The 57671-nt window shown below is 30.0% G+C and carries 54 protein-coding genes and 3 pseudogenes (1 of these 57 running past the window's edge); 48 read left to right on the top strand and 9 right to left on the bottom strand.

Going from position 1 to position 57671, the window contains the following annotated elements; genetic code table 11:
* Both FAY47_RS07645 and FAY47_RS07640 read left to right on the top strand, forming a co-directional pair.
* Nucleotides 1-450 carry the 3' portion of an ABC transporter ATP-binding protein gene (locus tag FAY47_RS07645; protein WP_143316103.1) on the top strand. 561 nt of this gene lie to the left of the window's left edge, so only the last 450 of its 1011 coding nucleotides appear in the window; its start codon lies beyond the left edge, outside the window; its stop codon occupies nucleotides 448-450.
* Nucleotides 396-650: a hypothetical protein gene (locus tag FAY47_RS07640; protein ID WP_143316102.1), complete on the top strand. Its 255-nt coding sequence runs from the start codon at nucleotides 396-398 to the stop codon at nucleotides 648-650. Before FAY47_RS07645 ends, FAY47_RS07640 begins: the two co-directional genes overlap by 55 nt.
* A 614-nt stretch (nucleotides 651-1264) precedes the next feature.
* Here FAY47_RS07640 and FAY47_RS20890 read toward each other — a convergent pair.
* A pseudogene (locus FAY47_RS20890) lies at nucleotides 1265-1591 on the bottom strand (NlpC/P60 family protein); the annotation flags it as partial.
* Between the two features lie 320 nt (nucleotides 1592-1911).
* On the opposite strand from FAY47_RS20890, the gene FAY47_RS07630 reads away from it, so the two are divergent.
* From FAY47_RS07630 to FAY47_RS07615, 3 genes are all read left to right on the top strand, one after another.
* Nucleotides 1912-2355 carry a GNAT family N-acetyltransferase gene (locus FAY47_RS07630; RefSeq protein ID WP_143316100.1) on the top strand — a complete coding sequence of 148 codons (444 nt, stop codon included), beginning with the start codon at nucleotides 1912-1914 and terminating at the stop codon, nucleotides 2353-2355.
* 515 nt (nucleotides 2356-2870) lie between these two features.
* Nucleotides 2871-3464, top strand: a complete 594-nt coding sequence (locus FAY47_RS07625; RefSeq protein WP_143316099.1) for a stress protein — start codon at nucleotides 2871-2873, stop codon at nucleotides 3462-3464.
* A gap of 328 nt (nucleotides 3465-3792) precedes the next feature.
* A complete protein-coding gene (locus FAY47_RS07615; RefSeq protein WP_143316098.1) occupies nucleotides 3793-4425 on the top strand; it encodes an alpha/beta hydrolase in 633 nt (210 codons plus the stop codon).
* Nucleotides 4426-4481: 56 nt separating this feature from the next.
* Here the strand turns inward: FAY47_RS07615 and FAY47_RS07610 are convergent, their stop codons facing one another.
* Entirely contained in the window at nucleotides 4482-5033 is a 552-nt protein-coding gene (locus FAY47_RS07610; RefSeq protein ID WP_143316097.1) for a PadR family transcriptional regulator, read from the bottom strand.
* A gap of 167 nt (nucleotides 5034-5200) precedes the next feature.
* On the opposite strand from FAY47_RS07610, the gene FAY47_RS07605 reads away from it, so the two are divergent.
* The 7 genes and pseudogenes from FAY47_RS07605 to FAY47_RS20250 all read left to right on the top strand — a co-directional run bounded on the left by FAY47_RS07605 (nucleotide 5201) and on the right by FAY47_RS20250 (nucleotide 11619).
* Nucleotides 5201-7195 (top strand): FAD-dependent oxidoreductase, encoded by a 1995-nt coding sequence (locus tag FAY47_RS07605; protein ID WP_143316096.1) that lies wholly within the window; start codon nucleotides 5201-5203, stop codon nucleotides 7193-7195.
* A gap of 218 nt (nucleotides 7196-7413) precedes the next feature.
* Complete coding sequence (locus FAY47_RS07600; RefSeq protein WP_143316095.1) at nucleotides 7414-8379, top strand: AraC family transcriptional regulator; 966 nt, start codon at nucleotides 7414-7416, stop codon at nucleotides 8377-8379.
* A 61-nt stretch (nucleotides 8380-8440) separates the two neighbouring features.
* A complete protein-coding gene (locus tag FAY47_RS07595) occupies nucleotides 8441-9403 on the top strand; it encodes an alpha/beta hydrolase (RefSeq protein ID WP_243129570.1) in 963 nt (320 codons plus the stop codon).
* Nucleotides 9404-9579: 176 nt separating this feature from the next.
* A pseudogene (locus tag FAY47_RS20885) lies at nucleotides 9580-10122 on the top strand (MCP four helix bundle domain-containing protein); the annotation flags it as partial.
* A 33-nt stretch (nucleotides 10123-10155) separates the two neighbouring features.
* Complete coding sequence (locus FAY47_RS21290; RefSeq protein ID WP_347562794.1) at nucleotides 10156-10968, top strand: methyl-accepting chemotaxis protein; 813 nt, start codon at nucleotides 10156-10158, stop codon at nucleotides 10966-10968.
* Nucleotides 10965-11165, top strand: a complete 201-nt coding sequence (locus FAY47_RS07580) for a hypothetical protein (RefSeq protein ID WP_143316093.1) — start codon at nucleotides 10965-10967, stop codon at nucleotides 11163-11165. The genes FAY47_RS21290 and FAY47_RS07580 overlap by 4 nt, the downstream gene beginning before the upstream one ends.
* A gap of 304 nt (nucleotides 11166-11469) precedes the next feature.
* Nucleotides 11470-11619 (top strand): hypothetical protein, encoded by a 150-nt coding sequence (locus FAY47_RS20250; RefSeq protein WP_185966761.1) that lies wholly within the window; start codon nucleotides 11470-11472, stop codon nucleotides 11617-11619.
* Nucleotides 11620-11781: 162 nt separating this feature from the next.
* Here the strand turns inward: FAY47_RS20250 and FAY47_RS07570 are convergent, their stop codons facing one another.
* Nucleotides 11782-12201, bottom strand: a complete 420-nt coding sequence (locus FAY47_RS07570) for a hypothetical protein (RefSeq protein WP_143316092.1) — start codon at nucleotides 12199-12201, stop codon at nucleotides 11782-11784.
* A gap of 214 nt (nucleotides 12202-12415) precedes the next feature.
* On the opposite strand from FAY47_RS07570, the gene rhaB reads away from it, so the two are divergent.
* The 3 genes from rhaB to fucO all read left to right on the top strand — a co-directional run bounded on the left by rhaB (nucleotide 12416) and on the right by fucO (nucleotide 16323).
* Nucleotides 12416-13813 carry a rhamnulokinase gene (rhaB, locus tag FAY47_RS07565; RefSeq protein WP_143316091.1) on the top strand — a complete coding sequence of 466 codons (1398 nt, stop codon included), beginning with the start codon at nucleotides 12416-12418 and terminating at the stop codon, nucleotides 13811-13813.
* Between the two features lie 28 nt (nucleotides 13814-13841).
* Complete coding sequence (gene rhaA / locus FAY47_RS07560) at nucleotides 13842-15098, top strand: L-rhamnose isomerase (RefSeq protein WP_143316090.1); 1257 nt, start codon at nucleotides 13842-13844, stop codon at nucleotides 15096-15098.
* Between the two features lie 73 nt (nucleotides 15099-15171).
* Nucleotides 15172-16323 (top strand): lactaldehyde reductase, encoded by a 1152-nt coding sequence (fucO, locus tag FAY47_RS07555; RefSeq protein ID WP_143316089.1) that lies wholly within the window; start codon nucleotides 15172-15174, stop codon nucleotides 16321-16323.
* 221 nt (nucleotides 16324-16544) lie between these two features.
* Here fucO and FAY47_RS07550 read toward each other — a convergent pair whose 3' ends face one another.
* On the bottom strand, nucleotides 16545-17342 hold the full coding sequence (locus FAY47_RS07550; protein WP_143316088.1) for an IclR family transcriptional regulator: 798 nt from the start codon (nucleotides 17340-17342) through the stop codon (nucleotides 16545-16547).
* A gap of 355 nt (nucleotides 17343-17697) precedes the next feature.
* Between FAY47_RS07550 and FAY47_RS07545 the strand changes: the two genes are divergently transcribed.
* The 16 genes from FAY47_RS07545 (at nucleotide 17698) to FAY47_RS07470 (ending at nucleotide 34109) form a co-directional block, all read left to right on the top strand.
* On the top strand, nucleotides 17698-18501 hold the full coding sequence (locus tag FAY47_RS07545; RefSeq protein ID WP_143316087.1) for a gluconate 5-dehydrogenase: 804 nt from the start codon (nucleotides 17698-17700) through the stop codon (nucleotides 18499-18501).
* A 174-nt stretch (nucleotides 18502-18675) separates the two neighbouring features.
* On the top strand, nucleotides 18676-19626 hold the full coding sequence (locus tag FAY47_RS07540; protein WP_143316086.1) for a sugar kinase: 951 nt from the start codon (nucleotides 18676-18678) through the stop codon (nucleotides 19624-19626).
* Between the two features lie 10 nt (nucleotides 19627-19636).
* Nucleotides 19637-20263, top strand: coding sequence for a bifunctional 4-hydroxy-2-oxoglutarate aldolase/2-dehydro-3-deoxy-phosphogluconate aldolase (locus FAY47_RS07535; protein WP_143316085.1), 627 nt, complete (start codon nucleotides 19637-19639; stop codon nucleotides 20261-20263).
* 190 nt (nucleotides 20264-20453) lie between these two features.
* Nucleotides 20454-21770 carry an alpha/beta hydrolase gene (locus FAY47_RS07530; protein WP_143316084.1) on the top strand — a complete coding sequence of 439 codons (1317 nt, stop codon included), beginning with the start codon at nucleotides 20454-20456 and terminating at the stop codon, nucleotides 21768-21770.
* A gap of 233 nt (nucleotides 21771-22003) precedes the next feature.
* The gene (gene cysK / locus FAY47_RS07525) at nucleotides 22004-22939 is read left to right on the top strand and encodes a cysteine synthase A (RefSeq protein ID WP_143316083.1); all 936 of its coding nucleotides are present in this window, start codon (nucleotides 22004-22006) and stop codon (nucleotides 22937-22939) included.
* Nucleotides 22940-23243: 304 nt separating this feature from the next.
* Entirely contained in the window at nucleotides 23244-23411 is a 168-nt protein-coding gene (locus FAY47_RS07520) for a YezD family protein (RefSeq protein ID WP_341480414.1), read from the top strand.
* A 118-nt stretch (nucleotides 23412-23529) separates the two neighbouring features.
* A complete protein-coding gene (locus tag FAY47_RS07515) occupies nucleotides 23530-24687 on the top strand; it encodes a PLP-dependent aspartate aminotransferase family protein (protein WP_143316082.1) in 1158 nt (385 codons plus the stop codon).
* Entirely contained in the window at nucleotides 24684-25598 is a 915-nt protein-coding gene (locus tag FAY47_RS07510; protein WP_143316081.1) for a cysteine synthase family protein, read from the top strand. The genes FAY47_RS07515 and FAY47_RS07510 overlap by 4 nt, the downstream gene beginning before the upstream one ends.
* Before the next feature lie 234 nt (nucleotides 25599-25832).
* A complete protein-coding gene (locus tag FAY47_RS07505) occupies nucleotides 25833-26867 on the top strand; it encodes a sulfate ABC transporter substrate-binding protein (RefSeq protein WP_143316080.1) in 1035 nt (344 codons plus the stop codon).
* Between the two features lie 12 nt (nucleotides 26868-26879).
* On the top strand, nucleotides 26880-27704 hold the full coding sequence (gene cysT, locus FAY47_RS07500; RefSeq protein ID WP_143316079.1) for a sulfate ABC transporter permease subunit CysT: 825 nt from the start codon (nucleotides 26880-26882) through the stop codon (nucleotides 27702-27704).
* 6 nt (nucleotides 27705-27710) lie between these two features.
* Nucleotides 27711-28526, top strand: a complete 816-nt coding sequence (gene cysW, locus FAY47_RS07495; RefSeq protein WP_143316078.1) for a sulfate ABC transporter permease subunit CysW — start codon at nucleotides 27711-27713, stop codon at nucleotides 28524-28526.
* Between the two features lie 2 nt (nucleotides 28527-28528).
* Nucleotides 28529-29593: a sulfate ABC transporter ATP-binding protein gene (cysA, locus tag FAY47_RS07490; protein ID WP_143316077.1), complete on the top strand. Its 1065-nt coding sequence runs from the start codon at nucleotides 28529-28531 to the stop codon at nucleotides 29591-29593.
* Between the two features lie 20 nt (nucleotides 29594-29613).
* Nucleotides 29614-31290 carry an adenylyl-sulfate reductase subunit alpha gene (locus FAY47_RS07485; RefSeq protein ID WP_143316076.1) on the top strand — a complete coding sequence of 559 codons (1677 nt, stop codon included), beginning with the start codon at nucleotides 29614-29616 and terminating at the stop codon, nucleotides 31288-31290.
* Nucleotides 31274-31585: a 4Fe-4S binding protein gene (locus FAY47_RS07480; RefSeq protein WP_143316075.1), complete on the top strand. Its 312-nt coding sequence runs from the start codon at nucleotides 31274-31276 to the stop codon at nucleotides 31583-31585. Before FAY47_RS07485 ends, FAY47_RS07480 begins: the two co-directional genes overlap by 17 nt.
* Nucleotides 31586-31597: 12 nt before the next feature.
* Complete coding sequence (gene cysD / locus FAY47_RS07475) at nucleotides 31598-32398, top strand: sulfate adenylyltransferase subunit CysD (protein ID WP_143316074.1); 801 nt, start codon at nucleotides 31598-31600, stop codon at nucleotides 32396-32398.
* Nucleotides 32399-32414: 16 nt separating this feature from the next.
* Complete coding sequence (locus FAY47_RS07470; protein WP_143316073.1) at nucleotides 32415-34109, top strand: GTP-binding protein; 1695 nt, start codon at nucleotides 32415-32417, stop codon at nucleotides 34107-34109.
* 47 nt (nucleotides 34110-34156) lie between these two features.
* Here the strand turns inward: FAY47_RS07470 and FAY47_RS07465 are convergent, their stop codons facing one another.
* Nucleotides 34157-34570 (bottom strand): EamA family transporter, encoded by a 414-nt coding sequence (locus FAY47_RS07465; protein WP_143316146.1) that lies wholly within the window; start codon nucleotides 34568-34570, stop codon nucleotides 34157-34159.
* Between the two features lie 646 nt (nucleotides 34571-35216).
* On the opposite strand from FAY47_RS07465, the gene ppaX reads away from it, so the two are divergent.
* Entirely contained in the window at nucleotides 35217-35852 is a 636-nt protein-coding gene (gene ppaX, locus FAY47_RS07460) for a pyrophosphatase PpaX (protein WP_143316072.1), read from the top strand.
* Between the two features lie 8 nt (nucleotides 35853-35860).
* A complete protein-coding gene (locus FAY47_RS07455) occupies nucleotides 35861-36214 on the top strand; it encodes an arsenate reductase family protein (RefSeq protein WP_143316071.1) in 354 nt (117 codons plus the stop codon).
* 21 nt (nucleotides 36215-36235) lie between these two features.
* Here FAY47_RS07455 and FAY47_RS07450 read toward each other — a convergent pair whose 3' ends face one another.
* Nucleotides 36236-36832 (bottom strand): flavin reductase family protein, encoded by a 597-nt coding sequence (locus tag FAY47_RS07450; RefSeq protein WP_143316070.1) that lies wholly within the window; start codon nucleotides 36830-36832, stop codon nucleotides 36236-36238.
* Nucleotides 36833-36856: 24 nt separating this feature from the next.
* Complete coding sequence (locus tag FAY47_RS07445; RefSeq protein ID WP_143316069.1) at nucleotides 36857-38170, bottom strand: serine hydrolase; 1314 nt, start codon at nucleotides 38168-38170, stop codon at nucleotides 36857-36859.
* 308 nt (nucleotides 38171-38478) lie between these two features.
* Between FAY47_RS07445 and FAY47_RS07440 the strand changes: the two genes are divergently transcribed.
* On the top strand, nucleotides 38479-38703 hold the full coding sequence (locus tag FAY47_RS07440) for a hypothetical protein (RefSeq protein WP_143316068.1): 225 nt from the start codon (nucleotides 38479-38481) through the stop codon (nucleotides 38701-38703).
* A 202-nt stretch (nucleotides 38704-38905) separates the two neighbouring features.
* Here the strand turns inward: FAY47_RS07440 and FAY47_RS07435 are convergent, their stop codons facing one another.
* Both FAY47_RS07435 and FAY47_RS07430 read right to left on the bottom strand, forming a co-directional pair.
* The gene (locus FAY47_RS07435) at nucleotides 38906-39649 is read right to left on the bottom strand and encodes a type 1 glutamine amidotransferase (RefSeq protein ID WP_143316067.1); all 744 of its coding nucleotides are present in this window, start codon (nucleotides 39647-39649) and stop codon (nucleotides 38906-38908) included.
* Nucleotides 39650-39665: 16 nt separating this feature from the next.
* Nucleotides 39666-41024, bottom strand: coding sequence for a MurT ligase domain-containing protein (locus tag FAY47_RS07430; protein ID WP_143316066.1), 1359 nt, complete (start codon nucleotides 41022-41024; stop codon nucleotides 39666-39668).
* 447 nt (nucleotides 41025-41471) lie between these two features.
* Here FAY47_RS07430 and FAY47_RS07425 point away from each other — a divergent pair, with 447 nt between their 5' ends.
* The 14 genes and pseudogenes from FAY47_RS07425 to FAY47_RS20875 form a co-directional block, all read left to right on the top strand.
* Nucleotides 41472-42449 carry a type I phosphomannose isomerase catalytic subunit gene (locus FAY47_RS07425; RefSeq protein WP_143316065.1) on the top strand — a complete coding sequence of 326 codons (978 nt, stop codon included), beginning with the start codon at nucleotides 41472-41474 and terminating at the stop codon, nucleotides 42447-42449.
* 206 nt (nucleotides 42450-42655) lie between these two features.
* Nucleotides 42656-43507 (top strand): undecaprenyl-diphosphate phosphatase, encoded by an 852-nt coding sequence (locus FAY47_RS07420; RefSeq protein WP_143316064.1) that lies wholly within the window; start codon nucleotides 42656-42658, stop codon nucleotides 43505-43507.
* A gap of 225 nt (nucleotides 43508-43732) precedes the next feature.
* Nucleotides 43733-44833, top strand: coding sequence for a 6-phosphofructokinase (locus FAY47_RS07415; RefSeq protein WP_143316063.1), 1101 nt, complete (start codon nucleotides 43733-43735; stop codon nucleotides 44831-44833).
* Nucleotides 44834-44925: 92 nt separating this feature from the next.
* Nucleotides 44926-45705 carry a serine hydrolase gene (locus FAY47_RS07410; RefSeq protein WP_143316062.1) on the top strand — a complete coding sequence of 260 codons (780 nt, stop codon included), beginning with the start codon at nucleotides 44926-44928 and terminating at the stop codon, nucleotides 45703-45705.
* Between the two features lie 454 nt (nucleotides 45706-46159).
* Complete coding sequence (locus tag FAY47_RS07405; RefSeq protein WP_185966760.1) at nucleotides 46160-49624, top strand: pectinesterase family protein; 3465 nt, start codon at nucleotides 46160-46162, stop codon at nucleotides 49622-49624.
* 129 nt (nucleotides 49625-49753) lie between these two features.
* Nucleotides 49754-49990, top strand: coding sequence for a hypothetical protein (locus tag FAY47_RS20620; protein WP_207706228.1), 237 nt, complete (start codon nucleotides 49754-49756; stop codon nucleotides 49988-49990).
* 158 nt (nucleotides 49991-50148) lie between these two features.
* Nucleotides 50149-52002, top strand: a complete 1854-nt coding sequence (locus tag FAY47_RS07400) for an HIRAN domain-containing protein (RefSeq protein ID WP_143316061.1) — start codon at nucleotides 50149-50151, stop codon at nucleotides 52000-52002.
* A gap of 347 nt (nucleotides 52003-52349) precedes the next feature.
* Nucleotides 52350-53270, top strand: a complete 921-nt coding sequence (gene pyrB / locus FAY47_RS07395) for an aspartate carbamoyltransferase (protein WP_143316060.1) — start codon at nucleotides 52350-52352, stop codon at nucleotides 53268-53270.
* Nucleotides 53271-53705: an aspartate carbamoyltransferase regulatory subunit gene (locus tag FAY47_RS07390; protein WP_143316059.1), complete on the top strand. Its 435-nt coding sequence runs from the start codon at nucleotides 53271-53273 to the stop codon at nucleotides 53703-53705.
* A 13-nt stretch (nucleotides 53706-53718) separates the two neighbouring features.
* The gene (locus FAY47_RS07385; protein ID WP_143316058.1) at nucleotides 53719-54915 is read left to right on the top strand and encodes a dihydroorotase; all 1197 of its coding nucleotides are present in this window, start codon (nucleotides 53719-53721) and stop codon (nucleotides 54913-54915) included.
* Nucleotides 54916-54925: 10 nt separating this feature from the next.
* Nucleotides 54926-55795 (top strand): orotidine-5'-phosphate decarboxylase, encoded by an 870-nt coding sequence (pyrF, locus tag FAY47_RS07380; RefSeq protein ID WP_143316057.1) that lies wholly within the window; start codon nucleotides 54926-54928, stop codon nucleotides 55793-55795.
* Nucleotides 55796-55805: 10 nt separating this feature from the next.
* Nucleotides 55806-56549, top strand: a complete 744-nt coding sequence (locus FAY47_RS07375) for a dihydroorotate dehydrogenase electron transfer subunit (RefSeq protein WP_143316056.1) — start codon at nucleotides 55806-55808, stop codon at nucleotides 56547-56549.
* Nucleotides 56550-56567: 18 nt separating this feature from the next.
* Complete coding sequence (locus FAY47_RS07370; protein WP_143316055.1) at nucleotides 56568-57464, top strand: dihydroorotate dehydrogenase; 897 nt, start codon at nucleotides 56568-56570, stop codon at nucleotides 57462-57464.
* 12 nt (nucleotides 57465-57476) lie between these two features.
* Nucleotides 57477-57671 (top strand): annotated as a pseudogene (locus FAY47_RS20875) (orotate phosphoribosyltransferase); the annotation flags it as partial.

Here is a 57671-nt window from a genome sequence, read left to right as displayed (position 1 = left end):
AGGATTTCACTTATTGATTTAATGACTAAGATGAATAAAAAATATAATATTTCTTTTATATATATTACTCATGACTTAGCTACAGCAAGATATATAGCTAAGAATGGAAGGCTTGTTGTTATGTATCTTGGAAAAGTTATAGAGCTTAACAATATTTATGATGCTATAGATAATCCAAAACATCCATACTTTCATGCATTACTCTCAGCAGTGCCAGAAATTATAAGAACCAAAAAAGATAGAGTGTCAGGGAAATTGCCACTTAGAACTTTAGATATGCCAAGTATAGTAAATCCACCTTCTGGATGTAAGTTTCATACAAGATGTCCTTATTATACTGAAAAATGTGAAAATGAAGAACCAGAGTTAATAAAGTATAAAGGAGGTTATGTAGCATGTCACTATGTCAAGGAGATAGAAGAAAAAAGAGTAGAAGCGAAGATAGGATAGAACTAAGTGCAGTAGTAAAGTTTGTGAAGTTTTTACAGTGTATTGCTTGTGGAATGCTAGGAATAGCAGTTTTAGGTATGATATTTGTAAGTGATAATGTTGGTGCAAAAGTAGTATATACAATGGTAATTGTAGTTAACTTAATGGTAATTATTTTAGGTAAAGTACCTATTAAATATCTGATGAAAAAAATGCTTTAGAGCTTGCGCTTCATCTTTTTCGCATGGTGAATTTATACAAAAAGTGGATAAAAAATAAAGGCTGTATAAATGTTCAGCCTTTATTTAGCAACTCTACCTTCTTTAATTCCATATAGTAGATAATGTTCATAGTATGCTAAATTGTTGTTTCCAAAGGCACTCTCTAAATCTTTATAATTGTTTTTATAAATCTTAAAATTGAAGTTTTCGCTAGCAGTTCTACCTTCGTTTATACCATATGTTAAAAAGTGAATTATAATTCCGTGATAATCATTTCCAAAAGAGTTTGCTACATCTGGATTGTTCTTAATATAGAAGTCCATATTAAATACTGGGGAAAGATCTCTAGATTCCTTATAACCTGTATTAATAAAGTGATTGTAAGCAGCTTCGAAGTTATTTGCACCAAATGCATTTATAAGATCAGCATTATGATTTAGGTAATAATTAGAATCGAAAACTATAGATGAAGTACGACCTTCTTTTATTCCATAAGAATGAAAATGATTACGAAGTTTTATATTATCATTTCCAAAAGCACTCTTCAAATCTGCGTATTTATTAGAATAGAAATTTGCATTAAATATAGTATCTTCAATATTTGGAGCAGTTTCCATTATTCTTTTTGCTCTCCAAAATTTATATACGGAAGATATTTTTACTACATCACCTGTCCTAGGAGCATGTATCATTTGACCATTACCAATATATATTCCTACATGGCCTGGATCTGTAAAAACTAAATCTCCAAGAATTAAGTCACTTTGTGATATTTCTTTACCTGAATTAATCTGATTACTAGTAGTTCGTCCAATTTGGATGTTAGCAACATTTATATATACGTATTGTGTAAATCCTGAGCAGTCGAAGGAACTTGGACCAGTAGAGCCAAAGTTATATGGTTTGCCTAGATGTTTCATAGCTTCATTGATAATTGCTTGTCCACTTATAGTGCTTGCTTTAACAGATAGAGAGGTATTAAAAATATTAAGTAATATAAGTAGAACTGATAATATAAAAATTAATAATTTTTTTGTTCTTGTATTGCAAGTTAACATTTGATGCCTCCTTTATTACTTTTGATTTATAATTAAAGGTTTACAAACAAATTATACCTAGGGGGAGCAGTTAAATCAACTGGATATGGATGGACAGTATGGTAATATAAAAAGATTATTATAATTTATTGTTTTATGTAATTATATCGAATACAATGTGTATTATACGTTTTTTAATTATTCTACAAATGGAGGAAAATATAATGAACTGGAACTTAAAAAAAATTAGTGAGTTGACTATTGAAGAATTATATAAAATTCTAAAATTAAGAAGTGAAGTATTTGTTGTAGAACAACAATGTGTTTATCAAGATTGTGATGGAAAAGATGAGAGTTCATATCACTTATATTTAGAGGATAAAGGCGAAATTGTAGCATACTTAAGAATTTTGCCAAGGAAGATTTCATATGAAGAAATGTCTATTGGTAGAGTTGTAGTAAAAAAATCTTATCGAGGGCAATCTGTAGCAAGTGAAATGCTTAAGAAAGCTATTGAATTTATTGAAGAAAAACTAAATCAAATGGAAATTAGAATATCAGCCCAAGCTCACTTGATAAACTTTTATGGAAGCTTTGGCTTTAAAGCAGTTACAGAGGAATATTTAGAAGATGGAATCCCGCATATAGAAATGCTATATAAAAAATAAGTTCAATAATAGATAGGATGGGTTAACAGAAATTAAGAAAAGAGGAAAAATGGAGAATCTACATGAGTATAAGAAGAATATTATAAAGCTGAGCTAGCAACTAAATATTTTCAATAAAAGCCATTGGTTATTAAATGTAACCCAATGGTTATTTTTTTATTCTAAATGAAAGTAGAAAAATTTTAAAAAATAAAGCACGAAGAAATTATGGATAAAATGCTAATGTAATTAACTTTTTATAACAAATATTAATAGATATGTTATAAAAATAGTACTATAGTCATATTGACGCAATAATAATCTTATATTATAGTAAATGTAGAAATAGAAGGAAAATTATCAAATAAAGTGTAAAACAGTAATATTAAGTGATAGTTTGGCTCTAAAATTGTAAGTTTTATGGAGCAATTGAGGTGGACAAACATATGAAGATGCTGTGCTATTGATATCATATTTTAATTAGATCAGCATTTAAAATATGATGTTGAAATATAAAATATAGGGAGAGGGTAAAAATGAAGAAAATTAAAATGAAAGTTATTACAGTATGCTTAGCACTAGGAATGGTGGCAACTACTATGGGAGCACCAACTGTTGCTTATGCAGCTAGCAAGGGTGAAAAGTGTACAATTTCAAATGGTATTGAAACTAGTGTGGCTAACAATAATGATGCGAAAAATTATAATTTTAATCAAAATGTAGATGCTATTTATGGGGCTAGTAAAGCGTGGGCTCCTGGTATTAATTTTAATGTAAGCATTGATGTGTTAGGGATTGCTAATAGAATAGCTAGTGAAATAAGTAGAAATAACTTTAATGGGCAAAGAGCTGCTTTTTGTAAAAATCTAATGGAAACGGCTTTTTATGCAGCAGGTGGTAGATATAATGTAGTTGTTTTTGATTTATCACAAAACTACAATTATAGACTTTCAGGTGTTAAAATGTATGCTGGTTACCAATTTGATGGAACTACATTTGGGGTTTGGATATTTGATAGAAACCAACCTAGAGGATCTTATTTTAGAAATGATGGTCGCAGAGGATGGGATCATTGGGCTTGCAGAGGATGGCAAAGACAAGAAGACAATGTAATGTGGTATAATAAATAAATTTATAATTCTTTTTAAGTAGCGTTTATTCAAATACTACATAGTGATTAAATGATAAGTTTAATCAATTGTAGATAGATATTACTAGTCCTAACATGGAATTAATTCTATGTTAGGACTTTTTGTGAGTCTAGCATGGATACGAACTAATGAAGAATTTAAATATCAGCCCAAATTCACTTGATAAACTTTTATGGAAGTCTTGGGTTTAAAGCAGTTACAGAGGAGTATTTAGAAGAGGAAATTCCACATATAGAAATGTTATATAAAAAATAAGTTTGATAATAGGATGATGAGTTAATAGAAATTAAGAAAAGAGGAGAATCTAATGAAAGAAAAAATTATAAAAGTTAGTTCATATTACGGAGGTGATTTTCAAAATGTTTTTGTTGATCAGGAAAGCAATATTTTAGTTATTATGTTTCCGGGAAGTGGATATATAAATGCTAAACCACTTTTGTATTATTCAAACAAAATAGCTTTGGAACTTGGCTTTGATACTCTATGTTTAAATTATGGTTTTCAGGTTTTCAATAAAGACTTTAATTTAGATAATGATAAAGAAATTGAAATTTTAGTTCAGGAATCAGAAAAAATAATTAGAAACTGTTTGAATAAAGAATATAAAGAGTTAATTTTTATTGGAAAAAGTTTAGGGACTATTGTGCAAAGCAAATTATCTAAAAGATTTAAAGAATATAAACAAGTTCATGTCTATTTAACACCTGTAGATAAAACTCTAAAAAATTCAATTAAACATTCATGCTTAGCAATTTCAGGAACAAAGGATAAAAAGATAAATAGTTCAAATATAAAAAAGTTAGAAGAAAATGAAGAAGTTCAATTATTAAAAATTAATGGAGTGGGTCATAGCTTAGAAGGGTCAGATGTAATACAAAATATAAAAATATTAGCTGAATTAATGAGAACCATTAAGGAATTTTTGATAAAATCAATATAAAGTGAGCAATACTATGTTAACTTAGATAAGTATTTACCATAATATTGCTCGTTAATTTATATATTTTTTTTAGAATTTTCAATCTTATTTATACAATATTCAAGCCATTCAATATAAGACTTCTCTCTTAAAATAGCACCCTTTAAAACTATATAATCCCCAAATTTAGGTGAGGAAATATCATCGATATCGGAAAGTTTATTTATATATTCTTCTAAGTTTTGAAGCTTTTCTGTGCGTTTATCCAGTTGACTAAAAAATTGTTTTAGTACTGTTTCATTATCCATTTCGTCACAGAAATAAGCTTTAAGTCTAAAGATGTCTTTAGGGGTTTGTTCTAAAGGTTCATCCTTAACAAGCCATGTTTTTAGATCCTTCTTTCCATCTTCGGTAATTGTATATAATTTTTTTTCTAGTTTTTCCCCTTGAATAATTGTTTTATATGATATTAGACCTTCATCGGTTAACTTTTTTAGTTCAGGATAAATCTGACTATGTTTAGCATACCAAAAGTTAACAAGGCCTTCGTTAAATTCTTTAGTTATATCATAGCCAGTTAAAGGTTCTCGATTTATTAAACCTAATATAGCATATTTTAAAGTCCTCATATGTAGAATTTCACTCCTTCTTGCTAATATTTTAACACTATAAATTAAAATGTAAACATAAAATTCAAACATGTAATTATTGACATGTTTGTTTTAAAAGGAATATAATGAATGTGAAAAGTTTAACTAAATTTTTTACTAATGAATTTTGATATGGAGGATGAAAGATGAACAAGTATAAGAAACTGTTTGAATCGGTTAAAATTGGAAGTTGTGAAATTAAAAATCGTTTTGCTTTAGCTCCAATGGGACCATTAGGATTAGCAGATAGTGAAGGTGGATTTAATCAAAGAGGTATTGATTATTATACTGAAAGAGCAAAGGGTGGAACTGGCTTAATTATTACAGGTGTTACCTTTGTTGATAATGAAGTTGAAGAACATGGAATGCCAAATTGTCCATGTCCAACACATAATCCTGTTCAATTTGTTAGAACAGGTAAAGAAATGACAGAAAGAATACATGCATATAATTCAAAAGTATTTTTACAAATGTCAGGTGGATTTGGAAGGGTTACTATACCAACAAATTTAGGAGAATTTCCACCAGTAGCACCATCACCAATACAACATAGATGGCTTGATAAAACATGTCGAGAACTTACTGTAGAAGAAATTAAATCAATAGTTAAGAAATTTGGAGATGGAGCATTTAATGCTAAAAGAGCAGGTTTTGATGGTGTTCAAATCCATGCTGTACATGAAGGATATCTTATAGATCAATTTGCAATAGCTCTTTTCAATCAAAGAACTGATGAATATGGCGGATCTTTAGAAAATAGACTTCGCTTTGCTCGTGAAATAGTTGAAGAAATTAAAGAAAGATGCGGACAAGACTTCCCTGTAACGCTTAGATATTCACCAAAGAGCTTTATAAAAGATTTTAGAAATGGTGCGCTTCCAGGGGAAGAATTTATAGAAAAAGGTAGAGATCTTGAAGAAGGTATTGAAGCAGCAAAATTACTTGTAAAGTATGGGTACGATGCATTAGACACTGATGTTGGATCATATGATTCATGGTGGTGGAGTCATCCCCCAATGTATCAAGAAAAGGGATTATACAGACCTTATGCCAAACTAATGAAGGAAACAGTGGATGTTCCTGTTATATGTGCAGGTAGAATGGATGATCCAGACATGGCCTTAGAAGCTATAGAAAATGGAACATGTGATATGATAAGTCTTGGAAGACCATTACTTGCAGATCCTGATTATGTAAATAAATTAAGAAGTAATAGATGTAAATCAATTAGACCTTGTATATCATGTCAAGAAGGTTGTATGGGACGTGTTCAGCATTATTCAATGCTTAACTGTGCAGTAAATCCTCAAAGTTGTAGAGAAAAAGATAATGCACTAACACCTATAATTAAGAAGAAAAAAGTTTTAATAGTTGGTGGAGGAGTAGCTGGGTCAGAAGCTGCAAGAGTTTTGGCACTAAGAGGTCATGAACCAGTTCTGTTTGAAAAATCGTCAAGATTTGGCGGGAACTTAATTCCAGGTGGAGCACCAGACTTTAAGGAAGATGATATAGCTTTAGCTGATTGGTATGCTCATACTTTAGAAGAATTAAAAGTTGAAGTACATTTAAATAGTGAAGTGACTAAAGAACAAATATTAGAATATAATGCTGACAGTGTAATAATTGCAACAGGTTCAACTCCAAAAGTATTCTCACTTGGAGATGATGAAAATGTATTTACAGCAGCAGATGTATTAACAGGAAAGAAAGATTCAAAAGATACAACAGTTGTTGTAGGAGGAGGCCTTGTTGGCTGCGAAACTGCACTATATCTTGCACAAAAAGGCAAAAAGGTAACAATAGTAGAAGCTCTTCATAAAATACTTGCTTTAAATGGACCTTTATGTTCTGCAAATAGTGAAATGCTTGAAAAGTTAATACCATTTAACAATATTGAAGTTAAGGAAAACTCAAAAGTAAAAACATATAAAGATGGAATTCTTGAAATAGAAACAGAAAATGGTATTGAGAATATAAAATGCGATTCTGTAATACTTTCTGTAGGATATAAAGAGGAAAATTCTTTATACAAAGAATTAGAATTTGATATTCCAGAAATTTATCTTTTAGGAGATGCTCGTAAGGTTTCAAATATTATGTATGGTATTTGGGATGCATATGAAGTAGCAAATCATATTTAAGCAATAAAATTTATATTAAAGAGTAGACTAATAAAAAAAGTCTACTCTTTTTTTACTTTCTTAAACAATATATACACTTTGTAAAACAAATCTGATATATTCCTTTTGGGGCTTTTGTAGATTAAGATGAACCTAGGAAAAAAATTTTTTTTATTATGTATTATGGAAGATATATAATTATTGATATAATGAGAAAAAAGAGGAGTGAGAGGCTTAATATGATACGAGATATACATGAAAAGTTATTAGCATTAACAGATGAAGAAAAACAAATTTTAAATGGGGAAATAGAAGTAGATAGAAGTCTTTACACCGATAATGGACAATTCATTATAGATAGCGATAAACTATTATCTCAAGGGGAACTTATAGATATTAGAAAGCATACAAGGTTTATTAAGTTTCCGGAACATAAGCATAACTACATAGAATTTAATTATGTTTATCAAGGAGAATTAAAAGAGATTATAGATAACAAGGAAATAAATTTAAAAAAAGGTGAATTAATATTTTTAAATCAATATATAAATCATGAGTTAGAGATATGCTCAGAAAATGATATTAGTATTAATTTTATAATTAGGCCAGAATTTTTTGATTATATATTGAGTCTTTTAGATAATGAAAATATAATTAGTAGATTTTTAATAACAACTTTATATACAGATTATAAAGAAGGAGAATATTTGTATTTTAAGGTAGCGGAAGATGAAAAAGTTCAAGAAATATTAGAGAAGATTATAATAGAACTCTATACAGATGGGATGATGAGTCGGGTTACTATAAAATTGTTAGTTGGGCTCTTGTTTGTTGAACTAGTAAAAACTCCAGAATGTATTGAGATATATTCAGTAGATAACTATGATAAGATGATAATTATTCAAGTTTTTAAATATATACATGAATTTTATAAAGAAGGTACTCTTTTGGAGATAGCAGAAAAATTAAAGCAACCAGACTATAAGCTTAGTAAGCTAATAAAGAAGCATACTCAAATGACATTTAAGGAGTTAATTCAAGAAAAGAGATTGAGTAGAGCCATTGAACTTCTTAAAGCTAGAGATTTATCAGTTGTTGAAATAATGCAAAAAGTAGGGTATGAAAATCCAACTTATTTTTATAAGATATTTAAGGAAAAGTATGGGGTTACACCAATGGAATATAGAAAAAAAGATAATAAATAAATGTTATTTTCCTGTATTATTTACAGAGAAAAATATAGGAAGGTAGAAGTTAGGATTAATAATGTTAACAACGATTATATTTGGTATAATTTACTTAGATATTAATGGAAGTGTTGGTGATATTATGCTAATAGAAAAAAATGAATTGTGGGAAAATAATAACAAGGTTACTTTAACTTCATATTTGTTAGATTATACAGATGAAATAGGTATACAGAAGCGTCCATCAATAATTATTTGCCCAGGAGGTGGATATTTATTTGCTTCAGATAGAGAAGCAGAGCCGATAGCAATGAAATTTGCAGGAGAAGGATATAATACTTTTGTTCTTAGGTATAACGTATACAATGAAGAGGGACAAAACTCCAATAATACATCTAAAGTAAATAAAGAAACGAAATATCCAAATCCTTTATTTGATTTGGCAAAAGCTATGTTAGTAGTACGAAAAAATGCGGAAAAGTGGTCAGTAGATAAAGATAAGATCTTTGTTTGTGGATTTTCAGCAGGTGGGCATTTAGCAGCGAGCTTAGGAGTTCATTGGCAAGATCGATTATTGAGAGAAAAATTTAATGTTGATAATGAGATTTTTAAGCCAAATGGATTAATTTTGGGATATCCTGTTTTAGATTATTTAACTATGATGGAAGTTGTAAATGAAAAAGATGATGAGTGGCTTATCGATTTTTGGAAAACATCCAATAATGCTCTTTTCGGAGAAAAAAATCCTTCAGTAAATTATTTAGGAGAATTGAGTCCAGTAAAATTTGTAACAGATAAAACTCCACCAACATTTTTATGGCATACAGCAAGTGATGGTTTAGTAACTGCTAGAAATTCTTTGAATTTTGCAGCTGAGTTATCTAAAAAGGGGGTTCCATATGAACTTCATATTTTTGAAAAAGGCGATCATGGACTAGCATTATGTGATAAAGTCACTGCAAAATATGACTGTCAAATTAATCTAGAAGTGAAGCCATGGTTTGATATGGCTCTTACTTGGTTAAAAAAATATTCATTTTAGTTAAGCCTAAAGTTAACAAATTTATAACTAGTTTTTATCGAAAAATATAAAAAATAAGAAAACAGATAATATTTAGTAAAGTATTATTCGTTTTTTTTGATATTAATATTAATTACAATATAAAAGAAATAACTTAAGTTATTAAGGGTACAAATGAATTTTAGGGGGAAACGCAAATGATAACAAAAAATATGAAAATATCACAAAAGCTAATTGCAGCAAGTATATTAAGCACAATATTTTTGGGGTTGGTTGGCTTTTTTGGGGTAACGAGAATGAATATAATAAATGATAATTGAAACGATATTTATGAAGAAAATTTAGTATCCATGGATAAGCTGTATCAAATTCAATTAAATTTGTTAAGAACAAGGACAAATTTAGAACATCTTATTAATACTAGGTATGAAAAAGACTCGGATAGTATTGGAAAAACTATACTTAAATCTATTAATACAAATGATGAACTTTATGATGAAGTTAATAACTTGACTTTTTCAAGTTCAGAGCAAAAAGAAAGTTATGATAGCGCAAAGGCATCTTTAACTAAATATAAAGATTCAGTAAATAAAATTATAAATTTTGTTAAAGCAGGAAATTACGATGAAGAATCAAAGTTATATGAGGGTGATTTTACTACAATAAGAAAGAAAGTGGAATCTGGGATGAATGATGCTACTCAATATAGTGGAACCGATGCAAAAAAAGTTGCAGATTCAAATCAATCTATATTTCAACAAGGGTTGACCGAAATGATAATTGCTATAATTGTTGGAATGATAAGTATTTTTGCAATTGAATTAAAAATTGGAAGATGGCTTTCAAGAAGAATAAATGTTGTAAATGGGTTTGCTAATGATTTACAAAATGGAGATCTTACTAAACGAATAAAGATAACAGCTAATGATGTTTTCGTGAAGATGAAAATAGCAAATGAATCAACTGAGCTAATAGCTAAAGGTACACAAGAATTAAGTAGTATTACAGAGGAAGTAAGTGCTTCAGCGGAAGAAATGGATTCAAATACAAGTGCTCTTGCTAATAAAGCAGATGATGTAGCTATTTCTGTAAAAGAAATTAGAAGTCGTGCTATTGATATAAAGCATAAGTCAGAAAAAAATATAGACATTGGAAATCGTATTTATGAAGAAAAGCGAGTTAATATAATAAAAGCAATTGAAGAGGGGAAAATAGTTGAAGAGGGCAAAACTATGGCTGATTCAATAGGAGAAATAGCATCACAAACAGATTTACTTGCATTAAATGCAGCTATTGAAGCAGCAAGAGCAGGAGAACAAGGCAAAGGATTTGCTGTAGTTGCTGATGAAGTAAGAAAACTTGCAGAGGAATCAGCTAAAGCTGTTGTAAATATCCAGTCAATGGTAACACAGGTGCAGGTAGCTTTTGATAATTTATCAAAAGGAGGAGAAGATATATTAGATTATATATTAAACAATTTGAATCCAAGTTTTCAATACTTTTGGATACTGGTATTCAATATGAGAAGGATGCAGAGTTTGTTAATAACGTGTCTAAAGAAATTGCATATTCCTCAAATCAGATGAATCAAATAGTAGAACAAGTTAATCTTGCTATGCAGAATGTGTCAGCTACAGCAGAAGAATCAGCCGCAAGCTCAGAAGAAATTTTAAGTAGTATAAATGAAGTTACAAATGCAATTAATGAAGTTTCTAAATCTGCTAAAGATCAATCTGAGCTTGCAAAAAAACTAAATGATTTAGTTCAAGAATTTACAATATAGTATTAAAGACAGCATAGTAGACTATGCTGTTTTTTTATCTATAAATATTTTAGCAAATAGAATATTTATATCATTTAAATTGAAAATGTTCAAAGTAAAAATTTAAGAAAAGCACACTATTCAGATAAAAATTCAACATTGTTATATGTTAATAGTAACTATTAAAGGGAAAGGTGTAATTGTTATTAAGTATCATTATACATAAATTAATAATAAATATAATTTTATTTGAGATACTATTAGTAAATATATTTAAATTTTTCATAACCTAGTATTTGCTTAATTTGACAAGGAGGATTTTATTATGAGTAAAAGAAAAGAAAATTCATCGGCAATAGGAGGGATTGGTAACTTTACTAGAAATGCAGTAGAAAGTTTTGAAGAAAATATAGTTAATAAAAAAGATTACTTAGAACAGGTAAGGGATCATAAAGAAGGATATTCCCATAAATAAAGAATTTAATATTAAGGTTGGAACGGTTTGTCACTTGGAAGGTATACCTTAAGTTATGGTAGATTCAGATTTGGCCATAGGTGCAAAACCATGTAAAGGGAAGAATTAATTGAAAAAGTATCAAATAGATTTTAAAACTATTTAATACTTTTTTAAAAATTTCTAATTATTTTTACCGAACAAGCCTTTAAGCGTTAATCCTATTCCCGCAGCTATCATTCCAAACATTAATATACCTTGAAATAAACTAACAGGTCTAAAGTATATTCTAAGTCCCATCAAAATACCAACTACAATAATAAGTATTCCAATAATAAGTAAAAGCCACCCTAAAATAGAACGTTCATTAAAGAATAGTACTATTATTCCAATTAGTAAAGGTAATAAAACTAGTCCAAAGTTTGGAGTGAATCCCAATACTCTCGTTAGTGTAAATCCTGTAGAAATAGTAGTATTTTCGAATATTATGTATAAACCAACTAGAAGAACTACTATTCCTCCAAAGAATGTTAGTATATTCCCTTTAGGTGGTTCAGTATAGTTACTATTTAAGTTTTCTTCGATATTATTTTTTTTCCTCAACAATTCATCCTCCTAAAATCGTGAAGCAGTATAGGTTATATTATAATTTAAATTTGAAAATATTTCAAATAACAGAAGTTGAATTGAAAAAGTAATTAAAGTTTTTTAAAGAGAGAACGATACAAATAAGGATAATAAATTGAACAAATTTCGATATTACAAACGTTTTCTTGATGAAGTATAATTAGCTTAAAGATATAACAGGAGGAAAGGTATGGAGTACTATTTGGCAATTGATATTGGAGCATCTAGTGGAAGACATATATTAGGGTCAGTAGAAGATGGAAAGATAAAATTAGAAGAAATTTATAGATTTGAAAATGGAATAAGTAAAATAGAAAATGAATACTGTTGGGATATCAAAAAGTTATTTAAAGAGATAAAAACAGGAATTAAAAAATGCAAAGACATTGGAAAAGTTCCAAAGAGCATGGGAATAGATACTTGGGCAGTAGATTTCGTGCTTTTAGATGAAAAGGATGACATTCTGGGAAATGCTGTATCCTATAGGGATGATAGAACAGAAGGTATTATGGAAGAAGCTTTTAAAGTTATTCCAAAGGATATGATGTATCTATATACAGGAATCCAGTTTCAAAGATTTAATACAGTATATCAGTTACTATCAATAAAAAAGAATAAACCAGAAATGTTGGACAAGACAAAAACTTTTTTAATGATTCCAGATTATTTAAATTATTTGTTAACAGGAAAGAAAGTCAATGAATATACAAATGCATCGTCAACACAATTAGTAAATTCATTTGATAGAACATGGGATGCCAAAATATTAGATGATTTAGGAATTAATAAGGATATTTTTCAGAAAATCAAGTTGCCTAAAACAAATCTTGGTGGATTGAGAGAAGAGTTAGTTCAAGAATTTGGGTTTAATATGAATGTTATCCTTCCAGCAACTCATGATACTGGATCAGCTTTTATATCATCAGTATGTAATGATAGTGATAGCATTTACTTAAGTTCGGGAACATGGTCCTTAATAGGTATAGAAAACAAGTTTCCAATTTGTGTGCCACAAGCTATGGAATTTAATTTCACAAATGAAGGTGGTATAGATTATAGATATAGATTTTTAAAAAATATAATGGGACTTTGGGTGATACAAGAAGTTAGAAGAAACCTTGATAATAAATATTCTTTTGCAGAACTTGTAGATTTAGCTAGAGAAAATTTAGGTTTCCCTTCAGTAGTAGATGTAGATGATGATAGATTTTTAAAGCCTGATAATATGATAGAAGAAATACAGAAATTTTGTAGGGAAACTAATCAAAAGGTGCCTGAAGGAGCAGGAGAAGTTGCTATATGTGTGTATAATAGTTTAGCACATTGTTATAAAAAAGCAGTTTTCAACTTAGAAGAAATATTTGAAAAGAAATTTAAGAGAATAAATATTTTTGGTGGAGGATGCCAAAATGATTTGCTAAATGAATTGGTGGCAAAAATTACTGGAAAGGAAGTTTTAGCAGGGCCTGTTGAAGCTACAGCTATAGGAAATCTAGTAGCTCAATTTATAAGTCAGGGTGCTTTTGAAGATTTAGGTGAAGCCAGATATTCAATAAAAAAATCTTTTGATATTAAGATATTTAAATAAAATTAATAAACATATAGGAGGAATAAAAATGAACGTTAAAGAAAAATATGAATTAGCTAAAAAAGAATATGAGAAATGGGGAATAGATGTAGATAAGGTTCTTGATGAACTTAATAAGGTTAAAATATCAATTCATTGCTGGCAAGGTGATGATGTAACTGGCTTTGAAGTAAGTCAAAATGAATTATCAGGAGGGATAGCTGCAACAGGAAATTATCCTGGTAAGGCTAGAAATGCTGAAGAATTAAGAAAAGATTTAGACAAGGCGCTTAGTTTAATTCCAGGGAAGCATAAGGTAAATCTTCATGCAATATATGCAGAAACTGATGGGAAAGTGGTTGAAAGAGATGAATTAAAACCAGAACACTTTAAAAATTGGGTGGACTGGGCAAAGAAAAATGGTTTAGGACTTGATTTTAATCCAACAATATTTTCACATCCAAAGGCTGCTGATGGGTTAACTCTGTCACATCCTAATAAGGAAATTAGAGATTTTTGGATAAGGCATTGTATTGCATCAAGAAAGATAGGAGAATATTTTGGTAAAGAGCTTGGTCAAACTTGCTTAACTAATATATGGATTCCAGATGGATATAAAGATATTCCAAGTGATAGACTAGGACCAAGAAAGAGACTTAAAGATTCATTAGATGAAATTTTAAAAGTAGAAATAGATAAGGAATACAATCTGGATTGTGTAGAATCTAAGGTGTTTGGATTAGGTGCAGAAGCTTATACAGTAGGTTCGAATGAATTTTATTTAAATTATGCAGCTAAAAATAACATAATGTCACTAATGGATACAGGACACTATCATCCAACTGAAGTTGTATCTGATAAGCTTTCAGCTATGCTGTTATTTAATGAAAAGGTAGCACTTCATGTAAGTAGACCAGTAAGATGGGATTCAGACCATGTAATAGTATTTGATGATGAACTTAAAGAATTAGCTAAAGAAATAGTAAGAAATGATGCATTAGACAGAGTAATTATTGGGCTTGATTTCTTTGATGCAAGTATAAACAGAATAGCAGCTTGGACAATTGGATCAAGAAATATGATTAAAGCATTATTAAATGCGATGTTAATGCCAAATGAAAAGTTAATAGAATTACAAGATTTAGGTAACTTTACAGAGAGATTAGCACTAATGGAAGAATTCAAAACTTATCCAATGGGTGATATTTGGAATTATTATTGTGAAAAAAATAATGTTCCAGTAGGAGAAGAATGGCTAAATGAAGTAAAGGAATATGAAAAGACTGAACTTGCAAAAAGAATTTAAACTTAATTATCGATAAAGTTTATAAAAGAATTTGAAATTAGTAGGTTAAAAATATAAAAGGAGAATGATGATTATGTCAAACAGAATGGTTTTAAATGAAACAAGCTATTTAGGAGCAGGAGCAATTGAAAATATTGTTACTGAAGCTAAAATAAGAGGTTATAGAAAAGCATTAGTTGTAACAGATAAGGACTTAGTAAAGTTTAATGTTTCTACTAAAGTTACAGGTTTAATGAAGAAAAATAATTTGGAATTTGAAGTTTTTGATGAGGTAAAAGCAAATCCAACTATAAATGTTGTTAAAAGTGGTATAGAAAAGTTTAAAAAGTCAGGAGCAGATTATTTAATAGCTATTGGTGGAGGCTCATCAATTGATACTGCCAAGGCTATTGGAATAATTATAAATAATCCTGAATTTTCGGATGTAAGAAGTCTTGAAGGGGCTGTTGTAACTAAAAATAAATGTATACCCATTATAGCAGTGCCAACAACAGCAGGAACAGCAGCAGAAGTAACAATTAACTATGTTATTACAGATGAAGAAAGAAAAAGAAAGTTCGTTTGTGTAGATCCACATGATATACCAGTTATTGCAGTTGTAGACTCAGAGATGATGTCATCAATGCCAAAAGGTTTAACAGCAGCTACAGGAATGGATGCATTAACTCATGCAATTGAAGGATATATTACAAAAGGGGCTTGGGAGTTAACAGATACATTACATTTGAAGGCTATTGAAATTATTTCACGTTCTCTTAGAAGTGCTGTAAATAATGATCCAAAAGGAAGAGAAGATATGGCTCTTGGACAATATGTGGCAGGCATGGGATTTAGTAATGTTGGACTTGGAATAGTGCATGGTATGGCTCATCCTTTAGGAGCATTTTATGATACTCCACATGGAGTTGCAAATGCAGTTATTTTACCATATGTTATGGAATACAATGCATCTGCTACAGGAGAAAAGTACAGGGAAATAGCACGAGCTATGGGAGTAACTGGCATTGATAATATGACACAGGAGGAATATAGAAAAGTTGCAATTGATGAAGTAAAGAAACTTTCACAAGATGTAGGAATTCCAAAGAGATTAAGAGAAGTTGGTGTTAAGGAAGAAGATTTAGAAGCGCTTGCTAGGTCAGCTTTTGCTGATGCTTGTACTCCAGGAAATCCAAGAGATACAAGTGTTCAAGAAATATTAGAAATATATAGATCAATTTATTAATATTATAGTTTTTAAATATATACTTTGGTATAAAATGAATAGCTATAGATTTATTAGATTAGATGACATGTACTAGGTATATTTATTAAATGCTATAGTTTTTAATTACACTTAATAAGAAAAAAAATAAAACACCTGTGTAATATTCAAAAATTATATGGATATTAAATAGGTGTTTTTATTTTATATGTGTTAATTAAGTATATAGTGTGAACAAAAAATTAGTTAATCATATATCCCATTAGCTTACTAATTTTTTTAGCCATATCCATAAATTCATCCTTATATTTTAACAAATCATTCATGTTATTGAAAAGCGTTACTGATGAAAGACTAGTAGCTGCAATGATTTTGTTAGTTCTATCAAAAATAGGAACAGCAATACAGATGACACCAGTATCATATTCTACATTATCAAATGCATATAAGTTTTTCCTTATTTGATGAATTTCATCTAAGAAAACATTTATATCTGTTATAGTATTCTCAGTATATTTTATAAAATCAACGTCTTTTAATAAGTCTTTTATTTCGGTGTCAGAATATTGAGAAAGTAGTAACTTACCTGATGCGGTACAATAAATAGGGGCTTTTTTACCTATGCTAGAAGACATAGTTATGTTTCTTGCAGTATTTTCAGGTGAAATTTTATCTACGTATACTATATTTAAATAAGATTCATCTGGAATACAGAGATGTATGACCTCGTCAACTTTGTTTACAAATTCAAAAATATAAGGTCTTGCAATGTTTATTAGATCCATGCTATTAATCAAAGAAGAAGATAAATTAAGAACTTTAATTCCAAGTTCATATTTATCATTATATATATTCTGAGAAACATATTCTTTATATTTTAAAGTTGTCAATAATCTATGTATAGTGCTTTTACTTAAACCTAAATTCTTAGATAATTCTCCAATTCCACAGCCTTTAGGGTTTTCTGCCAAACAATCAAGAATATCTAGAGCACGTTCCACTGACTGGACTAAATTAGAATTATTTAAATCTTGAGACATATAAAATCCTCCTATAAAACGATATCTTTATACTATATTGTAATATTTAATATAAATTATAACAAATGAAATATTTAATATTTTTTAAATATGCATCATTGACAATTATATATGTTAATATTAAAATATAATTAAGAAAATGAAACGCTGTTCCACATAGTGGAACGGATTGATCCAAGTATTACTAGACAAGCATTTTGGTTAATGATGATTAATTTGCCTAGACTTCAGTAATATACAAATTCTAATAAAAAGGTATTTATAATTTTATTAAGCTTAGGAATAAAAACTTATTTCTATAATGATTGATAAGATTAAACTAAAAAATATTATCACTTTTAAGGAGGAAATTTTCATGGATGGAATTAAAAATTTTTCACTAGAAGGTAAAATTGCACTAGTAACAGGTGCATCATATGGTATTGGATTTGCACTTGCAAAGTCTTATGCTAAAGCAGGAGCAACAATTGTATTCAATGATATCAACAAAGAATTAGTTGATAAAGGTATGAAGGCATATGAAGAAGAAGAAATAACAGCTCACGGATATGTTTGTGATGTTACAGATGAAGAAAAGGTAACTGAATTAGTTGCAAAAATAGAAAAGGAAGTTGGAATAATCGATATTCTAGTAAATAATGCAGGAATAATCAAACGTATTCCAATGCTTGAAATGAAGGCAGACGATTTTAGAAAGGTTATAGATGTAGATTTAAATGCTCCATTTATAGTTTCTAAAGCAGTAATACCTGGAATGATTAAAAAAGGACATGGAAAAATAATAAATATTTGTTCTATGATGAGTGAATTAGGAAGAGAAACAGTTTCAGCTTATGCAGCAGCTAAAGGTGGACTTAAGATGTTAACTAAGAATATAGCATCTGAATATGGTGAATATAATATTCAATGTAACGGTATCGGACCTGGATACATAGCAACACCACAAACTGCACCACTTAGAGAAGTACAAGCAGATGGATCAAAACATCCTTTTGATCAATTTATAGTAGCAAAAACTCCAGCAGCACGTTGGGGAACACCAGAAGACTTAGCAGGTCCTGCTGTTTTCTTGGCATCTGATGCTTCAGATTTTGTAAATGGACATATTCTTTATGTTGATGGAGGAATTTTAGCTTATATAGGAAAACAACCACAATAAGATATTAATAATAATTAGCAATATAATATTAAAATAAATATACCTTAAATATAGAAGAACTAGAAGCGACTTTGTTCAGACTAGTTCTTTTATATTATAAAAATGTAAATAATACTAAGATTTTGATAATAAGCTTGATGATTTGAAATTTATATTTTTTAAGGAGGAATATCAATGTTAGATGTAATTACCGTAGGAGATGCAATGATTGCCATGTGTCCAAAACAAAAAGGACCAATTATATTTTGTAATACATTTGAAAGAAAGCTAGGTGGAGCAGAATTAAACGTAGCAATAGGGTGCGCAAGATTGGGCTTAAGATCAGGTTGGATTAGTAGGCTAGGAAATGATGATTTTGGAAAGTACATATTAAAAGCTGTTAGAGCAGAAGGTATAGATACGTCAGAAGTAAAACTTGTTGATGATTATCCAACTTCAGTGTATTTTAGGGAAGTATTAGCTGATGGATCTAGTAGATCATTTTACTATAGAGAGAAATCACCAACTAGTACATTAAAAACAGAAGAGCTAAATGAAGAATATTTCAAAAATGCAAAAATACTTCATATTACAGGGGTTTTCCCTTCAATTAATAAGAATAATCAAAATGTAATTTTAGAATCAGTAAGGCTAGCAAAGAAATATAATTTGACAGTATCATTTGATCCTAACATAAGGTTAAAAATGTGGACAAAAGAAGAAGCGAAAAGTTTTATTGAAAAGCTTTTACCAGATGTTGATATTCTTTTGATAGGTGATGAAGAGGTAGAATTATTATTAGGTGGAATAAATATAAATGACGCAATTAAAACTTTCCATAACTATGGAATAGAAAAAGTTATAGTAAAAAAGGGATCAAAGGGAGCTGTAGGTTCTGATGGAGAGAGAATATATGAAGTAGATGCTATTAAGCCAAGAGCGTTAGTTGATACAGTTGGTGCTGGTGATGGATTTGCAGCAGGGTTTTTAACAGCTGTGTTAGAAAAAAAACCATTAAATGAATGTGTGCAATTTGCAAATGCAGTAGGATCATTGGTAGTTGGAGTTGAAGGTGATAATGAAGGGTTACCTTACTATGATGATGTATTAGTGCATTTAGGACAAGCTAAAAAAATTGAACGATGAGGTGTAGAAGATGTTTGATAAAATTTGTAATACTTTAAAAGAGAAAAAAGCAGTTGCCGTAGTTAGGACAAGTACATATGAGGAAGCAAAGGAAATTAGTGAAGCAGCAATCGAAGGTGGAATTAATATAATAGAAGTTACTATGAGCGTTCCAAATGGACCAAAGCTTATAAAAGAGTTAAAGGAAAGTTATAAAGACGTATGTGTTGGAGCAGGTACTGTCTTAACAAAAAAATTACTAGATGAATGTATTGATAATAATGCTGATTTTATTGTTTCTCCTTGTACAGATGAAGAAATAATTCAGCATGCAAATAGAAAAAATGCTTTTATAATCCCTGGAGTTATGACAATTTCTGAATTAAATAAGGTTTATAAAATGGGATTGAGATTTATAAAAGTATTTCCTGGAAATGTTGTGGGAAAAGGTTTTATAGGCGCAGCAAAGTCAATATATCCTGATATTGATATAATGCCAACTGGTGGTGTTAATAAAGATAATATAAGTGAATGGATTGGACTTGGAGCAAATTGCAGTGGGATAGGTAGTGATCTTAATAAAGCTTATAAGAAAAATGGAGCTATAGGTGTTAAAGAATATTGCAATGAAGTTATAGATATAGTAAAGAATTTATAAGAGTAAATAGACAAAAGTGTATATTTGTAACTAAGAAAAGATAGTCCTAGGATAAGGCTATCTTTTTTAATTTGGTTGTAAATGACAATAGGAATTAAAAACATTTTTTCAACATTATTTGTACCCTTTTATACGAAAATATTGTATAATTAAAAAGAATAATGTTTAACTAGGTGGGAAAGAGGAACTTATGAGTAAGAATGGAAATATTATAAAAGACAAGCTGAAGAATTTAAAAGCAGTGGTGCTAATACTAGCGTTAATTTCTTTAGTATCGGTGTTATATCATATTTTATTAAGGCCTATACTAGAAAAGAATATGATTACGGTTGTTATAGAAACAAGTGTTACTATGCTTATCTTAGTAGTTAGTATGCTAACGTTAGTATGTTTAATTAGTTCAATAGTAATGGTTATTTTTCACATAGTGAAAAGAAAACAAGGTAAAAAATTATGGTTTGGAAGACTGGCAAAATGGTTGCTAGCTACTGTAGGTGTTGGTGCTATATTTAGTGGATATGTGTTATATACTCAAAAGGAAGCATATACTCCACCTGTTCTTAACGAATATGGAGATGAGGTTCCAGGAAGCATTTCATCGATAGAAAGTGTTAATATAGGAGAAAAGGTAGAATGGATAACAGCACGTGGAAAAAATAAGGATAATCCAGTTATATTGTTTTTATCTGAGACACCTGGGGAAAGTAGTTTAGCTTCCACAAGACGTACATTATCTTCATTAGAAGAAGATTTTGTAGTGGTGAATTGGGAACAGCCTGGGGCAGGAAAATCATATAATGCTTTGGATATGAATTCAATATCAATAGATACTTATATATCGGATGGCTATGAAATATCTAAATATTTATGCAAAAAATTCAATAAAAATAAAATATATGTAGTTGGCGAATCTTGGGGCGGAATTTTAGGAATAAAGCTCATTCAGAGACATCCAGAGTTATACGATGCTTTTGTAGGAATTGGACAAATGGTTTCGTTTAATAGAAGTAATAGTTACTCATACTATACAGCTTTAGAATTAGCAGCAAAGAATGCAGATGATAAAGAATTAAGAAAATTAAAAGCACAAGGAGCTCCTCCTTATTTAGGAGATGATGTTTTTGAAAAGGAAGGAATATATTTAGATTATTTAAATTATCATGTTGCTCCAGAGTCAAATAAAGATAGTTTAATTGCTAATATTGCAGGCCCTGAATATGGACTTATTGATAAATTTAATATCATTAGAGGGAATAAGAATATATCTAGCAATATATATCATAAAATTTACAATGTAGATTTACTTGGTGATTCTACAAATCTTCAAGTTCCAGTTTATTTTTTGCAAGGAAAAAATGATGTTTATTCTCCAGGAAAATTTGTAGAAGAATATTATAATTCGTTAAATGTTCCTCATAAAGAGCTAATATGGTTTGAAAAATCAGGGCATGATTTATGGGTAACGGAAGGGGAAAAGTTTACCCAGTCTATAAAAAAATACTTATAAATAAATAAACATACTGTAAATATTAAAATTTACTTTGCAGATATAATTTTAATTACAAACTATCTCAAGAATAGGAAAGAATATTTCTTGAGATAGTTTTTTTTTGTTAAAAAAATATTATGAATTTTTAGATAAAAAAAGTTGACAATAGAATAGAGTTAGAATATACTAAATACATATTAAACGTATAAAACTTATAAGATTAATAAGATAAATAAGTAGGAGTGATTTAGATGGCGAAAGTTTATAAAAGTCTAACAGAATTAATTGGTAGAACACCACTATTAGAATTAAGCAATTATAATAAAAAGAAAAATTTAAAATCAAGTGTGATAGCAAAATTGGAGTATTTCAATCCGGCTGGTAGTGTTAAGGATAGAATTGCTAAAGCTATGATTGAGGATGCTGAAGCAAAGGGATTATTAAAAGAAGGATCAGTGATTATTGAGCCAACTAGTGGAAATACTGGAATAGGAATTGCTTCAGTAGGGTCTGCTAAAGGTTATAAAGTTATAATAGTAATGCCAGAAACAATGAGTGTTGAAAGGCGCAGCTTAATAAAAGCATATGGAGCAGAAATAGTTTTAACAGAAGGAGCAAAAGGAATGAAGGGTGCTATTGCTAAAGCAGATGAACTAGCAAGTGAAATTCCGAATGCTTTTATACCGGGACAATTTAAAAATTCTGCTAATCCAGAAATTCATAGAAAGACAACAGGTCCAGAAATTTGGGAAGATACTGAAGGTAAGGTTGATATTTTTGTAGCTGGTGTTGGTACTGGTGGAACTATTTCAGGAGTTGGAGAATATTTAAAATCTCAAAATTCAGATGTTAAAATAATAGCAGTTGAACCAGCAGATTCTCCAGTTTTATCTGAAGGAAGAGCAGGTGCTCATAAAATTCAAGGGATTGGTGCAGGCTTTGTTCCAGATACGTTAAATACAAAGATTTATGATGAAATTATTAAAGTTCAAAATGAAGATGCTTTTATAGCTTCAAGGGAATTATCTAAGGCAGAAGGGTTACTTGTCGGTATTTCTTCAGGTGCAGCTGTATATGCGGCTGCTGAGGTTGCAAATCGTCCAGAAAATGCAGGAAAGATAGTAGTTGTTCTATTACCTGATACAGGTGAACGTTATTTATCAACTGCATTATTTGAAGATAAATAATATAGTGAAATTAGATAAAATGCAATGAAAGGAATAAGTACACTGAGTGAAGTTTTACAGAGAGAAATTTTTAAATAAGCTGAGAAAAATTTTAAATGAAACTTAGTAGAATGCCTCCTAGAGCACTTAACTGAAATTTTGAGTAGGATTAAGCAGGTACGCCTGATATAGCGTATAAAGATGTCATGAATTTATATTTCATGATAATCAGAGTGGAACCGTGGATTTATTTTCTGCCTCTGTAACTGTTACAGGGCAGATTTTTTATTATTATAGAATAAATTTTCAAGCTGGAGGGAGAAAAGTGGCATCAATAAAATATGTTGACAAAAAATTAAATAATCTAACTGATGATAAGATGAAGCAAATAGCAAAGCTAGTTTCAGAAATAAATTATGGTTCTATAACATTAATAATACAAGATGGTGTTTTAGTGCAAATTGATAAAAATGAAAAAATAAGAATAAGATGAAATATATAATATATCTGACTGGATAACCAGAGGACATATTTCTCCAAGGAGAAGTATGTCCTTTTTTCTTAGAAAATATTTTGGTTAGATAATTGAATATAAAAGGAGAAGATAAATTATGAAAATAGAATCATTATTAATTCATGGCGGAATAGATGGAGATGAAAAGACGGGGGCGGTAAATATACCGATTTATCAAACTTCAACATTTAAACAACGTGCATTTGGTGAAAATAATGGATATGAATATTCAAGAACAGGTAATCCTACTAGAGAAGCTTTAGAAAAACTTGTAGGAGATTTGGAGGGTGGTGTTGGAGGACTTGCCTTTGGAAGTGGTATGGCAGCAATTACAGCAGTATTATCGCTCTTCAAAAGTGGAGATAAGATGTTGATACCTAACAATCTTTATGGTGGAACCTTTAGAGTTATTGATAAAGTATTTAAAAATTTTAATATTGATTATGAAATTGTTGATGTTTCTCATATAAGGGAAGTTAAAAAAATTTTAGAACAGGAAAGTGGAAAGATAAAAGGAGTATTTATTGAAACACCAACAAACCCGCTTATGGATATAGCTGATATTAAAGCTATTAGTACACTTGCTAAGGGATATGGAGCTCTAGCTATTGTAGATAATACCTTTATGACTCCATATCTGCAAAAACCACTTGAATTTGGTGCAGATATAGTAGTTCATAGTGCAACAAAATATCTTGGTGGGCATAGTGATGTGGTTGCAGGATTAATTATTGTAAAGGATAAAGAGCTTTTAGAAAGGTTGCATTTTATTCAAAATTCAACTGGTGGAGTACTTGGGCCTTTTGATTCATTTTTACTTGGTAAAGGAATTAAAACACTTGCTGTTAGAATGGATAGACATAATGAAAATGCAGCTAAAATAACAAAATTTCTATTAGAAAATGAAAATGTGTCCAAGGTGTATTATCCAGGAATTAAAGGTAATTTGGGATATGAAATTCATAGAAAACAAGCAAAAGGTTTTGGAGGAGTAGTTTCGTTTGTCGTTAATAAAAATATAGATTATAAGAAATTTTTAAGCAGTTTGAAGGTTATTTCTTTTGGCGAAAGTTTAGGAGGAGTTGAATCATTAATATGTCATCCAGCCACTATGACACATGGTGCAATTCCTAAAGATATTAGACAAAAAGTTGGAATAGTAGACGAGCTAATAAGGCTATCTGTAGGAATAGAAAATATCGAAGATTTATTAGATGATTTAAAAAGAGCATTCGAGGAGAGTAGGGTAAAATGAGTTATGTAAATGACATAAAAGAAGTTATTGGTAAAACACCATTATTAAAATTAAACCATATTGGGGTAAAAGAAGGTGTTAATTTATTTGCTAAACTAGAATATTTAAATCCTGGAGGAAGTGTGAAGGATAGAATTGGAATATCCATGATTGAGGGGGCAGTAAAGAGAGGTGAATTAAAAAAAGGATATACAATTATTGATGCAACTGCTGGTAACACAGGAATAGGGATAGCTTTAGCAGGCATAAATAGAGGCTATAATATAATTTTTGTAATACCACTAAAGTTTTCAGAGGAAAAGCAAAAAATAGTTAAAGCTTTAGGAGCAAAAGTGATAAATACTCCTAGAGAAGAGGGAATGCTTGGAGCTGTGAAAGAAGCAGAGCGGTTATTAAAAGAAATTCCTAATAGTATTAGTTTAAGACAATTTGAAAATCAAGATAATCCATTAGCACATTACGAAGGAACAGGTGCTGAAATATATGACTCATTAGGTGAGAAAATTAATTATTTTATTGCAGGGGCAGGAAGTGGAGGAACATTCACTGGAATTGTTAGATATTTAAAAGAGAAGGATTCAAATATCAAAGGAGTATTAGCTGACCCAGTGGGATCAACGATGGTTGAGGGAGTGCATGGAGATTATGAAATAGAAGGAATAGGAAATGATTTTTTACCAGAAACTATGGATATATCTTTAGTAGATAAGGTGATTAAAGTAAGTGATGAAGAGGCTTTTGAAAAAGTTAAATTGTTGGCTAGAAAAGAAGGAGTAATAGTAGGATCATCTTCAGGGGCAGCTTTAGCTGCAGCCGTAAAATTAGCTGAAGAAATAGATGTGGGGAATATTGTTACAGTATTTCCTGATAGTGGAGATAGGTATTTAAGTAAGGGATTATTTGAAGAATAGATTAGATTACTATAACTAAAAATTTTAATTAATAAAAATTGGTTCATATTTAAAGCACAATAGTTTTAAATGTGAACTTTGTTTTTAATTAAATTCAATAAAATTTTTGGAAATGTTTGTGAAATTGAAAAGAAAACATCAAAAGTGTTGACAAATTGAAAATGCTAGCATATACTAAATTATAATAAACATATAATACATATAAGAGTAGTGTGAATAAACGGGGGCTAAAATATGAAAAGAAGGATACTAGGTATATTTCTAGGGGTAGCTGTAATATTTGGCGTGATTTCAGGGTGTGCCAATAAAAGTAATAATAAGAATTCTGTGGAGTTATTGAATGTATCATATGACCCAACTAGAGAATTATATGCAGATTACAATGAAAGTTTTGCAAATTACTGGGGAGAGAAAACGGGACAAGAAGTAACTATAAATCAATCTCATGGAGGGTCAGGAAAACAGGGACGTGCGGTGATTCAAGGATTAGAAGCTGATGTTGCAACTTTAGCTTTATCATATGATATTGATGCTATAAGTAAAGCAGATTTAATAGATAAGAATTGGCAAAGTAAACATGAAAATAATAGTTCGCCATATACCTCAACTATTGTTTTTTTAGTAAGAAAGGGAAATCCAAAAGGAATAAAGGATTGGAATGACTTAATAAAAGATGGTGTATCTGTAATTACACCTAATCCCAAAACGTCAGGTGGTGCTAGGTGGAACTATTTGGCGGCATGGGCTTATGCTTATAAAAATAGTAACGGAAATGAAGATGCAGCAAAAGAATATGTTTCAAAGCTATATAAAAATGTTGAGGTCTTAGCATCAGGAGCTAGGGAATCTACAACAAGTTTTGTTCAAAATGGAATAGGAGATGTACTAATTGCATGGGAGAATGAAGCTTATTTAGCAATTAATGAACTTGGTCCAGAGGAATTTGAAATAGTTGTACCTTCGATAAGTATACTGGCGGAACCACCTGTAGCAGTTGTAGATGATACAGTTGATAAAAGAGGTACAAGGGAAGTTGCAGAAGCATATATAAATTATCTCTATAGTGATGAGGGACAAGAAATTGCAGCAAAAAATTATTATAGACCAAGTAATAAGAAAATAGCTAATAAATATAAGAATAGGTTTAAAGAGCTTAATTTAGTAACCATAGATGATACTTTTGGGGGATGGCAAGAGGCTCAAAAGAAGCATTTTGCTGATGGTGGTATTTTCGATGAAATATATGTTTCTAGGAGTAATAAAAGTTAAGGGGGGTATATGATGAAAAAAAGAAAAAAAGTTATCCCGGGGTTTGGGTTATCTATGGGATTTACGTTAACCTATTTAAGTCTTATGGTGCTAATACCATTAAGTACGATAATTCTCAAAGGTTCTGAGATGGGGATAGGAGATTTTTTTAAGATAGTAACAGATGAAAGAGTAGTAGCAAGTTATAAAGTAAGTTTAATTTGTGCTTTAATAGCAGCCTTAATCAATAGTATATTTGGAGTAATTCTAGCTTGGGTTCTTGTTAGATATAAGTTTCCTTTTAAGAGAATATTAGATGGATTGATCGATTTACCATTTGCATTACCAACTGCAGTTGCGGGGATTGCGCTAACCACTTTATACTCTAAAAATGGGTTGATAGGAAAATGGTTATATTCTATAGGAATTCAATCTGCTTTTTCGATTTTTGGTATTGTAGTAGTACTTACATTTATAGGAATCCCATTTGTAGTAAGAACTATTCAACCAGTACTAGAAGAATTTGATGTACAGTATGAAGAAGCAGCAATGATGCTAGGGGCTGGAAGAACACGAACATTTTTAAAAGTGATATTTCCTGAAATTTTATCTCCATTATTAACTGGATTTGGATTAGCTTTAGCTAGGGGAATGGGTGAGTATGGAAGTGTGGTATTTATTTCAGGTAATATGCCAATGAGAACAGAAATAGCACCACTTCTCATTATGAGTAAACTTGAGCAATTTGATTATAAAGGTGCAACCTCTATAGCTCTTGTGATGCTTATAATTTCTTTTTTAATTCTCTTTTTAATAAATCTTTTAGCACTTCGTACTAACAAATTTATAAAGGGGTGATTAAGGGTGAATGGAAGAGAGAATAAACTAATAAAATGGACTCTAATAATAATAAGTATATTGTTTTTAGCTTTGATGCTTGGGTTACCTCTTATTGTAGTTATTTCAGAATCACTAAGTAAGGGATTTGATTCTTATGTTGCTGCAATAAAGGATGATTATACTCTAAAAGCAATTAAATTAACTTTAATTGCAACAGTTATAGCTACAGTGCTAAATACTATATTTGGAATATCAGCAGCATGGGCTATTACAAAATTTAAGGTTACACATAAAAATTTATTAAATACATTAATAGATTTACCATTTGCAATTTCTCCAGTTATATCAGGGTTGGTTTTCGCCCTTTCGTACGGAAGAGGGGGATATTTTTCAGGAGTAACTGAAAGTTTAGGTATAAAAATAATTTTTGCAATTCCAGGCATTGTATTAGCTACTATTTTTGTAACTTTTCCATTAATATCGCGTGAGCTCATTCCGTTAATGGACTCTCAAGGAAAGGATGAGGAAGAAGCTGCAGCTATGATGGGAGCAAGTGGATTTACGGTTTTTAGAAAAGTTACTCTTCCCAATATAAAATGGGGCCTTTTATATGGAATAGTACTTTGTATAGCAAGAGCTATGGGTGAATTTGGAGCTGTTTCAGTTGTGTCAGGGCATATAAGAGGAAAAACCGATACACTACCACTTCATGTTGAAATACTTTATAACGAATATCAATTTTCTGCGGCCTTTGCAGTGGCTTCAATATTAGTAATTATGGCAATTATTATTTTAATTTTTAGAAATATTATTGAGTGGAAAAGCAAAGGGGAGGTATAGAAATGTATGTTAAATTAAGAAATATTAATAAAACCTATGGGGATTTTAAAGCCTCAAATAATGTTAGTTTCAATATAGAAGAGGGGAAATTAATAGGACTTCTAGGACCTAGTGGTAGTGGGAAAACAACTATTTTAAGAATGATTGCAGGCCTTGAAACGCCAGATTCAGGAGATATTATAATCGGAGGAACAAGGGTAAATGATATATCAGCAGGAAAAAGAGGAATAGGCTTTGTTTTTCAAAATTACGCTTTATTTAGACATATGACTATTTACGATAATATTGCTTTTGGGCTTGAAGTAAAAAAAACTAGTAAATTAGAAATAAAAAAGAGAGTAAATGAATTAATAGATTTAATTGGACTAAAAGGTTTGGAAAAGCGTTATCCTCATCAATTATCGGGGGGACAAAGACAAAGAGTAGCATTTGCAAGGGCACTTGCACCGAGTCCGAAACTTTTGTTATTAGATGAACCCTTTGCTGCAATAGATGCAAAAGTTAGAAAGGAACTCAGGTCATGGCTTAGAGAAATGATAAGCAAGCTTGGAATTACTAGCATTTTTGTTACTCATGATCAAGATGAGGCTGTTGAAGTTGCAGATGAAATAATTGTAACTAATAGAGGAGTAATTGAACAAATGGGGACTCCAATTCAAATTTATAAAAATCCAAAGACACCATTTGTAACTCAATTTATTGGAGAATCTAACGTTATAGAAGGGCATAGAAAATTGAAGGGATTTAGTGATGATAATTTAGGGGGGAAAGCTATAGTACGTCCTGAATTTATACAAATAGGCATAAGTAAGGAAGAGATGCCAGTTCCATCAGCAGCTGAGAAAGGGAGAGTGTATTCAATTTCATTTAGAGGAAATAATCTTAAGGTTCAAGTGAAAGTTGGAGATATACTGCTTACTGTATATAGAGGGCTAGAAGAAGAACATTTGAGTATTAATGATGAAGTATATGTTCTAATACACAGACTTTATATATTTAATGATAAAGAGTCTAGAATGGCGGAAAATAGTTTAAAAAAGGTAGATCCAATGCCAATATATATTTAATTTTTAGGATAGGTGATTTTATGGAAATTAGAAAGCTTTCAACTGATATTCTAATTATCGGTGGAGGAACAGCTGGATGCTATGCAGCTCTAACCATAGCAAAAGAATCAGATAGAAAAGTTTTAATTTTAGAAAAAGCAAATATAAAAAGAAGTGGATGTCTAGCAGCAGGTGTAAATGCTTTAAATGCATATATTGTAAAGGGACAAAAACCAGAAGATTATGTTAATTACGCCAAAAGAGATGCAGAAGGCATAGCAAGAGAAGATTTATTGATTACTATGGCAAGAAGACTTAATTATGTTACTAAGGAATTAGAGGGTTTAGGATTAGTAATATTAAAGGATGAAAATGGTGAATATGTGGCAAGGGGTAATAGAAATATAAAAATAAATGGTGAAAACATTAAGCCTATACTTGCAAATGCAGTTTCAGAATTTAAAAATGTTGAAGTATTAAATAAAGTAAATGTTATAGATTATTTAGTAAAAGATAATAAGATTTATGGAGTATATGGGATTTCTGTTGATGAAGAAGTATTTTATGTAGTTGAGGCTAAATCTGTTATATGTGCTACTGGTGGTGCATCAGGTTTATACAAACCCAATAATCCAGGTTTTTCACAACATAAAATGTGGTACAGTCCATTTAATACTGGTGGTGGATTTGCAATGGGTATAAGAGCAGGTGCAGAAATGACTACATTTGAAATGAGATTTATAGCACTAAGATGTAAAGATACAATTGCACCAACTGGAACTATAGCCCAAGGAGTTATGGCCCCTCAGATTAATTCTAAAGGCGAAGATTATGGCAAAGTATATGGTAATACTACATCAGAAAGAGTATATGGTACTGTAAAGGAAAATCTTGAAGGCAGGGGACCATGTTATTTAAAAACAGAAGGGATAAGTAAAGAAGCGGAACAAGATTTGTTAAAGGCATATCTTAATATGGCTCCAAGTCAAACTTTAGGATGGATTGAAAGTGGAAATGGTCCAAGTATAGCAAATGTTGAAATAGAAGGTACAGAGCCTTATGTAGTAGGTGGACATACTGCTAGTGGATATTGGGTAGATACTAATAGAGCTACAACAGTTAAAGGATTATATGCTGTTGGAGATGTTGCTGGAGGATGTCCTCAAAAATATGTTACTGGCGCTTTAGTTGAAGGGGAGATAGCAGGTATAGCTGCACTAAATTACATAGATAATGTAGAGCTAACATTTATTGATGAAAAAGAAATAAATGAAGTGTTTAATAAGGTTAAAAAACATTTAAGTGGAGATAAAGGGCTTTATGAAATTGATAACTTGGAAGAAGGTATGCAAACAGTGATGGACAAATATGCAGGGGGAATAAGTAGCAGTTATCAATTTAATGAAAAGCAATTGGAATTAGCAAAAATAAAAATAGATAACATCATAAAACTTGCAGAAGATCTAAAGGCAAAAGATATGGATGATTTGCTTCATATATTTGAATTGAAGGAAAGATTGGTTGTTTGCAAAGTGCTAATAGAACATTTAAAAGCTAGAAAGGAAACTAGATGGCATAGTTTTTGTGAGAATTTAGATTATCCAAATAAGGATGATAAGTATTTAAAATATGTTAACTCTGTGATGAAAGATGGGAGAGTAAATATAGTATTTAGAGATTTAATTGATGGAGGTGAAATCTATGAGCATAGCAATTAATAAGGGCTTATGTGTAGGTTGTGGTAAATGCCAGAAGGTTTGTCCTGGCAACTTAATTAAGAGTGATGAAAAGAAAAAAGCTTATATTAAATTTCCTAAAAGTTGTTGGGGATGTGCATCTTGTGTGAAAGAATGCAAAGTAGATGCTATAAAATTCTATCTAGGTGCAGATATGGGAGGCTTAGGAAGTACGTTGTCCATTAAGGGAGAAGGAGATATAACTCACTGGATTATTAAAAAAGACAAAGAAGAAATAGTAATTGATGTTAATAAGAAGAATGCAAATGCATATTAAGGGGGAGATAAAATGGATCATTTAGACAGACTTGAGGCAGAAAGTATTTTTATTTTAAGAGAGGCTTATAAGAAGTTGGGAAAACTTGGAATGTTGTGGTCGATAGGAAAAGATTCAACAGTATTATTGTGGCTTGCTAAAAAGGCTTTTTATGGACATTGTCCATTTCCTTTTATCCATGTAGATACAACTTTTAAAATTCCAGCAATGATTGAGTATAGAGATAGAGTTGCGAAAGAGCTAAACTTAGATTTAATAGTTCATACAAATAAGGAAGCTATCGAAGCAGGTATGGGACCTGAAAAAGGAAGACTGCAATGTTGTAAGGCTTTAAAAACAGAAGGACTTCAACAAGTGGTTAGAGATTATGGATTTGAAGGACTTATAGTTGGTGTTAGACGTGATGAAGAAGGTTCTCGTTCTAAGGAAAGGGTATTTAGTGAAAGAAATAAAGATTATGAGTGGGATTATTCAAATCAACCACCAGAACTATGGAATCAATTCAAGACTGATTTTCCAAAAGGAAATCATATTAGGGTACATCCTTTATTACAATGGAATGAGCTTGACATTTGGGAATATATAAAGAGAGAAAACATTCCAATAATTGATTTATATTTTGCAAAGAATGGCGAACGTTATAGAAGTTTGGGGTGTGCACCATGTACGGGAAGAATTAAATCTAATGCATCTACTTTAGATGAAATAATAGAAGAATTAAAAACAACTACAACTGGAGAACGTGCTGGAAGAGCTCAGGACCAAGAAGATTCTTATGCGATGCAAAAATTAAGAAAAGATGGCTATATGTAATTAAGGGGGCAAAATCATGATAAATAATAGAGAGACACTAAATATAGTGGTAGTTGGACACGTTGACCATGGTAAATCTACAGTAATAGGAAAATTACTTTATGATACTCATTCTTTACCAGAAGGAGCGATAGATAAAGTTAAAAGAATAGCAAAAGAAACGGGAAAACCTTTTGAATATGCTTATCTTCTAGATGCATTTGAAGAAGAACAAAAACAAGGTATAACTATAGATACAACTCAAATTCAATTTGCAACTGAAAAGAGAGATTATGTGATTATAGATGCTCCAGGGCATAAGGAATTTTTAAAAAACATGATATCAGGAGCAGCTGATGCTGAAGCAGCACTTTTAATAGTGGATGCTAAGCAAGGTGTTCAAGAACAATCTAAGAGACATGCATACATTCTTTCGTTACTTGGAATAAAGAAAGTTTATGTTATTGTAAATAAAATGGATTTGGTAGATTATTCTGAAGAAGTGTTTGAAAATGTAAAGAAAGATATGTCAGTATTTTTAGGTGATTTAAATGTTTATCCATTAAACTATATACCAATTTCAGCTTTCTATGGAGAAAATATTTTAGCATCTTCAGATAAAATGATTTGGTATAAAGGAAACTCGGTCATTGAATCAATTGATCTGATAGAAAAGGAAAAAGGAATAGAAGAAAAAACCTTAAGATTTCCAATTCAAGATGTTTATAAATTTGATGAAAGAAGAATTATAGCAGGAAGAATAGAAAGTGGTAAACTTAGTGTTAATGATGAAATAACTATCTATCCTGAAGGTAAGAAGACTAGAGTAAAGACAATAGAGCACTGGGCTATAAAGGATAAAAAGGATACAGCTTATGCTGGTGAATCTATTGGTATTACAGTAACTGATGAATTCTTCAATAAAAGAGGAGAGGTTATATCTTTTGAAAAAGAAGCACCAGAGGTTTCAAATAGTTTTAGAGCTAATATTTTCTGGATGGGGAAAAAGGATTTAGTTACAGGTAAAAAATATAAGATCAAGCTAACTACTCAAGAAGTAGAAGGTGAAATAGAAAGTATAGTTAGAGTTATTGATGCATCAAGTTTAGATAGTAATAAAGGAAATACCAAAATAGTTTTAAATGATGTTGCTGAAGTAATTGTTAAAGTTAATGAGAATGTAGCTTTTGATAAGTTTAGCGATAGTAGTGCAACAGGTAGATTTGTTATAGTAGATGGATATGACGTTGCTGGAGGAGGTATAATAACTGAAAATGAAGGAGCTAAAGGTGAAGTTATAGTTAATGGTTTTGAGTTCAACGGGATAACTGCTAGAGGAGATGTTTTTGAAGAATACTATTATGAAGATAAGAATTACTCTCTAAAGAAGGAATTAAAGAACAAAAATATCTATACAATAGGAGATGTATTACCGTTAAGTGGTGATAGTTATGAATATCCGTCAGATTTGGATATTTTAGTGTTTAGAGATGAGGTAACAATAAAGGTTAGAGCCGGTAAAGTATATTCAGTGGGTAATTTTGAGGATTATAAATATGAAGGATATCCGGTGGTGAATGGAAGAGGCTTTGCAATAAAAATATCATCTAAAAATGACATTAAGGAAATAGTTGAAGGCTATAACAAAGTAATGGATAGTAAGGATGATTTGTCTAAATTTTTAAGTGGATGGCTAGAAATAGAGAAGTATAGGAACTTAGCATTTAGATAATTAAAATAATTAGAGGCGACATATTCTGAAAGGATAGTCGCCTTTAATTATAGTATCATAACAAAAGTTCCAGCTGTAATTAATATACCACCAATTATGGTTTTTAGTGTAATAGTTTCCTTTAAAATAATAAATGCTAGTATCATGCTTATCACTACACTGAATTTATCTATAGGAACAACTTTTGAAGCATTGCCAAGCTGAAGGGCTTTATAATAGAAAAGCCATGAAAGACCAGTAGCTATACCAGAAAGAATCAAGAAGGTCCAACTTTTTGTAGATATGCTTGATACCTGATTTTGTGTGCCGGTAATAAAGACTAATCCCCAAGCCATAACAAGTACAACAATAGTTCGAATAGCAGTAGCTAGATTTGAATTTATATTTTCGATTCCTATTTTAGCCAATATAGAAGTAAGTGCTGCAAAAAATGCAGATAAAAGTGCGAAAATAAACCACATATTTGTTCCTCCTTTTAAGTTAAGTAATTTTTTCATAGTAATAACCTCCTACTAAGATAGTACTAAATTAATTATATAACAAAATCGAAGGGATTAATGAACTAGGAGATAAAGAAATTAAATTAAAAATATATAATAAAGTATCCATAACAAATGGGAAATGTTTATAAATATATAAATTAATAATATAGATAAGATAATAATATTAGATTTTTTAAGTTCAGAATTTGTGGCTTTTTGTATTCTAAAATTAAGTATTATTAGGAGAAAAGCAGGTATTGTTAGTTTAACAAATATAGATAAGAGTTCATCACTTATAATTGGTCTCATAAATAGATTAGCTTCTAAGAAATACCCTGTTTTGTATAGAATTAAAGTGAAAAATATATCTGTTACATTAAAAATATATAGAATAATAAATTTTATTTTTATATTGTTCAGATTAAAACCTGTGATAAAGGACTTCATTAAACCACCTCATTATAAGTATAGGCAGTTTATAATTTTTATATTCATTTATAATATTGTTGAAAATTATAATCTTTTAATAGCAAAAAACTTTACCTATTAATTAATATAAGCTATATTTTATAGTGAAAGTATTAAACGTAGCAACAAATGTTGAAGACAGAAAGAGGTTTTAGAAATGATTAAAGCAGTTTTATTTGATTTAGATGGAACATTACTTGATACTAATGATTTAATTTATGATTCGTTTTGTAGAGCATTTAAGGAAGTTTTAGATATAGAGTTACCTAAAGAAGAAATTACATTACTTTATGGGAAACCTTTAAAAACTAGTCTTATTAAATATACAGATAATGAAGATTTATTAGAGAATCTGATAAATTCATATAGAAATTACAATAAAGTTTACCATGATAATATGTGTAGGCCTTTTGAGGGGGTAAAAGAATTATTACTTGCTTTAAAAGAGAGAGCGATAAAAATTGGTATAGTTACTTCTAAGAGAAAGGAATTAGCAAAAAGAGGACTAGAGTTGGGTGAATTGATAGGGTATATGGATGTGATAATTTCTCCAGAAGATACTATTAAACATAAGCCAGAAGGGGATCCTGCTTTAAAAGCTTGTGAAATGTTAGGTGTTTTGCCTAAAGAAGCTATAATGGTAGGTGATAGTCCATATGATCTTCTGTGTGGTAAGAATGCAGGATGTCTTACATGTGGTGTAGAATATACAGCTTTACAATTAAGCGAATTAATAAAAATTAAGCCAAGCTATCTAATTAAGAAACCATTAGATTTATTAGAATTGATTTAGGAGGAAATATGAATATACAGATTTTTGGAACAAAAAAATGCTTTGATACAAAAAAAGCTGAAAGATTCTTTAAAGAGAGAAGGATAAAATATCAATTAATTGATATGAAAGAAAAAGGTATGAGTAAAGGAGAGTTAAATTCAGTAAAAATTGCTGTTGGAATTAATGAACTAATAAATGTTAAATCAAAAAATTATCTGAAATCCAATATAAGTAATGTGAGAAGTTCTGATGTGAAGGAAGAAATACTTTTTAAAGATCAAAGTTTAATAGCTACACCTGTAGTTAGAAATGGAAGAATGGCAACTTTAGGATTTAAACCTGAAGTTTGGGATGAATGGATTGCATCTTCAAATAAATAGTTAAAATAAAAAAAGTCAGAATTATTTTTTCTGACTTTTTTTGTTAGGTTTATTTTTCTTCCTAATTGAGTACCCAAAAGATCCTAATGGTTTCGGATTAAGTCCGAAATATTCTCCATGACTATAACAAATTAAATTAGCTTTATCAAAGCATATTTTGCCGTTATTATCAATAAGATTTTCGTTTACTTTAACATTAGTTATATCCAGTAGGAACATATGGTGAGTACCTAAAGGTGTTATGGATTTAACCTTACATTCTAAGGAAACTGGTGATATTGCTAGGGAAGGAGTAGAAATACTTACTCCAGAATCAAGTTCAAGGTCAAAATGTTTTATTTTATCTTCCTTTTTACCTGTTTTCACTCCACAATAGTCAACAATCTTTACCATATCCCGAGTTGTAAGATTAATAACACATTCCATACTTTCTTTTATATAATCATAAGATAATCTTTCAGGTCTAATTCCTACAGCCATTACTGGTGGTTTAGTACAAACAGTACTTACCCAACCTATAGTGAATACATTAATTTTACCATCACTATTTTTTGTTGTAACCAAAACAACAGGAGTAGGATTTAGCATTACACTACCTTTAAAATTAACTTTATTCATGAGAACCTCTTTCTATCTTGTGCATTAGTATCTTCTTCTCTTATAACTTTTTCTTTTCTTTTTGCCACTATTTTTTATCATTTTAACGATAGCTAAAACTAAAACAATTGCAATGATTACTACAGCAAGTAAAGCAATGTATGGTATAATATTAGCTTTAATAAGGCTACCAGTACTTACATCAACTTTTCCTTTTACATCTGTAGAAAATTGTTTAACTGAAACTGTAAGCTTTGTTGAATCTTCTGATGCAACTTTCCAAGCATCATTTTCTTCAGAATTTACGTTAATAACAGCTTCATTATTATTAATTGAATTGTTATATAACATAACATCTTCTTTTAATACAATAGGTGCAGTTATAGTTTTTGTAGGTCCAAAGAACTTAAACATTTTATATTGAAGTTCAGCAGTTCCAACTTCTTCACCAGATTTTTTATAAACTTCTCTATTAGCATTTTCGCTATAATCCATTATGGCATCTATATCTTCAAATCTTTTTGAATCACTATTTCTATCTGACTTTAAAACTGCTGCTAGATATTTCTTGCCATTTCTTTCATAAACTCCAGAAAAACATGTACCGGCTTCATCTGTTATACCAGTTTTTCCACCTATGTTTCCGTTTTTTCCTAATTCTGTATTTCTGTTTTCTAATTTTACTCGTGTATTTCCAGGTAGAATAACATCAGCGTTATGAAGCTGAACTGTTTCTTTTACCCAATCATTTTCATAAGCTGCTTTTGTTAATAGAGCTAGTTCATATGCAGTTGAATAGTTAACATCGTGTTCTTTTCCATCAGAAGATTTTTCAGGAAGTCCATTAGGATTTTCAAAGTGTGTGTTATCTAATCCTAATTGTTTAGCTCTATCGTTCATCATTTTGGCAAAGCCTTCTTTACTTCCACCAACTGCATCAGAAATCATATAAGCGGCATCGTTTCCTGAGAATAGTAAAAGACCTTTCATAACTATGTCAGCAGATAGTGTATCTCCAACTTTAAAAGACTTTCCATAAGGTTTCATCTTTTCAGAATCAAGGGTATATGGCGGTTGGATTTTAGCTGATTCAGTGTAAGTAATAGTGTCTGTTTTTTTATTATGCTCAGCAAAAAGTAATGAAGTCATTAATTTGGTCGTGCTTGCTAAGAATTTTTTTTCGTTTGCATTTTTTTCGTAAATTATTTCTCCTGTATCATAATCCATAACTATAGCTGCTTGTGATACAATATTTATGCTACTTCCATCTTCCTTAGCTTGAACTTTATTAGCAAAAGGCGTTAATAAAGCTATGGAAAGAGCTAATGTAATAGTTTTGAATAATTTTCTTTTAGTCATGATTTATCTCCCCATCCCAAAAATATACTTAAAAACATTTATAAGTATAGCATTTATGAAAATTAATAACAATAAAAAACCGCATATAAATTAGCTAAAGAAGTATATATAATAATTTTGTAATAATTGCAATGAAAAAAGTACCATAAAATTGAAATTATATATATAAGTTTGTTTTTGATAAAGAAGTTTGTAAAAATAATACAAGATAATTTAAGAATATAAAAATAAAAATAGTAAAGAATAAAAAAATAGTCAAAAAATAATCTATTTTATGATATAATGATATAGTAATACTGTGGTGGGGGATGAAATTAAAAGTGAGCGATGCATTTAGATGTATGATAAAGGATGAAACTAATAAATATTATATAGGTGTAGATTATAACGGTAAAAAATATAACATAGTGAAAAATGAAAATATTCGATGCAAAGTCGGAGATGATTTTTATTTTTATGCTATAAAAGAAAGAGGTTTTTTAAGAGATAAATTAATCCCTATTTCAGATGAGATGGCTGGAGTTAAGGTGTAGATAAAAAACGTTAATTAGTTACAGCGTTATGAAAGTAAGGTAAGTCGTGTTAAAGATGATTTACCTTATTTTTTTATATAATTCTCCTAATCTGTACTTGAAAGTGATAAGAAAGGAATAAAAATAATAGCCTATATCTTAAAAATTTAATTTGAATAAGATATAGGCTACTTTTAGCAAACTTGCCACTTTATACAATGGATTAATTCTGTTTGTTCCAATTTTCTGATTTGTAGCTGTCAATTATACTTTCTTTTGCTTTTAATGCAAAAGTATCATCTAATGGATCTAAGGTTACATTTTCATATTTTTTTTCTAAAGCAAGTCTTATCATTCTGTCTGCAAGTTCAGGATTTTTAGATAAAAGAGATCCGTGAAAGTATGTACAAAATGTATTCTTATATATGCATCCTTCATTGCCATCTTCGCCATTATTTCCATAACCATAAATACATTTACCAAGAGGCTTTAAATTGTTAATATATGTTCTGCCTGAATGATTTTCGAAACCAACATATGTTTCCTTTGTATCTTCGTTATAGATTACTGTATTACCGATAAACCTTGTGTCTCCACCCTCGGTATATATATCCAATATACCAAGACCTTTTAGTTTTTCTCCGTTTGGAGCTCTATAATATTTGCCAAGAAGTTGATATCCGCCACAAATTGCTAGAAAAACTTTTTCGGCTTCAATGTATTTAGATAGTTCTTCTTGCTTATTGTTTTTTAAGTCTTCGGAAACAATTGATTGTTCATAGTCCTGACCACCACCAAAGAAAACTATATCCATCTCATCACTTTTAAAATCATCTTTTAAAGAAATATTAATAACATTCACTTTTATTCCACGGCTTTCAGCTCTATTTTTTAAAATTAAAATATTACCTACATCGCCATAAACATTTAATAAATCTGGGTAAAGATGACAGATATTTAATTCCATAATTACCTCCTAATCTCTACCAAAGCTTTTTGATATAGCCTTTTGAGTGTAGATATTTTCTATAATTAATCATAGCTGTATAAGTAGCTAGGATGTAAATTCTATCTGTAGAAGAATTTTTTACTTTTTCAGTTAATTCTTCGTAACCTGATTCTACTATAAAAGAATCAGAATTTAGGCCGGCAGTTTTTAATCTTACTGCCATATCGTATAATCGAGTACCTGAAATGAATATATCTTTAATAGGGAGGTTTGATAATTTTTCAAAATCTACATCCCAGATCCAAGATACATCAGTGCCATCAGCGTAATTATCATTCAACATAAATAGTGTTGAAAAATTCTCTGTATTTAAACAAAGAGTATCTAAAGCTTGATTATAACCAGCAGGATTTTTAACTAAGATAATCTTAGCTTTTTTTCCTTCTATAAGAATTTCCTCTTGTCTACCAAAGCTTGAATCTTGTTTCCCAAGAGAGTTAGCAATGCAATTATTATCTATATTCATTTCTTTTCCAATAGCATAGGCACATAAGCCATTATAAATATTATATAGGCCTGACTGGCTTATTGTAACTTTTGTTTCATTAATCATTACAGTTGAATGATCAGGAGCCAAATTTAATATATCCTCAATAGCGTACTTGAGCTTGGCTCTCTTATAATGACAATTTGGACAATAGAAGTCTCCTAAGTGATTATATGTTATAAAGTTATATTGATAAGGAGATTTACAAAACTTACAGAACTTTGCATCTGCGTTTATATCAATTGCAGTTTCATCATTCAAAGTTTTGTTAAAGCCGTAATATATAGTTTTATTTGGAACATCAAGTTTCCCAAATAGAGAATCATCTCCATTTAATACTAACTTGGTATTAGGTACTTTTATAATTCCTTCTAAAATCTTATTAAGAGTTGTGTAAACTTCACCATATCTATCTAATTGATCTCTAAATAAATTTGTTATGGTAATAATTTCAGGCTCTATGTATTTTGTAACAAATTTTACATTAGCCTCATCTACTTCAATAATTGCATAACTTCCTTCATTACTTTTAAAAAATCTGTAGTTATCAATAAAGCAAGAAACAACACCTCTAAAAAGATTTGCACCAGTATTGTTTGTAATCACTCTATACCCTTTTGCTTTAAAAATATTAGATATCATACTGGTAGTAGTAGTTTTACCATTAGTTCCAGTAACTAAAATTACCTTGTAGCCCTTTGCTATTTTATTTAAGATTTGTTTGTCAAATTTTAAGGCTACTGTACCAGGAAAAGTACTTCCTCCTTTAAGTAAATGCTTTGTTAAAAAGATAGTCAATTTACCTGCTAAAACACCTAAAATTGATTTTATATTAATCTTAATCACCACCTTAAATGCTATATAAATTATTATGTCATAATTTTAAACTTTGACATTAAGTATAGCACAAACCACATTTTGTCATCAATGTATTTTTGATAGATTTTTAATTATGACAATGTATAGGGCTTTAGGTTGTAAGTAGAACATCTTCCGGATATTATGAGAATATACAAAAAAGAATTAATAATACAAAGAGTAATTGTAAAAAATAATATTTTTATATAGATATGATTCAAATTAGAAGTTAATATTCATAAATTAATATCTAGGTTAATGAAGCTAGAGTATATTAAAAGGGAAAATGATAATTGAAATAGTTTTTTTTGTGAAGTATACTAGAAAAAAATAGGAATATAGATGAGTTTTATAAATTTAAATATTATAAAGATGGCTTTATAATTTATTTAAATATCTGTTGTTCTGTGAAATTAAGTAATAGGAGGTAATAGAATGTATCCAATAAAATTTGAAAGTTTATATTATGAAAGAATATGGGGCGGAAGGGAATTGGAGAAATTTAGAACTGATGTTCCAGATGGCAATATAGGTGAAAGCTGGGATATAGCTTGTCATAAAAATGGTATTGGAATAGTTGCAAATGGAGAATTCAAAGGAACTAGTTTTAAAGAACTTATTGAAAGTAATGGGGAAAAAATAATCGGGAGAAAGATTGATAAGGAAAAGTTTCCTTTATTAATAAAAATTATCAATGCAAAGGATAAATTATCAGTTCAAGTTCATCCAGATGACGAGTATGCAGAAAAGGTTGAAAAAGATTTAGGTAAAACTGAAGCTTGGTATATCATTGATGCAAAAGAAGGTGCGAGCTTAGTTATGGGAACAAAGGAGTGTGACAAAGAGAACTTTAGAGAGGCACTTGAAAAAGGTGAGTTAGATAAGTATTTAAATGTGATTCCTGTTAAAAAAGGTGAGTTCTATTATGTAAAAAGTGGACTTGTGCATGCAATATGTGAAGGTGTAACTGTTGCTGAAATACAACAAAGTAGTGATACAACATATAGGGTTTATGATTATAATCGTGGTAGAGAAATTCATATAGATAGGGCTCTTGATGTGATTGATTTTAATTTAAAATCAGAAGATGTAAAGGGAATAACATATAATGAAGATGGATATGATAAAATTATTTTGTGTTTAAGTGAGTTTTTTACAATACAAAAGTATGTTGTGAAAACAAAAGTGGTAGAGTATAGTGATAAAGATAGATTTTATTTGTTTACTTGTGTTGATGGAGAAGGAAAAATAAAATCGTTGGAGTATGAATTAGAAATTAAATTTGGGGATAGTATACTAATTCCAGCATATTTGGGGAAGTATGTACTTGAAGGAAAATTTACCTTGTTAAAGAGCTATGTGCCAGATTTTGATAAAGAGAAAAAAGAAATTTTAGGTAGAGTAATAAAGTAAATGTTGTAATGAGATCCGCTCGGAGTAAAAAAATAATGTTCTGAGTGGATATCTTTAGTTAATACAAGCTAATTATAAATTAATTTGTTTTTTCTTTATTTCTTAATAATTATTCAAGATAATATTAAAAATAAATGAATAAAATAGACAATAAACTATTTAGTAAGTATAATTAAACGGTAATTTTAAGAAAGAGAGTGATATGAGTGGGATTAGATTTTGTTTTTATATTTAAAGCGATAATAATAGCTATAGTCGAAGGTTTGACGGAATTTATACCAGTTTCTTCTACTGGTCATATGATTTTAGTTGGGGCAGCAATTAATTTTACTGGTGATTTTGTAAAAATGTTTGAAGTAGTAATTCAATTAGGAGCAATATTAGCAGTAGTAGTTTTATATTGGAAAAAGATTAAGGACAGTGTTATAGAGTTTTTTAAATTTATATTTACTGGTGGGAGGGAAGGAAAAACAGGTTTTAGATTTGGGATAAATGTAATTATAGGATCTATTCCAGCAGGAATTGTAGGCGTTCTATTTTATAGTAAAATTAAGAGCTTGTTTAGACCAGAAGCAGTTATAATTGGTTTTATAGTTGGTGGTATATTACTTATAATAATTGAAAATATGTTTAGAAAAAGAAAACATGCTACAAAAAATATTGATAATATAACACCAATTCAATCTGTCAAAGTAGGTTTGTTCCAAGTACTTTCTATGTGGCCAGGTATGTCTAGAAGTGCATCTACTATTATGGGAGGGTGGATAGCTGGTATATCAACTCCGATAGCAGCTGAATTTTCATTCTTCTTAGCTATTCCAGCTATGATAGGTTCATCAGGAAAAGATCTATTTGAATTTGATTATTCCGTTATGAATACAACAACTTGGGTAGCTTTGGTTGTAGGATTTGTAGTTGCATTTTTAGTATCTTTAGTGGTTATGGATAGATTTGTAGCTTTTTTACAGAAGAGACCAATGAGAGTATTTGCAGTATATAGAGTAGCTGCAGGGATATTATTAGCAATATTAGTGTTTACAAAAGTGATTACATTATAATTTAGAATACCTAAGATAAACAAAATTTATCTTAGGTATTTGTACATATTGATAAAATATATACAAAGTACTTTTAAGTTGGAAATAATTGTGGTATCATAATGCTTATAAGAGGTATATTTGTCATGCTAAATGTAGACGATATCTTTATATTTTTTTTAAGAAAATTGTCAGAAAATAAAGACAATTGACGAGTGTTAGTTTATGGGTAGAGGGGGATTTAAAATGGCTGAGAAAATTAAAAAGATAGCTTTGTTAACAGGGGGCGGAGATTGTCCTGGGCTTAATGCGGTTATTAGAGCTGTTACAAGAACTGCAATATTAAATTGTGGATATGAAGTGATTGGATATAAGTTTGGGTATAGAGGGTTGTATAATAATGATTTTATTCCTCTAACACTTGAAACTGTATCTGGTATACTTAGCAAGGGTGGAACAATTCTTTATAGCTCAAATAAGGATAACCTATTTGATTATCAGATACTTGAAAATGGGAAAATGGTTAGGAAAGATGTATCTGATGTAGCTGTTGAAAATTTAAAAAAAGAAGGAGTGGATGTATTAGTTGTTATTGGTGGAGATGGAACATTAACATCTGCTAGAGATTTTTCAAGGAAAGGCGTTAAAGTTATAGGAGTGCCAAAAACTATAGATAATGATTTAGCATCAACTGATGTAACTTTTGGATTTAATACAGCAATTGATGTGGCTACCGAAGCTTTGGATAGACTTCATACTACAGCTGAATCTCACCATAGAATTATGATTTGCGAAGTAATGGGAAGAAATGCGGGATGGATTGCCCTAGAATCAGGTATTGCTGGATCTGCGGATGTAATTTTACTTCCTGAAATACCTTATGATATTAATAAAATTGTTGAGAAAATTGAACAAAGAAAAAGTGAAGGTAAATTGTTTACAATTATAGTTGTGGCAGAAGGAGCTAAATCGAAAGATGGAGATGTTGTAGTATCGAAAATAGTTAAGGATAGTCCAGACCCAATTAGATTAGGAGGCATAGGAAATAAGCTTGCTGATGATTTAGAGCGGTTAATAAAAGATCATGAAGTAAGATGTACAGTTCTTGGGCATATTCAAAGAGGAGGAACAACATCTACTTTTGATAGAATATTATCTACTAGATATGGCGTGGCAGCGGTAGAATTGATTAATGAAGGAAAGTTTGGGCAAATGGTCTGTCTTAAAGGTGATAAAATATCTTCAGATAGTTTAGAAAATGTAATTGGTCAAAAAACTAAACAAGTAAGTCCTAAAGGGGAATTAGTTATGATAGCCAAAAAGATAGGCACATCCTTTGGAGACTAGATAGCAATGGGCACTAATTCGTTTGAGTTAGTGCTTTGGTGATATAAATTTATTTAAAGTTTCAAAAGAGGGTTGATTCATAGGAGGGTATTATGAAAGAGATAAAGAGATATTTAGAGTCAAGAATAGGGAGTTATGGATTCTTTTTTGAGGATCTATCAGGCGGTTTTGTTTATGGTTATAATGAAAACGTACAAATGGTTGCAGCGGGGTGTATGAAACTTCCTATTGCTGTTTCGTTAATAAAAGCTGTAGAAGATAAAAAAGTAGGATTTATGGATAGAATTCAAATAAAAAGAGAAGATAAGGTTTTTGGGACAGGAATAATTCATGAATTTGATGAAAGAGAATATACAGTATTTGAACTTTTAGTTGCTATGCTTATACAAAGCGATAATACTGCTGCAAACAAAATAATTGATATAGTGGGAATTGATGTAATAAATACAGATATAAATAAAATGGGATTGAGGAATACATCTCTAAATAGAAAGACAAATGATGAAAGAAATAGAAAAAATAATATAGAAAATATAACAACTGCATATGATCTTTCAACTGTATGGAGACACTTATATAAGGGTACCTTCCTAAATAAAAAAAATAGTACAATGCTTGTTGATATATTGAGAAGACAACAAATAAAGAACAAGTTGGCACTTTATATTCCAGACGATTTAAAGTTTGAGATTTCAAGTAAAACTGGAGATAAAAAAGGTGTAGAAAATGATACAGCATTAATACAAGTGCAGAAAGGCACATTCGTATTTACAGTTTTATCAAGTTGTATACCAAACAGTGTATATGGAACAGTGACTTTAGCAAAATGCGGAAAAATGATGTGGGATAATATCATGAATAACTGGCATTGACTCAAAGTGGCATAACCTCTAGGAATCTAGGGGTTATTTTTTTATTTTCAATAATAGTTTTTTAGCTTGAAATGATATGTAAAATATTTAAGTGATTTATAATATATACAAGTTAAAAGCCTTTTTTATATGTAATGTTTATTGATAGTTCTTCATATGCATGATTAATAATATGTTTTCAAAGAGATTTCTAGTATACATCATGTGGATAGATATATATTATTGAATATTTATCCGTGAAAAAAAGAGAAAAGATTTAGCTAAAAAAACAAAAAATATATTTTTTGTTTGATATTCTGTAAAATTTATAGTAAAATATAGCTGAAATCGTTTAATATACCAATTTGAAAGTAATATAAAAAATATAAAATGGAAAAAAGAGGAAAATACGTATTGGTATACAACATGTAACAATATGCTAAAATATGAAACTATTTTTAAGGAGAAGATGTAGATGAGAAAAAAATTTTTATCAATTTTAATTTGTGCAACCATCATTGTTTCCCAAGGATTAGTAAGTCCAACTACAGCAAAGGGTGAAGTGATAAATAATGCAGTTTCTGAAAACGTTATAAAAAGTAAAAAAATTAATGTGATTGTTGATGGAAAATATACCGGAGTTAATGGACAAGAAGTAAATAAAATAAAGATGTTTAGTACGGTACAAGCTGCTATAAATTCAGTGCCAGAAGATAATACAAGTGAAGTTATTATTTATATAAAGAATGGTACATATAAAGAAAAAATTAATGTTACACAACCAAATGTAATATTAAAAGGTGAAAGTAAAGATAAGACAATTTTAACTTATGATGCAGCAGCTGGTACTACTAAGTTAACTGAACATGGGGGAGATGGGATAACAACTTATGGAACAACAGGTTCAGCTAGTGTTACAGTAGGGCCATTAGCAACAGGTTTTTCAGCTGTAAATTTAACAATAGAAAATTCTTTTGACGAAATAGCTCATGCAGACATGGAAAAGAAGCAAGCTGTTGCACTAAAAAATGAAGCTGATCAAAGCGTTATTGTAAATTGTAATCTTATAGGAAATCAAGACACATTATATGTAAATAAAAATAAACAATATTTTTATAATTGTTTTATTCAAGGAGATGTTGACTTTATCTTTGGTGCAGCTACTGCAGTATTTGAGAATTGTGAAATAAATTCTGTAGAAAGAGAAGGTGTTACTCCTAAAGGATATGTAGCGGCTCCAAGCACTTTGGTGGATACTTCGTATGGATTCTTGTTTTTAAATTCAAAATTAACAAGTAACATAGATGATGCAGGAAGTGTATATTTAGGAAGACCATGGCATCCAAGTAGTGTAAAGACTCAAGTAAAATCAAGTGTTGTATATAAAAATTGCGAAATGGGAAAGCATATATCTGAAGAAGGCTGGTCACAAATGAACGGACAGTTACCAAAAGATAACTTTATGTGTGAGTATGGAAGTACAGGTGAAGGTGCTAAATCAAATGCAATTAGAAAAGTGCTATCAGATGTAGAGGCTAGTGAGTTTACAAAGGAAAAAGTATTTGCTGGTTGGGATGTGAATAGCAGAGTAAATGAATTAAATTCAATTAACAGTAACTTTTCAACTAATGCAACAAATCAATCAGAACAAGTTAAATGGAATTTTACAAGGTTTGGGGCAACAACATCTGAAGAAAATAACACTGTTCAAGTTGATGATAAGAATAAGACTGTAACATTAACTTCGGGTAGAAAAGATGGTACACATCCTGGAGGAAAGATTGCTGGATCTAATGATGGTATTTCCTATTATTACACTGAAGTAGATGCATCTAAAAACTTTGAAATATCAGCTGATGTAAAGGTTAATTTCTTTGAAAAGATAAAGCCAGATAATCAATGTGGATTTGGAATTATGGCAAGAGATATATTAGGTGTGGAAAATGATGCTTCAGTTAGCCCATCAAATATGGCACTTGTTGGAGGGTACCAAGCTAAGATGATGTCTGTATTTAGAAATGGAGTAACAAAAGATCTTAGCGGAAAAATTACGATGGAAAATCCACACGTGTTCAGTGGAAGACCGGCTAATGATGGTACATCAACATATAAGTTAAAACTCAAAAAAACAAATACTGGATATATTGCAAGTATTGATGATGGTGAAGAAATAACATATTATAGACCAAAACAATTAGAAGTAATAGATAATAAAATATATGTTGGGTTTTTTACTGCTCGTATAGCATCAATTACTGTCTCCAACATTAATTTTACAACTTCAGATGTAGCAACTGATCCAAAAGGATTGCCAGAACCTGAACAAGTAGTAGTTCCTGCTGTAAATGTATTATCATCAAAGGATACAGGATCTTCTAAATATAAGTTGTCTCTAAATAATACAGTAGAAGGAAATATAAGTGTTAAACAGGATGGTAACTTAATTTATGATAGTAAAGTTCAAAAGAATGAAGAATTAAATATAGATACAAAGCTTAATCTTAGAACAAATCAATTTGAGATAACTTATATACCTGCTAAAACATCAATCAATGCAGATGTAACTCCTAGAACAATTACTCATAATGTATTATATAAGAGTTATGGAGTAGAAAATGGAGATGTATACGTTTCTCAAGAAGGTACAGCAAATGGAAGTGGTTCAATTGATAACCCAATAGATATTAGCACGGCATTAAAATATACAAATGATGGACAAACTATCAAAGTTAAAGGTGGAACTTATAGTTTAAAATCACCATTGAAAATAAATAAAGATAATAGTGGTACTGCAGAAAAAATGAAAACATTAACTACCTATGATGGTAAAAGAGCTACTTTTGATTTTAACAAAACATGTGATGGATTAACAATAGGAGGAAGTTACTGGCATGTATATGGTATTGATTTATGTAATACAGCAGATAAACAACATGGAATAACAGTATCAGGTAATAATAACATAGTAGAAGATGTTAAAACTTATAAAAATGGAGATACAGGTCTGCAAATTAGTGGATCACTAGACGATTCAAAAAATAAGTGGCCTAAAAATAATCTAATTCTAAATTGCGAATCGTATGATAATATGGATGGAGCAATGAATAATGCAGATGGATTTGCAGCAAAAATCAGTGTCGGATCTGGAAATGTATTCCGAGGTTGTATATCTCATAATAATTGTGATGATGGATGGGATTTGTTTTCAAAACTTGAAGTTGGATCAATTGATCCTGTTTTAATTGAGAATTGTGTAGCTTATCAAAATGGAAAGCTAACTGATGGAACTCTTACAAAAGGAGATGGTAATGGATTTAAGCTTGGTGGTGAAGGTATACCAGTTAAACATGCTCTTAAAAATTCAATATCCTTCGGAAACTGTGCTGCAGGGATAACTGGAAATAGTAATCCTGCAATTATAGTGGAAAATTGTATATCGGTAGATAATGATGTTAACTATAGCTTGGATTATTATACAGGAGCTATTCTTAATTACCAATTGAAAAATAATATTTCTTATAGAACTATAGCTGGTAAAGCAGATTCAGTTCCTGATATGGTAAGAGGAGAAAATAATTACTTTTATAATGGCACAGATACTGAGAATATAGATGGTAAAAGAATTGAAGCATCAGCATTTAAGAGCACAGAAATGCCTAAAACTATAGGAAGAGATAGTAATAATAATATAGATTTAGGTAGTTATATGGTTTTGGTTGATAATATCTTTGGAGATAATACTGATCCTAAAAAAGAAAATACTAAAGGGGATAGGCAATCTATAATACAAAAGACAGCAGGCGAAGTTATATCAACTGAAACTAATAATGGTTTAGAAAAAGTTAGTAGTGCAAAAACAGGAGATGTAGGGGCGTTGGGAGTTTTTGGATTAGGATTTGCTTCGTTAATAGGTACGATTATTAGTAGAAAAAGAAGATAAGAGTTATGTACAGAAATTTAGTAGGATATATAATTTATCTTCTGTAGAGCTTAGAAGGTTACTTTAAAAAATTTATTTTTAAAGTAACCTTTTGTTTTTGTAAAGAACTTAGAATACATTTAGGATAATATGAATAGATATATTATAAGTTATTGTATAGTTAATCGCTTTACTAAAAATCAACTTAGTAAAAAAGCTTATGCAAATCAATTTGGAGGTATATATATGGAGGATTCATGGATAGAACCTAAGATGATTGATTTTGGAAATAATGAAATGAATAAAGCGGAAGAAACAATTAACAAAGAATGTGATGAAATTTATAAAGAAGACAATAATGCAACGAGAAAGCAAAAGAGAAAATAATATTTTTGAGAAGAGGGAGAAATTCAATGAATGATGCAATTCTTCCTCTTTTTGTAGAGGTATATGATTGTTAGGATTTATTTACAAAATCATATAAATTTTGTATAATGATTTAAATTTGTTAAAGGTAAAATATTTAGCTAAAGGATGGTGAAAATATGGGTAGTATCTTCGAAGAATTAAGAACATTAAAGGAATATAAATATGATTTAGGTAAAAAAGAGCTAGAGTATATTTACATTTCTGAAAGTATGCCAGTTAATGAACAATTAGATCTAGCGGATTATCTCATTGAAGAAATAAAAGATATATACGATAAAAATATTTTATACCCTAAGTTTCACTTAGAGGATATTCTATTAATTTATTATATGAATCCACTTATAAATAAGATCAATATTTTAATTATGGAAAATGTATTGAATGAAGTATGGGTAAGAGAGTTTACAGAAAATTTAATATATAAATCAGAGACTCCTTGGCATGTAAAATTAGGATTAATCTTATCTAGTAGATATCTATCGGAAGAAAAATTACCGGAGCTTTTTGATGTTTTTTCTAGAAGTGGGGAATATATTTTTTATTTAATGAATACTATTAGAAACCTTAAGGGATATAATAATTATTTAGTTGAACTTTCAAAGAAATCTAAAGGAACTATTAAAGTATTTGCTATAACTAATATAGAATATTTTAGTCCTAAAATAGTTTCGTATATGATTGAAGAAGGATATAAAGACGAGATATATGAAGAACTTTTAATTAATTATATTTTTACTACTATTAATTTAGAAAGATATTTAGAAAATATTGATAAGAAAAGGTTAGATAATTTGTCATATTTAATATGCAGCTATTTAAGGAAAAATGAATTTTCTATAATTAAATCTAAATATAATCTAATTGGAAATTATCTTTCCTTAGTAAATAGTATTGGCGATAATTTTGAAAATCTAAATTCAATTTTCTTAATAAGAGAAGGAATAGCTCAAGATGAAACTCTAGAGTGTGATATAGAAGAGTTGGAAAAAGAATTAAATAACTTATTGGAAGATGAGAAATGGATTGATGTGTTTAAGAAGGGGATTAAAGATAAAGAAGGATTAAGTGAAGATGTTATTGCTTTGGCAGATTTTTATGATTATCAATTAGAGTATAAAGATTTATTTCTATATTTAGAAAGAGATCATAAAGATTTTAATATATACTGCTATCTAATTGAAGAGGGCAGAAGGGAAGATAAATTAAAACTTTTAAATTATTTCACAAATCATTTTTGTATAGATAAAATTTGTAGAGGGGCACAAGATATAGATGATAAGGAACTAAGCAAAGAAAATATAATATCTATTATATTTTCTTTGCTAATTAAATCATTAAAAGATATCTATCCATATGGTAAGGAAATTGCATTAAAAGCCTTAAATGGAGAGATTAACAAGATTAGAGCTGAAGCTATAAACTATCTTTCTAGGTATAAGGATGAACTTAATGAACAGCAGTTAGAAGAAATAAAAGTAGCTTATAATAGTGAACCAAATGAAGAGGTAAAGTTTAAGATGAAAACATTGTTGTTTAGTTGTGAAGAAGGGAAAAAGGAATATATAGATATAAACAATAAATCTATAAATGAACATATTAGTGATGTTTATTTATTAACAACAGATGTAGTAGGATGTCAATATAGATATAGAAGATCATTAGAGGATGAGCTTGAAAATAGTAAGATATTTTATTTGCAAATAGAAGAAAATAATTCTTATGATAATAGAGCGATTAAAGTCGCAGGAGAAAGTGGGTTCGTTATTGGTTACATTTCAAGAAGCGATAATTATATTTTAAGTAATTTGTTAAAAGGTAAAAAATATTTATATGGTAAAATTGAAAAATATAATCTTGAAAATAATTCTATAAAAACAAGAATATATTTAAGCTATAAGGATGTAATTGAATCTATAAATGATACTATTTCGATGTTGCATGGAAGTAACACTGGAGGATTTTTGAATTAAAGTTTAAGTAAATTTATTATTTGAAGTTAGTGGTAATAATATTAAGTCTATCTTTTCATTGCTTTAAATAAATTTATTATATGATAACATTGACAATAGATTCATTAGGTGGTATTCTTAACGAAAGAAAAACCTTTAATTTGATCCAGAGAGGTCAGTAAGGAAAGTTATTTAAACCATTATGAACTAGGATTATTACGCCTTCCTTTAAATTAAAGGAAGGCTTTTTTATGTAATATGTTGATTTAAATATACAGTTAATGCAAGGTAATAAAAACATTAACATATATTCAAATATATAACCTTTAATTTTAGCTCGGAGAAGTTAAGAAGGAGTGAGAACATTAATGATGAATAAACATTTAATAGACCCAATGGATTTTTCAGTAGAAGAACTAGATGAAATCTTCGAATTAGCACATCAAATTATTAACGATCCTAAAAAGTTTTCAAAGATATGTGATGGGAAAATTTTAGGTACTCTTTTCTATGAACCTAGTACAAGAACAAAATTTAGCTTTGAAGCAGCGATGATGAGACTAGGTGGCAAAATCTTAGGTTTTTCGGAACCAAATTCCAGTTCGGCATCAAAAGGTGAAACCCTTGCAGATACTATAAAAATGGTATCTATATATACAGATATAATTGCAATGAGGCATCCTAAAGAAGGATCAGCGAAGGTAGCAAGTCTTTATTCCGGTGTTCCAATAATAAATGCAGGTGACGGAGGTCATCAACATCCAACTCAGACACTAGCAGATTTACTTACAATAGAATGTTTAAAGAAAGGCTTGAGAGGGCATACTGTAGGAATTTGTGGAGATTTAAAATACGGTAGAACTGTTCATTCACTAATAAAAGCTATGTCTAGATATGAAGGAACTAAGTTTGTATTAGTATCGCCTAAGGAATTGAAGGTTCCAAATTATATTAAACAAGAATTTATTGAAAAGAATCATATAGAGTTTATGGAGGTAGAGAGACTTGAGGATGTAATGGAGAAAGTTGATATTCTTTATATGACAAGGATTCAAAGAGAAAGATTCTTTAATGAAGAGGAATATTTAAGGTTAAAAGATAGTTATATATTAGATGCAGAGAAAATGAAATATGCACGAGAAAATATGATTGTAATGCATCCTCTTCCAAGAGTGAATGAAATAGCAGTTGAAGTAGATGATGATAATAGAGCTGCCTATTTTAAACAAGCAGAATATGCAATGTATGTAAGAATGGCGTTAATGTGTAAGCTTTTGGGGGTGGTGTAGATGTTAGAGATAACAAGTATTAAAAATGGGCTTGTAATAGATCATATTATTGCAGGTATGGGAATAAAAATATTTAATTATTTAAACTTGGATAAATCAAAAGATAGAGTTGCATTGATAATGAATGCTGAGAGTAAAAAGCTAGGAAGAAAAGACATAATAAAAATTGAAAAAGATAATTGGGATGATATAGATTATACAGTTCTTGGACTTATGTCACCATCAATAACTATAGATGAAGTTAGAAATTGTGAAGTTTACAAGGTAAAGCCGAATTTACCGGAGAAAGTCACAAATATATTAAAATGTAAAAATCCAAGATGCATAACTGGAGTTGAAAAATATGTTCCCCATTCATTTGTTCTAATGAATAAAGAAGAAGGGACATATAGGTGCGAGTATTGTGATGATATAACAAAATTATCAGAAGTTTAGTTGAGGTGGTTAGATGAATTTATTGATTAAAAATGCAAGAATATTAGATTGTAGCCAAGATTTTTTGGGCGATTTATACATAGAAAATGGATTAATAAAAGAAATAGCTTCTGAAATTAATAAAGAAAATGTAGAAAGAATAGATGCTAAAGGCTTAACATTAATGCCATCTTTTATCGATACACATGCTCACTTTAGAGATCCAGGTTTAACTTGGAAGGAAGATATTGAAACGGGATCAAAAGCAGCCTTAAGAGGTGGATATACAGGCGTTTGCCTAATGGCAAATACCAATCCCGTAGTTTCAAGTAAAGAAACTTTAGAATATGTAAGGAGTAAAGGAAGAGAATTAGGTCTTATAGATATACATCAGTGTGTTTCTATTACAAAAAATTTTGATGGTAAGACTTTAGAACATCTAGAACTAATTAAGGATGATAAAGGAATTAAAGCTATATCAGATGATGGCAAAGGCGTTAAGGATTCAAGAATAATGATGGAAGCTTTAAATAAAGCTAAAAGCTATGGTTGGATAGTGATGTCACATGCTGAAAGTCCGGAATTTTCAAATTTAGATATGAGGCTTGCAGAAGATATGATGACTTTAAGAGATATAGAATTGGCAAAGTATACTGGTGGCAGGCTTCACATGGCACATGTATCAACTAAAACTTCAATGGAGTATATAATAGATGCAAAACTTAAGGGAGCTAGCGTAACTTGTGAGGTAACACCTCATCATATATCATTAACTAGAGATATTAATGACTATAGAGTAAATCCACCAATAAGAGAAAAGGAAGATGTGGAATTCTTACATTATGCAATAAAGAATGGTTTTGTAGATACAATTGGAACAGATCATGCACCTCATACAGCAGATGAAAAACTTAAAGGTTCACCTGGAATGGTAGGTCTTGAAACTGCATTTTCTATTTCTTATACAACCCTAGTTAAAGGAAATGTAATTTCCCTAGAAAAGTTAAGTGAGCTTATGAGTAAGAATCCTGCAAAGCTTTTAGGTATGAATAAAGGGACTATAAGTGTTGGGAAAGATGGAGATTTAGTTCTTGTCAATCTAGATGAAAAGTATAGGGTAGATTCAAGTGAATTTGCTTCTAAAGGAAAAAATACACCATTTGAAGGTATGGAGTTTTATGGTGAGATTGAAGCGACAATAAAAAAGGGGAAAGTCTTATATAAGAAATAGGAGGAATTTTATGAGTACAATAATGGATAAACTATACAAAAGAGTTGAAGAAAGAGGAGTTGTTTGTGTAGGGTTAGATACATCTATTGATTATGTTCCAGAACATATAAAAAGTGAGAGGTCAGAAGAAGATGCAATTTTTATGTTTAATAAACAAATAATTGATGAAACAGTAGGTGTAGCAGCATGCTTTAAGGTTCAAATAGCTTATTATGAAGCTATGGGGATTTCAGGAATGATGGCTTATACAAGAACTCTAAAATATTTAAGAGAAAAAAATGCAATAATAATTGCTGATATTAAACGAGGGGACATAGCTGCAACAGCAAAGATGTATGCAAAAGCTCATTTTACTGGAGATTTTGAGGCGGATTTTATTACATTAAGTCCTTATATGGGAATGGATAGTATAGAACCTTATTTGCCTTATCTAGAAGGAGGGGAAAAGGGTATATTCAGTTTAGTTAGAACGTCTAATAAGGGAGCTGAAGATATAGAATATTTAGATACAACTTCAGGAGATAAAGTTTATCACATTGTTGGTGATAAGCTCATGAGTATAGGCGAAAAACTTATATCAAAATGTGGTTATCACCCTTTAGGTGGAGTTATAGGTTGTACTCATGTAGAAGAAGGAAAAGCTTTAAGGGAAAGGTTTAAATCTATGTTTTTCTTAATACCTGGTTATGGGGCACAAGGTGGTAAGGCAGAAGATGTAGCTATGTATTTAAATAATGGCAATGGTGGAGTTGTAAATTCTTCAAGAGGAATATTGCTAGCTTACCAAAAAGAAAATAGACCAACTGAATTTGCAAAATGTGCAAGAGAAGAAGTAATAAGAATGAGAGACGAAATAAGAATGGCTGTAGATAAACTTTAGGGAGGAAATTATGAGTATTACATATAGAAGATCAAAGATAATCTCAAATGAAAAAGTTGTTGATAATATATATAAAATGGTATGCCAAGATGAAAATGATATAAAGCCTGGGCAATTTTATATGTTAAAACTAAACGGACAAACTTTACTTCCAAGACCGATAAGTATATGTGAAAAGGAAGGAAATAAGATAACATTTCTTTATGCAGTTGTGGGAAAAGGGACTGAAGAATTTTCAAAACTTGTGGAGGGAAATGAAGTGGCTTTAACAGGGCCTTTAGGAAATGGGTTTAATATTGATGAAAATCTAGGGAAAGTGGCTATAGTAGCTGGAGGTATAGGAACAGCTCCTATGGTTGAAGTTTCAAAAAGACTTAGGAATAAACATAAAGATGAAATTATAGATGTATATGTAGGTTTTAGAGATGACATATATTTAATAGAAGAATTCTCAAATTACGCTGATAAAGTTGAAGTAGCAACTAATACGGGAAAGCATGGACATAAGGGGTTTGTAACAGAGATATTTAATCCGGAAAAATATGATACAGTTCTTTGTTGTGGACCAGAGGTAATGATGAAGGCAGTTGTTGATATGTGCAAGGAAAAAGGAGTTAAAGTTTACATTTCCATGGAAAAGCATATGGCTTGCGGAGTAGGTGCTTGTCTAGTGTGTACATGTAAGACTAAAAATGGAAATAAGAGAACTTGTAAAGATGGTCCGGTTTTTGATGGAAGCTATGTAGAATTGTAAGCCAACGGAGGTATGGAAATGTTAAAAGTAAATATAAATGGAATTGATTTCAAGAATCCTGTTATTGCAGCTTCAGGAACCTTTGGTTTTGGTGCGGAATACAATGATTTTTATGATGTAGGAATACTTGGAGGGATATCTTCAAAAGGATTAACTTTAAAACAAAAAGAAGGAAATGATGGAATAAGAGTGTTTGAAACTCCATCAGGGATGATGAATTCAGTGGGACTTAATAATCCTGGAATAGATGGATTTATAAAAAGTGAACTTCCTAAAATGGAGGAGTTAGGTACAAATATATTAGCTAATGTTGGTGGTGGATGTTTTGATGATTATGCTGAAGCGGTGGAAAAGATTAACAATACAAATGTACAGATAATTGAACTTAATATATCTTGCCCTAATGTAAAGGCTGGAGGAATGGCCTATGGAATTAAGTCAGAAGTAGCTTATGAATTCGTTAAGGAAATCAAAAAGATAGCCAAAAAGCCATTAATGGTTAAACTATCACCAAATGCAGAAAATATAGTTGATATGGCGTTGAAATGTGAAGAAGCTGGAGCAGATTCATTGAGTTTGATAAATACACTAAAGGGATTAGCTATAGACGTATATAAAAGGAAGCCGGTTTTTGATAATGTATATGCAGGTCTTTCTGGTCCAGCAGTAAAACCAGTAGCATTAAGAATGGTTCATGAAGTAGCGAAGGCTGTTGAGATACCAGTTATAGGACTTGGAGGGATTTCAACTGGTTTGGATGCAATAGAATTTATGATGGCTGGAGCTAATGCTGTTCAAATAGGTACAATCAACTTTAGTAATCCGTTAGCAGGTAAAGAGATAATAAAAGAGATGGAGAATTTCTGTAAGTCACAAGGAATAAAAGATATTAACGAAATTGTAGGAATTGTTTAGGAGGAATTTAGAATGAAATCATATAAAGAAGAGTTTATAGAATTTATGATAGAATGTGGAGTTTTAACTTTTGGAGATTTTGTTACAAAGAGTGGGAGAAAAACACCGTTTTTTGTAAATACAGGAAATTATAAAACAGGAAGTCAGTTGAAAAAACTTGGAGAGTTCTATGCTAAGGCAATAAAAGAAAAATTTGAAGATGATTAT

This window comes from Clostridium sp. HBUAS56017, assembly GCF_007115085.1.
In the GTDB taxonomy this organism is placed as follows: Bacteria; Bacillota; Clostridia; order Clostridiales; family Clostridiaceae; genus Clostridium; species Clostridium cibarium.
This window is presented reverse-complemented; position numbering and strand designations above follow the sequence as displayed.

Excerpts from the sequence above, each read along its gene's own strand:
- FAY47_RS07640 (WP_143316102.1), top strand. The coding sequence starts at position 396 with ATGTCACTATGTCAAGGAGATAGAAGAAAAAAGAGTAGAAGCGAAGAT.
- FAY47_RS07630 (WP_143316100.1), top strand. The coding sequence starts at position 1,912 with ATGAACTGGAACTTAAAAAAAATTAGTGAGTTGACTATTGAAGAATTA.
- FAY47_RS07625 (WP_143316099.1), top strand. The coding sequence starts at position 2,871 with ATGAAGAAAATTAAAATGAAAGTTATTACAGTATGCTTAGCACTAGGA.
- FAY47_RS07615 (WP_143316098.1), top strand. The coding sequence starts at position 3,793 with ATGAAAGAAAAAATTATAAAAGTTAGTTCATATTACGGAGGTGATTTT.
- FAY47_RS07610 (WP_143316097.1), bottom strand. The coding sequence starts at position 5,033 with ATGAGGACTTTAAAATATGCTATATTAGGTTTAATAAATCGAGAACCT.
- FAY47_RS07605 (WP_143316096.1), top strand. The coding sequence starts at position 5,201 with ATGAACAAGTATAAGAAACTGTTTGAATCGGTTAAAATTGGAAGTTGT.
- FAY47_RS07600 (WP_143316095.1), top strand. The coding sequence starts at position 7,414 with ATGATACGAGATATACATGAAAAGTTATTAGCATTAACAGATGAAGAA.
- FAY47_RS07595 (WP_243129570.1), top strand. The coding sequence starts at position 8,441 with ATGTTAACAACGATTATATTTGGTATAATTTACTTAGATATTAATGGA.
- FAY47_RS21290 (WP_347562794.1), top strand. The coding sequence starts at position 10,156 with ATGATAATTGCTATAATTGTTGGAATGATAAGTATTTTTGCAATTGAA.
- FAY47_RS07580 (WP_143316093.1), top strand. The coding sequence starts at position 10,965 with ATGAATCAAATAGTAGAACAAGTTAATCTTGCTATGCAGAATGTGTCA.
- FAY47_RS20250 (WP_185966761.1), top strand. The coding sequence starts at position 11,470 with ATGAGTAAAAGAAAAGAAAATTCATCGGCAATAGGAGGGATTGGTAAC.
- rhaB (WP_143316091.1), top strand. The coding sequence starts at position 12,416 with ATGGAGTACTATTTGGCAATTGATATTGGAGCATCTAGTGGAAGACAT.
- rhaA (WP_143316090.1), top strand. The coding sequence starts at position 13,842 with ATGAACGTTAAAGAAAAATATGAATTAGCTAAAAAAGAATATGAGAAA.
- fucO (WP_143316089.1), top strand. The coding sequence starts at position 15,172 with ATGTCAAACAGAATGGTTTTAAATGAAACAAGCTATTTAGGAGCAGGA.
- FAY47_RS07550 (WP_143316088.1), bottom strand. The coding sequence starts at position 17,342 with ATGTCTCAAGATTTAAATAATTCTAATTTAGTCCAGTCAGTGGAACGT.
- FAY47_RS07545 (WP_143316087.1), top strand. The coding sequence starts at position 17,698 with ATGGATGGAATTAAAAATTTTTCACTAGAAGGTAAAATTGCACTAGTA.
- FAY47_RS07540 (WP_143316086.1), top strand. The coding sequence starts at position 18,676 with ATGTTAGATGTAATTACCGTAGGAGATGCAATGATTGCCATGTGTCCA.
- FAY47_RS07535 (WP_143316085.1), top strand. The coding sequence starts at position 19,637 with ATGTTTGATAAAATTTGTAATACTTTAAAAGAGAAAAAAGCAGTTGCC.
- FAY47_RS07530 (WP_143316084.1), top strand. The coding sequence starts at position 20,454 with ATGAGTAAGAATGGAAATATTATAAAAGACAAGCTGAAGAATTTAAAA.
- cysK (WP_143316083.1), top strand. The coding sequence starts at position 22,004 with ATGGCGAAAGTTTATAAAAGTCTAACAGAATTAATTGGTAGAACACCA.
- FAY47_RS07515 (WP_143316082.1), top strand. The coding sequence starts at position 23,530 with ATGAAAATAGAATCATTATTAATTCATGGCGGAATAGATGGAGATGAA.
- FAY47_RS07510 (WP_143316081.1), top strand. The coding sequence starts at position 24,684 with ATGAGTTATGTAAATGACATAAAAGAAGTTATTGGTAAAACACCATTA.
- FAY47_RS07505 (WP_143316080.1), top strand. The coding sequence starts at position 25,833 with ATGAAAAGAAGGATACTAGGTATATTTCTAGGGGTAGCTGTAATATTT.
- cysT (WP_143316079.1), top strand. The coding sequence starts at position 26,880 with ATGAAAAAAAGAAAAAAAGTTATCCCGGGGTTTGGGTTATCTATGGGA.
- cysA (WP_143316077.1), top strand. The coding sequence starts at position 28,529 with ATGTATGTTAAATTAAGAAATATTAATAAAACCTATGGGGATTTTAAA.
- FAY47_RS07485 (WP_143316076.1), top strand. The coding sequence starts at position 29,614 with ATGGAAATTAGAAAGCTTTCAACTGATATTCTAATTATCGGTGGAGGA.
- FAY47_RS07480 (WP_143316075.1), top strand. The coding sequence starts at position 31,274 with ATGAGCATAGCAATTAATAAGGGCTTATGTGTAGGTTGTGGTAAATGC.
- cysD (WP_143316074.1), top strand. The coding sequence starts at position 31,598 with ATGGATCATTTAGACAGACTTGAGGCAGAAAGTATTTTTATTTTAAGA.
- FAY47_RS07470 (WP_143316073.1), top strand. The coding sequence starts at position 32,415 with ATGATAAATAATAGAGAGACACTAAATATAGTGGTAGTTGGACACGTT.
- FAY47_RS07465 (WP_143316146.1), bottom strand. The coding sequence starts at position 34,570 with ATGTGGTTTATTTTCGCACTTTTATCTGCATTTTTTGCAGCACTTACT.
- ppaX (WP_143316072.1), top strand. The coding sequence starts at position 35,217 with ATGATTAAAGCAGTTTTATTTGATTTAGATGGAACATTACTTGATACT.
- FAY47_RS07455 (WP_143316071.1), top strand. The coding sequence starts at position 35,861 with ATGAATATACAGATTTTTGGAACAAAAAAATGCTTTGATACAAAAAAA.
- FAY47_RS07450 (WP_143316070.1), bottom strand. The coding sequence starts at position 36,832 with ATGAATAAAGTTAATTTTAAAGGTAGTGTAATGCTAAATCCTACTCCT.
- FAY47_RS07445 (WP_143316069.1), bottom strand. The coding sequence starts at position 38,170 with ATGACTAAAAGAAAATTATTCAAAACTATTACATTAGCTCTTTCCATA.
- FAY47_RS07440 (WP_143316068.1), top strand. The coding sequence starts at position 38,479 with ATGAAATTAAAAGTGAGCGATGCATTTAGATGTATGATAAAGGATGAA.
- FAY47_RS07435 (WP_143316067.1), bottom strand. The coding sequence starts at position 39,649 with ATGGAATTAAATATCTGTCATCTTTACCCAGATTTATTAAATGTTTAT.
- FAY47_RS07425 (WP_143316065.1), top strand. The coding sequence starts at position 41,472 with ATGTATCCAATAAAATTTGAAAGTTTATATTATGAAAGAATATGGGGC.
- FAY47_RS07415 (WP_143316063.1), top strand. The coding sequence starts at position 43,733 with ATGGCTGAGAAAATTAAAAAGATAGCTTTGTTAACAGGGGGCGGAGAT.
- FAY47_RS07410 (WP_143316062.1), top strand. The coding sequence starts at position 44,926 with ATGAAAGAGATAAAGAGATATTTAGAGTCAAGAATAGGGAGTTATGGA.
- FAY47_RS07405 (WP_185966760.1), top strand. The coding sequence starts at position 46,160 with ATGAGAAAAAAATTTTTATCAATTTTAATTTGTGCAACCATCATTGTT.
- FAY47_RS20620 (WP_207706228.1), top strand. The coding sequence starts at position 49,754 with ATGAATAGATATATTATAAGTTATTGTATAGTTAATCGCTTTACTAAA.
- FAY47_RS07400 (WP_143316061.1), top strand. The coding sequence starts at position 50,149 with ATGGGTAGTATCTTCGAAGAATTAAGAACATTAAAGGAATATAAATAT.
- pyrB (WP_143316060.1), top strand. The coding sequence starts at position 52,350 with ATGATGAATAAACATTTAATAGACCCAATGGATTTTTCAGTAGAAGAA.
- FAY47_RS07390 (WP_143316059.1), top strand. The coding sequence starts at position 53,271 with ATGTTAGAGATAACAAGTATTAAAAATGGGCTTGTAATAGATCATATT.
- FAY47_RS07385 (WP_143316058.1), top strand. The coding sequence starts at position 53,719 with ATGAATTTATTGATTAAAAATGCAAGAATATTAGATTGTAGCCAAGAT.
- pyrF (WP_143316057.1), top strand. The coding sequence starts at position 54,926 with ATGAGTACAATAATGGATAAACTATACAAAAGAGTTGAAGAAAGAGGA.
- FAY47_RS07375 (WP_143316056.1), top strand. The coding sequence starts at position 55,806 with ATGAGTATTACATATAGAAGATCAAAGATAATCTCAAATGAAAAAGTT.
- FAY47_RS07370 (WP_143316055.1), top strand. The coding sequence starts at position 56,568 with ATGTTAAAAGTAAATATAAATGGAATTGATTTCAAGAATCCTGTTATT.